The following is a 42381-nucleotide window of genomic DNA, read 5'->3' on the forward strand; positions in this document are numbered from 1 at the left end:
TACAACCGATTTTAGGAGCAATAGCTGTGATTGCTGCCCAAGTAGAAGGATAATCTTTTTCAGATTCAATTAGTAATTGAACCGCTCTTTCTCTGATTTCAGGGGTATATTTTAATTTTGTCATCGGGATAGTCTCTCAGAATATTGACTCTCCGACAAACCTGGTACGGTTCACTCTAATGAAATTTACCAATCATGATAAACAACTTGACGATTGGACATATTATATTAATTATCGTAAAGGTACAAAATTTGAACGTAAGCGTGGGCAAAGAAAAGCTCTCACAAATAAATGGAATGGTGTTGGTAAAAAAGAATCTCAATTTAATTTCCGTGATGTTGTATTTATTGATCTAGATAGAATACTGCCAGCACGTTTTTTTACTGCTAAAGTTTTTAATGTGGCTAAAAGAAGCAGTGTTGACAATTTATCTCCACAAATGAAAAGCAAGTTAGAACACTATCTTTCACATATCCTAGAGCTACAGTTTAGTATTACAGCTATTGCTAAGGTAAATGATAAAGATGTTTTTAACTACACAAATTCTTTTGAGTACTCTAGCTTTAATACGGCTACAGGTGAGGATGTTTTAACTCGTATTTTAATCGATATAATTGAAGCTAATGAAAAATCTTTAATTCTTATTGATGAAGTTGAAATGGGGCTTCATCCAAAAGTACAACGGAGATTGATGGATGTTATTCGAGATATCAGTAGAAATGAAAAAAAACAATTTATTATAACATCCCATTCTTCAACAATTTTAGATGAAGTAAATCCTAAATCTAGAATTTTCATTGAAAAAACACATACTTCAGAATACAGAGCAATTAACAATATTAGTGTTAGTGCCGCATTAACTAAAATGGATGCTAAGTCATTTCCGCTAGTAGATCTTTATTGTGAAGAGGCTTTGTTGCACAAAGATTTCATAACTATATGATTTTAAAAGTTTTGATTATTTTTTGATCCAAAATTAAATTTATTTAAATCAGATGCTTACATATTTATGCAACAAAGCCTTGTGAAGATAAAATTGCAAAAAAAATAATTATGAAAGGTATACTTTTTTGTGCAGAACAGAATGATATTCAAAAACTTAATGAGTTAATTAATATAATTCCAATAGGATCAGCAGATGATGTTTACAAAATTTTCAAGTCTCAGATGGAAACATATCCTTTGAAGAAAATCAGATCAGGATATGCTTGTATATTAGATGGGGATATGAAATTAAAACAAAATCGTCATTCACAACCTCTTTATCCAGCACATCAAAATTTACACTTTATATATTCAAATGAATCACCCGAAAAATTTTTAACTCGTTTTTACTTAGCTCGTCATCCTAACGTAGCTATTCAGTACTATCTTGACAACGTAAATAATCATTATTTCTTTCAATCAATAATCGAAAACTCAGCATTAACTGATGAAGAAGAAGTTTTTAATTGTTGTTGGAATCTATTCAAAGATACTTTTGAAGGTGAAAATTACTTAAACGAATTATCAAGTTTTATTTTCCAAGTTTACGAGCAATTTTCACAAGAATTATGAAAAATGAGAAATCTAATGAATACTTTAAAACTACTTTTCCTCGCTTTCACTCTAAGCACAACAGCCATCACTACCCAAGCTGCCGAATCCACCATCCCACAACAAAAACAAGTTTCAGGTTATTACCAATACCAAGCGGGTGAAGTACAAATTACTGCCCTGCTCGATGGCACCAACTTTATGTCGCCTAAACTCTTTCAAAACACTCCAGAAAAAGAAGTACATGAAATTTTAAAGAAATATGCTGCTGACCAAGCCAAGGGCGTTCAAACCTCTGTCAATGCCTTCCTCGTGAATACAGGTCATTCACTGGTTTTGGTGGATAGTGGTGCTGCGAGCTGTTTTGGCGCACATTTAGGTTCAGTGTTAAGCAACTTAAAAGCATCAGGCTATCAACCAAAGCAAGTCGATACCATCTTACTGACGCACCTGCACCCAGACCATGTCTGTGGCATTAGTCAAAATGGCGTGGCAAACTTTCCAAATGCAACGGTTTATGTTTCGAACGATGAAGCAAACTATTGGCTAAACCCGAAACAGGTCGAAAAGCTCCCGAAAGAAAAGCAAGCAGGCTACTTAGGAACTGTTGAAAAAATTAAACAAGCCATTGCACCCTATCAAGCCAAAAACCGCTTCAAAACGTATCAATTGGGTGATCAAGTTCAGGGTTTTAAAGTCATTAATACCGCGGGGCATACGCCGGGACATTTTAGCTATGAGCTGAAAACCAAAGACGAAACGGTGATCTTTATTGGTGACATTGTGCACTCTCATACTGTGCAATTCGACAAGCCAGAAACCGCAATCGATTATGATATCGATCCGAAAAAAGCAGTTCAAACCCGCTTAAAGCAATTTGCTGAATATGCAAAAGGCGGGCAAACCATTGCAGCACCACACTTGCCATTCCCTGCTATTGGACATATCTATTCAGCAGATGGGAAAAGCTATCAATGGATTCCTGTGCATTTTAAGGATTAATTTATACGAAAATTACCTCTTCTTTGGGCTGAGAGTTAAAAGTCTCTTCAAAACAAATAGAAGTTTGTTAAATCATAAAAAATCCCCTCATTTGAGGGGATTTTTTTACTACTGTGGACTCATCGAGTTTTGTACAAAATGCGGAGAGCGAGGTCCATATAGCAACCCTTTTTGCTGCATCAACTGTGGAGCATACAACTGCGTACTCACACTGTTAGACAGCACATAGGCTTTGTCCGATAGGTGATTGGAAATTTGGTCAATCAAAGCACCGACTAACATCCCGACCAGACCCGCGTTGCTATTATTATTGGCTTGTTGGATTTTTTCCTGACCTTCCCATAATAATGCTCCAGTTTTTAAATCCACCAATTTTGCCTCGACCGCAACGGTCGAAACGGATTGAATCACCTGATACTTAGAACCATATTCTTTAACTTTGACATACAGTGCGGCATCCGCTCCAAAAATTTCATTGAGTTTCTGAATTGGAATTTGCTGCGCATCATAGCCGTTGGTTACGCCATTTTCTTTAAATAGCGTATCGACCACAGAAATGGGAAACACATAATAGCCCGCTTCTGCTACAGGTAAAGTCACGGTAGACCAATACCCATAGGTTGCCCGTGTATCGGGTGACTCATTCACAGGCGGCAACACCAAAATGGATTTTGGCATATTGGCATGATATGCAGATAGGTCACGATTGCTTTTTGGTGTCGTAGTACAACCTGTGAAGAGTGTCACAGCAAGGCCAAGTACGCATAGTTTTTTGAAATTTTTCACTTCACACTCCCTGCCGCAGACTGAGCCGTCATTTTTTTCAAAAGACGATCCATTAATACTGTCGACTCTGGGTAAGTTTGACGTTCAAGTTCAAAATACTGAACAGCACGTGGCCCATTATTGATATTTAAATTCAACAAACCCAAATGTGCATACAAGCCCGGAGGCACTGCTGCATTTTTGGCTTTGGCTTTTTCAATATCTTTTTCAAGTTTACCAATCTGTTCTTGTGGAGAAGTCTTTTCTGGCAGACTCAACATCAAATAGGTTTGCTGCGGGTATTCGCCCCAGCTATATAACGATTTTGGCGCTGAAACACAGCCCACCAAAGTCATGGTGCAGATCGCACCTAAAACCAATACGATTTTTTTCATTGATTCAAACCAGTTACTGCGCAGACCACTTATTGGTTTGAATATCCAACACCAAATTATTAACCGCTTCGCGTACAGCCAAATCTAGAACTTTACCGTTTAAAGTTGAGTCATAAGAAGCGGTAGAGCCAAAACCTAAAATTTCACGTTCACTGAGTGCATACTCACCTGCGCCTTGCACAGAGTGAACAATTTCTGCTGTTTTTACATCGACAATGTTTAAGTTCACTTTGGCATAAGCAATTTGGGTTTTACCACGACCCAATATGCCAAATAGCTGGTGATCACCGACTTCTTTACGGCCAAATTCAGACACGTCGCCCGTTAATACATAACGTGCGCCTTTAATGGCTTGAGAGGATTTAGTAAAGCCTGCTTCTTGTTGTAATTCAGCAAGATTGTCACGATTTAGGACAGAGAAATAACCCGATTGCTGTAAATGCGTTTCTAAAATGGTTTTCGCCTGACCACCTAAACGGTCAACATTGTCTGAAAAAATGCCACGCATGTAGCTTGAGCGGTTGTCAAATTTTCCTACAGAAACAGGCGTTTTAGTGCCAGCGTATTTAACGGTCGCCACTGCCGCTGTTACTTGCGGTGATTGAATTGTTTTTGACGTTTCTGTTGTTGAACATGCAGATAATGCTAAGCCACTCAAAACGGCCAAAAATATAGATTTATTCAAAATTTATCCCTCAAATCTTTAATTTAAAAATCATTAAAAAATCAATGGGATTATAACCATTTAGCTTTTAGTTACCTATACAAAATCCAGTTTTGTTGTTGTAAACCTTATCACTTCATGCCAAAAATAAGTTTCAAACCCAACACCGTCATTACGGCCCCTGCTGCGCGGTCAAATACGGCTTTAAACTTCAAATACACACGGCGCGGCTTTTCAGCAGATAATGCCACTGCAACCAACGAACACCAACCCGCATAAATAAAGAAACATAGGATAGGTAGTACAAAATAGTAATAGGTTGGGATTTCTTTGGGTAAAAGTGCAGTAAAAATACTGGCTAGAACAATCGCAATTTTAGGGTTGGAGAGCTGAGTAATTAAGCCAGTCATAAAGGCACGGCGTAAAGTCATTGCTTTTGAGCTGGAATGATCTGCCTCAATCGGCTCTTTAGCATGTTTAATAATTTTAAACGCGAGCCAAAGCAAATAGATCCCACCACAAATTTTTAAGGCCAAATACGCTGACGGCACTGCCAACAAAAAGGCTTGTAAACCAAGTACAGCCAACAGACCAAAAACAGCTGCGCCTGTTCCAGTTCCCAATGCGGTAAAGAGGCCATGCTTTCGAGAAATCGCAATCGAATTTTTTGCTACATAAATCGACGTCGGTCCAGGGCTCATTGCGCCTAACATTAATGCAAAGGCAATCGAGCCCAAAATCCAAAATGATTCCAAGAGTGACCTCTAAATTGAGAGAATTTATCAGCTGCGATTTTACGCTAAACAAAGTTTTTACGATATTCACTTTATCAGTTATTTTTCACATTTATATCGTGATCAAGCCACAGCGTGTACATCCATTATATTTTTTAATGATAAATAAAAAGCCTATTTTTAAGGAAATTTGGCATAGGCCATAGTGAAAACAACAATAGAGCAATTACTCAACAATAAACTGAAACATCAGTTATTTAGATCATATTCAATTTTAATAAAAAGACAAATGTGTATTAAAAATAGCCATCATATGCTTATTTTTGATTACAAAATATAATGAGGGAATTACTTCCCTTTTCATACTTTTTTAATATATAAAAAGACTTACTATTTATAAGGTTTTATTTCTCTAAACCACATTTTTTAACTTCATAATTTTTAACATCATAATTAAAGGTGAACCATGCAAAATAAGAAGCGCCCCCCATTAGACGCACAACAGTCCCATCTTTGGATCATTGGTGGTGGTATTGCAGGTATGGCTGCTGCTGCATTTGCGATCCGTGATGCCAAAGTCCCTGCCAAAAATATCCATATTTTAGAAGAACTCGATATTTCAGGTGGCTCGATGGATGGCGGACATACACCGCATGCCGCACAAGCTTGGGTAACACGTGGCGGGCGCATGCTGACCGATGAAACTTATTTGTGCCTATGGAACTTATTTTCCAGTATTCCATCATTAGAAGATCCAAACGTTTCGGTACGTGAAGAATGTCGTGAGTTTAATGAACAAGTGAAAACCCACGCCAATGCACGTTTAATTGATGCCGAACATGTCATTGCGGATGCAGCAAAGCTTGGCCTGAATACACTACATCGTGCACAGATGCTGCGCCTATTGGCTTCAAAAGAAGAAAAAATTGGCAGTCGCCGCATTGATGAGTTTTTTGATGAAGCCTTTTTTGAAACCAATTTCTGGCGCATGTGGCGCACGACTTTCGCTTTTCAAAAATGGCACAGTGCAGCAGAGTTAAGACGCTATTTCTTGCGTTTTATTCAAGAATTGCCACGCATTCATACCTTAGCGGGTGTGAAACGTACTAAGTACAACCAATATGATTCAATGATCCTTCCCTTACAGCGTTGGTTAATCGCACAAGGGGTCGATGTGCGTTTTGGACACTATGTCACAGATGCGGACTTCATTACCAATACTGAAACTCAAGAGCGCCATGCCTCGCATCTATACGTACAATTGCCTGAAGGCTCAGAGCAAATTAATCTGAAAGCCAATGATTTAGCCATTTTCACTTTAGGTTCCATTACTGCGGACTCACGTTATGGCGGTAATCATGACGTGCCTACCCTCATTCGTCATCGAGAAGATCATGGCTGGACGCTTTGGGAAACACTGGCACAAAAAGCCCCAGACTTTGGCCGTCCAATGACTTTTTATGGCAATGTCGATGAACATAAGTGGGAATCTTTCACCCTGACCATGAAAGATGACGTGCTGCTTAAACGCATTATTGACTATACGGGGAATGAACCAGGCACCGGCGCACTGATGACTTGGTATGAGTCGGGTTGGCATTTATCCATTGTGGTCCCTGCGCAGCCACACTTTGCCGACTTACCTGAAGGCCTGTATACCTTATGGGGCTACGGTTTCCAAATTGATCATATGGGCGATTACATCAAGAAACCAATGTCCGAAGCCACAGGGCAAGAAATCCTAACAGAACTGATTAAACAGCTCGGTTTTGACGACATTTTAGATCATGTTTTGGCAACCACCAATTTAACCACTGCCATGATGCCATATGCCTCTGCCCTATTCGCCTGCCGTAAGCCGGGGGATCGTCCACAGGTAATTCCACAAGGCTCACAAAACTTTGCTTTCCTCGGACAGTTTGTGGAAATTGAAGATGACGTGGTCTTTACTGTGGAATATTCAGTTCGTGGTGCGATGCTTGCCATTTATGAATTCTTTGGGGTGGAACGTGAAATCCCTGAAATTTACAACGGTCTGCTTGATCCGAAAGTTGGTTTGAAAGCTTTGGAAACCGTGTTCCACTAAGCTTTTAATCTATAGCGATAAGAGCACCTTTATGTCGTTACTATTACATAGTTTAATTTAAGCAACGTTTGGATACGCGAGTGTGGCAGGGATGCCACACGTTATCCATCATAATAGGGATGTTATGTATGGATAACAAAGGCTTTTGCTTACTTTTGGCCTATCAAAAGTAAGGGTATTGCCTACACAAACACCTTTTATACTTTATTGAAATGTTGAGGCAGTGCACGCACCTAATTTTGAATTGGATAAAAAGAAAAATTAGATAAAACTTTATACCTCATTAGTAAATAAATTGGCTAATCAACATAGGAAAAACATCTCCACGTTTTAAATAAAATACCGAAACTGACTAAGTGCTTTTCTATCGTTTTCTCATGATTTTAGATTTCATAAAAATTACAAAACTCAGTTGAAGCTTTGATTACACAGATGCAGCATAAGACTCATCTAAAACTTTAAAAATAAATTTATGAAACTAGCAGAAGCACTTTTATTGCGTAGTGACTTACAAACCAAACTCGCTTCTTTACAACAACGGATCAACAATAATGTGCTAATCCAAGAAGGCGATGAACTGAGTGAAGATCCGAATGCGCTGATGGGTGAGGCTTTTAGTGTAAATACAGAGTTACATCATCTGATTGAAAGAATTCATGCGACCAATGCTCAAGCTAAAACCAGCACGGGTCAATCCATGCTCAGTGTTTTAAACACACGTGATTTACTCACACAACAGCATCGTATAATTCAACAGGCCATCGACAGTTCACGACGTGAAAATGGTCGTTATAGTTCCAGTGAAATTCGCTGGGTTAAAACCATTACGGTTGCAGACTTGCAAAAACAAGCCGATGCAATTAGCCAGCAACTCAGGCAAAATAACTTAGAGATTCAAGCTTCAAATTGGCAAATCGAACTGATCTAGTCAATTTGAGCCACAACAGTTTGGGCATATTGGGCGAGTACAAGGCCTTTTATACGTTTGTAAGGCTTTAATTCAACAAACGTTTGCAGGAAGTAAGACGTCTACTTCACATTTTCACAAATCTGGCGTAGCACAATGCATCTTTTATACTGCACATCGCATCTTGCACCACCATGTACTGACAATATGCCTCCCTATTTTTACCTATTAGTAGGCATCAGCCTGTGGAGGCTTTTTCTGATTAAAAGCCATATCTTGTGATGGAAGTTTATAGTCACGATCATGCACAGGAACACCACCAATAATCATGGTACGAGCCTCAGTTCTAGGCTGATTCAAATCCTTTTTTGCATCACACGCGGTCAGTTGAGTGAGCAATAAAACCAATACTAGGGTAGATAAGGTTTTCATCATATCCCCTCATTTATCATTATTGTGCTTTCAGCATAGCACTTTTATTTTTCCAATCCTATCGACTTTGTTACAACTCTTGTCCATCTACATGAGGGTTCTCTGCGAATTTCTTTATAAAATAAATATCAATTATTCATAGATAAAACAATAATATGAATGATTTAAGTTAACCCAAATTCGATCTAAATATTTATTCGACGTATTTAAAAAACTATCTTGGCGGAGTCTTATCTTGTTTTATTCAATTTCTTCATCAGCCTGCGGCTCGCCCTACTTTTGTTTAGGCAAAAGTAGGCAAAACCATTGTCATCTGCAAAACCTGTTCATTTTTTGGATTTATTCAAATATAGCGAATAAAACATTATCTTATTTACACCATGCAGGTTGCAGATGACGTTTCCGAGTCGCCCATTTCTTATCGAAATTAGATTAAATTAGAAAAAGACAACCTGATTTACAAAATCTTACAGGATTGAATATTAACAACGGACACTTTTGTCCGTTAAATAATAGCACTTCCAAATTAAATGAAATATTCACCATGACCAGTCGTCAACTGCGTGCTGCACAAAACCGTGAGGAATTGCTGGAAGCCGCAGTTCAGGTTTTTCGTACACACGGGATCAATGCACCCTTACAGCAGGTAATTGATGCCGCCAATGTCGGGCGGGCGACGTTTTATCGTAATTTTGATGACCGTCGTGCCTTAGTGATTGCACTCATGGAGCAAGCTTTGGAACGTCTCGCAGTTCGTGCAGAAGCATTTTCTCAATATGAAGATGGTTTTATCCGTTTAATTGAAAACCATGTCTATAACTTACCGTATTTAACTGCGCTGATGGAATATTGGCGGGTGATTGAGCGTAATGATCCCGTCATGGTCGATATCTACGCACGCCGCGATGCGATTTTACAACCTTTGATTGATCAAGCCATTCGCCACGGCGTATGTCGCCCTGATTTAACCACCCAAGATTACGCCATGATTACGGCCATTTTAAGGACTTCATTTCAAGGGCTGACCGATATAGAGCAACAACAACTCGCACAACGTGCGATTGAGCTCTTACTCAATGGCATTCGGGCATAAATGTCACCACTCATGACACAGCCGCCGCGTTTACTCGAACCTGCGCCAAACTGGACAGCAGAAGAAAAGCCAACCCTGCCCGGCTCTCCTGCCGTGATCGCGCACTCCACACCTAAGCGCTTCATATATTTTTTTATTGGTTTATTTGTCGCACTGTCTGCAAGTCTCAGTAATGGTTTCATTACCGCAAATTTACCCTTAATTCAGGGTGAATATGGACTAACACCCTCTGAGGTGGCTTGGATTCCTGCGGCTTATGTGATGGCCAATGTCAGTGCGAACCTGATTCTATTTAAAGCCCGCCAGCAATACGGTCTGCGTCTATTCTCTGAAATTGGCCTACTAATTTTTATTGTAGTTTTGGTTTTACACGTCTTTGTGCATACCTTTGAAATGGCCGTACTGGTACGTTTCATTAGCGGCATGGTTGCAGCACCGCTCAGCTCCTTAGGCATGTATTACATTATGCAGGCCTTTAAGCGGGAAAATTTTGGTCGCAGTATTTATTTGGCTTTAGGCTTTCAGCAGCTCGGTATTCCTTTGGCATGGATCATTTCTCCGTATCTCATTGACGTCAATAACTGGAATGTCCTGTATACCTTTGAAATTGGTTTAGCGCTCTGCTGTTTCGCAATGGTGGTGTCGCTGAAGTTGCCCCGTAGTTTAAGAATTGCTGTTTTTGAAAAGCAAGACTTCTTCACCTTTGCCCTGCTTGCGCCTGGTTTTGCTTTTTTGTGTATTGTGCTGACCCAAGGGCCTATCTTGTGGTGGTTTGAAGTGAAGTGGTTGGCATACCTTTTAATTGCAGGGTTTAGCCTAATTGTGATTGGTTTGGTCTACGAGCATTATCGGGTCAATCCACTGATTATGACGCGTTGGTTGGGGACATCATCCACGCTTCGTTTTATCATCGGTGCCTTTGCCATTCGCTTTTTAATGTCCGAGCAAAGCTATGCTGCCGTGAGTTTTCTCAAAACTATGGGCATGGGCCCCGATCAATTTGTTCCACTCTATGTGGTGATCTTTTTAGGCATCGTGTCTGGTACCTTATTTAGTGCCATCACTTTTTCACGTGAACGGATTATTTGGCACTTACTATTAGCAGAAGCTTTGGTGTTGATTGCTTGCGGACTAGATTTTCACCTTACCAGCGATATTCGCCCTTCCAACTTCTACGGCAGTCAGTTTTTGGTGGGCTTTGCCAGTGGTGTGTTTATTGGTCCACTCTTGATCACGGGTATCTTAAGCGCCATGCAAAAAGGCCCCACCCATATTGTCACGTTTATTGTTTTATTTTCAGCGACTCAAACATTTGGTGGCTTAGTCGGTTCATCGTTTTACTCCACCTATCAACAAGTCCGAACCCAAAACTATCGTGCTGAGATGATTCAACAGCTACCCGAAACCAATCCATTGATTGCACAGCGCCTTTTAGCGTATCAACAAAGTTCGCATAGTTACACGCTCGATCAGCAGTTAGAGCAACAACAAGCCTTAAAAAATCTCAATCAAGTGGTGACTCGAGAGGCTCAAGTTCGTGCCTATAACGATGTGATTAGCTTTAATGGCGTTGTTGCTATGCTGCTGTTGCTGTGGGGGACATTCCTGATCGCGCGGAATCAATATCAACTGCGGCAACAAGCGAAAATCGGTCCTGCCTAATGCCACTGTTCCCTATTTATTGAGAAATTGTTATGTCTGAAGATCAAAAACCAATAGCTCCCGCTGAAACCACTGCAAGGTCTGAAAATATCTCTCAGCCCGAACAGACCATGGCAGCAACAACACCGATTACGCCGCCTTCAAGTAAACTGATTCCAACAGCAAAACGGACCTTGATTTTGATGTTTTTAGTACTGATCATCGGTATTGGCATCATCTTGTGGGCATGGAAAATTGGGCCCTTTGACAGTGCGGTTGAGTCCACTGACAACAGCTATGTCAAAGGCAAAACTACGGTGCTTTCTTCGCAAATTAATGGCTATGTCAAAGATGTATTGGTCAGTGATTTTGATCATGTCAAAAAAGGACAGGTGTTGATGCATATTGATGCCACGACTTATGACCAAAAAGTCACTCAAGCAGAAGCTGGGGTGGATCAAGCGCAAAACAACCTATCGAATCAAACGCAAAGTATAGCTCAGCGTAAAGCCGATATTGTCGCAGCAGAAGCCAAGGTCGAACAGGCTCGAGCAGCGTACCAGCTGTCATTGGCACAACAGCAGCGCTATCAACAGTTGGGCGACTCTGGCGCAGCGTCTAAATCAGAACAAGACAAAGCCTTTGCCGATACCCAAAATAATTTAGCTTTACTGCAACAAGCACAGGCCAATGTATTGGTGGCAAAAGAAGCGCTCAAAACCGCACAAGTGGCTGAAACAGGACTCAAAGCACAAGTGACCAATGCTGCGGCACAACTGGATCAAGCCAAAACCACCAAAAACTACAGCAGCATTATCGCCCCGATGGATGGGCAACTGGGTGAAGTCAATCCACGTGTGGGACAATATGTGGCCGCAGGCACACAGTTGCTCTATTTGATTCCACAGCAAACGTGGGTCACCGCAAACTTTAAAGAAACTCAAATTGCCAACATGAAAATTGGGCAAAAAGCATGGTTCACGGTGGATGCCCTCAATCATCAGAAATTTACAGGTCATGTCGAGCAAATTTCCCCAGCAGCGGGTTCGGAATTCAGTGTACTTAAAGCCGATAATGCGACAGGCAATTTTACCAAAGTGGTGCAACGCATTGCGGTACGAATTGCAATTGATCCGAATCAAACGGGCATAGAAAATTTACGCCCAGGCATGTCCGTGATTAGCTCGGTCAATACCCACTCTGCACAGCGTTAATTCTGTGCAGAAACCACGACTTTTCACTTACACTAAGCACTCAACCTGATTGATTAAAGTCCTATGTTTGAACAGATTGCACAGTCCATTCCCTATCAGCACATCAGTTTTGGCGGGATCAATATCAGCATCAAACGTTTAGACTTGGTCCATCCGCATATTTCAGGCAATAAATTTTTTAAACTGAAATACAATCTGTTGGCGGCGCAGCAACAAGGCTATAAAAAACTGCTGACTTTTGGCGGTGCCTATTCCAATCATATTGCCGCGACGGCCTATGCAGCGCAGTTATTTGGTTTTGAGAGTCTAGGCATTATTCGGGGCGAAGAACTGGCAAGTAAACCTTTAAATACAACCTTAAATACAGCACAGCAATTCGGCATGCAGTTGCAGTTTGTGACACGAGAAGCCTATCGGCAAAAGCAAAGCTCAGCCTACTTAGCACAGTTACAACAAGATTATCCTGAGTATTATGTGATTCCCGAAGGGGGAACCAATCCCCTTGCCATTCAAGGCTGCACAGAAATTCTCTCTGATGCGGATCGACAAAATTTCGATCTGATTTGTTGTGCCGTGGGGACGGGTGGCACCATTGCGGGTCTGATTGAAGCCAGTGATCGTCAACAGCAAATTTTGGGCTTCTCCGCACTCAAAGGTGATTTTTTGAGTCGAGAACTACAGCAACTGACTGAAAAACGAAATTGGCAAATTACTGATCAATATTGTTGTGGTGGTTATGCCAAAACTAATGCTGAACTCTTGCAGTTTATCCATGCTTTTGAACAGCAATATGACATTCCACTGGAACAGATTTACACAGGCAAAATGCTGTTGGGCTTAACCGATTTAATTCAACAAGGTACATTTCCCCTAGATCATCGTATTTTGGTGATTCATTCAGGTGGGCTACAAGCTCGTTTAGCCACACTTTAGATAGTCCTGAAAAAGCAAAAAAGATGGTCTATAATGCCCTGCTTTATTCTCCCGTGAGTGTGTCATGTCCACAAATCAATATGATGTCTTAGTTTTAGGTGCAGGTGCATCTGGCTTAATGACAGCCTATATGGCAGCTCAACGCGGACGTAAAGTGGTGGTGGTAGAAAAAGCCAATAAAGTCGGCAAAAAAATTCTCATGTCAGGTGGGGGTAAATGTAACTTTACCAATCTGTATGTCGAGCCAAGCAACTTTATTTCACATAATCCACACTTTGTGATTTCAGCCCTCACTCGCTATACCAATTGGGACTTTATTGGGATGGTTTGTGAGTATGGTATTGAATATGAAGAGCGTAAACACGGTCAGCTGTTCACCCTCAAAGGTGCCAAAGAAATTTTAGCCATGCTATTGAGCGAGTGTGAAAAAACAGGTTTGGTCGACATTAAAACCAACTGTGAAGTAAAAGCAATTACCGCACTCGATGAGCAAGGTTTTCAAATTGCCACGACACTAAGGTATTTTGAAGCCGAATCTGTGGTCATTGCGTCGGGTGGTTTATCTATTCCGACCTTAGGTGGCTCAGGTATTGGCTATGAAATTGCAAAGCAATTTGGTCACCATGTTTATCCAACTCGCGCAGGTTTAGTGCCTTTTACCTTTTCAGATAGCTTTAAAGAAGTGACCACACGCTTAAGTGGCAACGCGGTCGATGCGACTTTATCGAATGACTTAAACGCTTTCACCGAAGCCCTTTTATTTACCCATCGTGGGCTCAGTGGGCCAAGCTCGCTACAACTGTCGAATTATTGGGATGTAGGACAAAGCTTCAAAATTGACTTCTTGCCAAATGTGGATTTGCACGACTACTTAAAAGCCAAGAAGCACAGTCAATCCAAAGCCCTGCTGCGTACTTTACTGGGTGAACATTTCCCTAAAAGTGTGGTAGTTGAACTGCAAAACCTCATTTGGCCAGAACTGGCTGAAACAGCGATTGGCCAACTGTCGGATGAAAAACTGGAGCACATTGCAACACGCTTGCATGCGTTTGAAGTCAAACCATCAGGAACTGAAGGCTACCGTACTGCTGAGGTGACTTTAGGCGGTGTAGACACCACTGAAGTTTCATCGAAAACCATGGAAAGTAAAAAGCAAAAAGGCTTGTACTTTGTCGGTGAAATATTGGATGTGACAGGACATTTGGGTGGTTTTAACTTCCAATGGGCATGGTCATCTGCGCATGCCGCATCAGAATATGTTTAAGCCATGTGCTTAAAACTGTAAATTATTCTAAATAGTCCGTGCGTAGCAGTACGCACTGCTTTTGCTTCTGTTGACGGGCAAGCGCTAAGTCCATTTTCGCAATGGCAATATGGACATGGCTCGGCTGGATCACTGAATGTTTCGTCATCAATGTTTTTTTTAATATTTGCATCATCTGTTTTTTCCTTTTTAAACTGCAATTTATAAAAATAAATCGTGAAATTTCCATGCAGCTATCACAAAAGTATAGGCATGTAAGTATTTATAATTTATGAAATATCCATATTCCACATGCATCAAACATACCAAATTAAATTTCATTCCACACTATAGACTTTTGTATTATTTTTCATCAGATTTATCCTCATCACGGCCTTCAGTTGCCGCAGTCGGTATTCTTTCAACATTAGCGTGTGTTGTTGTATCGATCTTCGGTTTTGCAAATACAAATTTATAAGCACTCACAAAAAATCCAACCGTAATACCCGCGATGATGATTGGGGCAAAATATTTATTTGGGGCTTTTTTTGACATGAGCTTACTCCAATAAAAAAAACACCAACCGCCATCAGCGGTCGGTGTTTTAGTGTGATTAATTTAGTCTGGATCTTTGGGGTGAACGTCAATATCTTGTTCAGCTTCACCCGTTGAACCAAAAGGTTTATTTAAAGGTTTATGCACAGGATCGACCTCTGCTGTAGTTGGAATATCATCTGCATGTTGATATTCCTCTGCAACCGTTGGCGTATCCATTTGCTCTTTCAGTGAGGCATGCTCTTCTTTGCCTTGTGCGGATTGTGTGCTTTCAGCTTTGGCCTGATAAAGTGGATTCGGTTGTGTACCTTCTTTTTTGGCTTTATCTAACAAATCGGTCAAAACCCGTTCCGCAGGTTGACGCCCACCGAGGCCAAAAGCCAGTGCAAAAGCAATGGCAACCGCACCCAGCGTTAAGCCAAAGGCCAAGTTTACAATGGAGTCTGCGATACCCATTGCACGCAAGCCCATCGCCAATACTAAGCCAATGATCAAGACACGTACAATGTTCGCCACCCAACGAGAACTGTTGTATTCACCACGTTCAATCACCTGTGCAACCAAGTTCGCCAGCCAGAAGCCCACGCCCAGAATGACTGCACCCAATAGGATGTTTGCACCAAACTGGATAAACATCGCAATCAAACCACTAATCTGTTCAAAACCGAGCCGATTTGCCGCCTCAGAGACCGCAAATAGCATGGTAAAGAACACAATAAAATAACCCACAACACAAGATGCTTTGGTGTTTCCTAAGAAACGTTGCAAGCCAACTTTGTTTGGAATGTCATCTACACCTGTTCCCGACAAGACTTCAACCACAAGGCTTGCAACAAAACGTGACACTACATAGGCCAAAATTAAAATCAATGCCGCCGCAATGATGTGCGGAATCGCATTCATGATTTCATACAGCATGGCCGTCGCTGGTTGAGAAATTGCATCAATGCCTAAAGCTTCAAACGCAATAATCAGCGCTGTGATAATAACCATTGCAAAAACAAAAGATCCGAGCACTTTAGCCAAATCTGAGTTTTTAAACAGTCCTACTTTTTCAACCTGTTTTTGTACATCTAGGCTTCTCAATAAGCCCTCAATAATGCCCCGTACAATTTTGGCTAGAATATAACCTGCAAAAACAATTACACCCGCAATAAAGATATTTGGTAGATACAGTACGGCTTCATTGACCATATTTTGGATCGGAAAGAGCAGCCCAGTCAGACCGAGTATCGACAAAACAATGGGTAAGAATAGTAATAAAATCAACCAATAGACAATTTCACTGATGTTTTGACTCAGCGTACTGACTCCGACATCCTGACTGAGTTTTTCATCTAACTGAGTTCGATCCAATCCTTTTTGTAAACCCACTTTGACCAGCTTTGCCACAATCCAGCCAATAAAGCCCACAGCAACAGCAGCCAACAATTGTGGTATAAACAACAAGAACTGTTGAACCATATTACTAAATGGCCCACTTACACTGGTGAGATTGAGAACATTGAGTGCACCGATCACCGCAATAATCAAGATGAGCCAAAACACAACTCGAGAAATAATATTTTCAATATTCGAGCGATGGCCAGTAGCACTGGAAAGTTTTTGGTTGGTCCCGAGTTTGGTTAAAACCTTTTTCACAGCACCTGCAATCAATAATGCAATAATCCAACCAATGATCAGGATGGCGATTGCGGACAGGATTGGGTGAAACTGGTCCCAATAATACATCGCATCAAATCGACCCTGATGCCCTACATAATCATTCATTTTGTTCTCCCTCTTGTTGTGTCTACATCACAGCGACCTTTGCTCAACTACAGATTTTAGTTTTGAAGTGATTGTCTGCCATGAGGTATGAATGAGAAATGGAATACCTTTTGATGACTGCTAAAGAAAAAACCCCTGTACATTACAAGGGCTTTAGTCACATTTAGCGGTCAGTTGCAGTCGCCGTATTGCTATCGTTGGCTGTCGCTTCGTCACCTGCTGTTGCAGTGGTACTGTTATTTGGTGTTGCAGGCTCTGCACTCGGATTCGGATGTCCTGGAGGCGCCTCATTCGGATTTGGCTTGGTATCTGCAAACATATAAAATAATAATGCGATTAAGAAAATTCCGACCAATGCCAATATATACAAGGGCACGCGTTTTTTCTTCTGCCGCTCCTCTGGCGTTTGTACATGGGACGGTTTATTGAAATCATGTGTCATAGCTCCCCCTCAATTTTCTATTATCAAGTTGTCGAATTCTCATACTAACAACTGCTTGTGTAGCATTGTGTTTCAAAGCATAGTGAGATAGTAAACAAGCGCTTTATTTTAAGTTAAGTTGTTATTTTTTAATGTTTTAAAAACAGTCGCTCATCAATCAATTTAGTGTTAAAAGTCATATAAAAAGTATTTTACCTAGACATAAACAAAAAGAGTCTGGCGAACAGCGTTCTTTAAATGAATTTGCGCTATAATTATGCACCTTGTTTTAGCTGTTTTTGGACTTTATGGCATATCGTCAACAAAGTGTAACGCTTGATTTAGACACTGATGTTACGCACCAATGTCATTTGCACTACACGCGAGACCAACATCTTATTGGTATTATTGAATTTTCTAAGCCTAGTTATATTTTAAAATGGGGTGATCTGGAGTTTTTCCGTCGTCGTACTGAAGAGTTTTCAGTGATGCCTTTTCCTGAATGTGTCAATGCCATGATTATTGACATTCGAAATGTGCAAGCCTTTTTAGATAATGAAACACCCATCATTCCTTGGCGCTTACTGGAAGAAGAATGTCCAGTGCGTTTAGTTGTACCTCAAGACCGTTTAGATCACTATATTGGACTGTTTGAGCCAACATGGCTGACGACTGATATTGAAACGGCTATTTCTGAAATCCGTGAATATATGGATATGTTTGTGCACTAAGCACTTCTTGATACACATCTGCTCATATCCTCTCATTGCGATTGTGCCCTATCATTTGTTCATAACGTACAGTCGCTTTTATTTTTTAGTTTTTAATCCCCTTCGGAAAGTGTAGGACAGTAAACCGAATCTAACTGACCTTTATATACTGCGTCATAAAACGGATCATCTTCAAAATAAAGCACTTTTCTTTGCTATTGCAGTTTTAGCATGTTCTACACGAACAAAATCCATTCTGTCATGCATCCATAACGAAACGCATAGCCAACCCTGTGGCATTAGACATTAGCCTAATAAAATGAATTAGAAAACTTGAAATGGCACGCATTATGCATAATTTTCTTTTTAATATCAGAGGAATATAGCGATGCACTTATTTAAAGCATTATTAACAAAATATTAAAAATCCCTCTTGAGCAGCAAAAGCAATCTCGATTAAGATGCAAACTAAGCTGTAAAAAAATACCATAAAAAGAACATCTTTTGCACAGAATAAAGCTTTAACCCAATTCTGACGTTTTTGATAAAAACAATGCAATTGATGCTGCAAACAAAAGGAGTTTGTACATGACCATGCAACGTAATCTTTCTGCCCTATTTTGTGCACTTGCGCTGAGCCTCAGTGCATGTAGCGACAACAAAGCACCTGCAACGGATGCAGCTAGCACTGGCGCAGATGCTTCACAGTCAGGCACTTTAGATAAGATTAAAAAATCAGGAACCATTGTTTTAGGTTACCGTGACTCCTCTATTCCATTCTCCTATATCGCAGACAACCCAAATCAACCTGTCGGTTATGCACATGATTTACAGCTCAAAGTGGTTGAAGCTGTTAAACAAAAACTAAATATGCCTGATTTAAAAGTTCGCTATAACTTAGTCACCAGCCAAAACCGTATTCCATTGGTTTCAAATGGCACAGTCGATCTTGAATGTGGTTCAACCACAAACAACAAAGAACGTCAGCAACAAGTTGATTTTTCTGTGGGCTTCTTTGAAGTGGGTTCACGTTTACTTACTGCAACCGATTCAGGTGTGAAGGATTTTGCTGACTTAAAAGGCAAAAAATTAGTAACGACAGCAGGAACAACTTCTGAACGCTATATCCGCCAGCATGAAAAAGAACTTGGTATTGGTGAAGTGATTTCTGCTAAAGACCATGCTGAATCATTCTTGATGCTCCAAAGTGGTCGTGCTGCTGCGTTTATGATGGATGACATTTTACTTGCTGGAGAAAAATCGAAAGCCAAAGATCCAAACAAGTGGCACATTGTCGGTACAGCACCAATTCAAGAAGTTTATGGCTGTATGTTGCGTAAAGGTGACACAGGCTTTAAGCAAGTGGTTGATGATGCAATTAAAGCCACTTATAGCTCAGGTGAAATTAACAAGATGTACAACAAATGGTTTGAACAACCAATTCCACCGAAAAACATTAACCTGAACTTTGCTATGTCAGACCAACTTAAAGCCTTAATTGCAAACCCACATGACCGTGATCAGTAAACGATAAGGGAAAGATTAATGTTCACTCAGGCAAAGTTTCTTTGCCTGACCTATTTTAGGGGATTGTCATGAATTATACCTGGAACTGGGGCGTCCTTTGGCAATCCACAGGCGTCGGAGATAGCACCTATCTCAGTTGGATTTTAATTGGTTTAGGCTGGCTGGTTGTTATTGCCATTGTGGCTTGGAGCATTGCAATGGTGCTCGGAAGTATTCTCGGCATTATGCGCACGCTTCCCAATAAAACCGCACGTGCCATCGGCACTGGCTACGTCACCATTTTTCGTAATGTACCGCTACTGATCCAATTATTTATTTGGTTTTATGTGGTGCCGAATTTCTTACCTGGCCCGATCAAGTCATGGTGGATTAACGATTTAAGTGCAGGAACAACAGCGCTGATTTCAGCCAGTATTGGTCTGGGACTGTTTACCGCAGCACGTGTCTGCGAACAAGTCCGTACAGGCATTGAAGCCTTACCTACAGGACAGGTCAATGCAGGTTATGCCATGGGTTTTAGTACCGCACAGCTATACCGCTATGTCATTTTACCGCAGTCCTTCCGTACGATTTTGCCGCCTCTGAGCTCAGAGTTGACCAACTGCGTCAAAAATACTTCTGTAGCCTCTTTAGTTGGGGTCTCCGAGATTATTTCTCAGATGAAAACCATCAGCGAATATACGCAGAACACCATCGAAATCTATACCTATGTCACGATTATTTTCATCGTTATCAACGTGTGCTTAATTACCTTAATGACGCTGCTTGAAAAACGTTTACGTGTCCCAGGTTTAATTGCAGGAGCTAAATAATGGAATGGCTCACCGCATTTACCCATGATTTGCAGTTATCTGCACCCGCCCTATGGCATGGTTTAAGTATCACTTTAAAAGTGGTCATCATCGCCACCATTGGTGGTATTTTCATTGGCACGCTGTTGGCACTAATGCGTTTGTCTTCAATTCGCATCTTGAATTTAATTGCCCAAGGCTATGTCAATTTATTTCGCTCGATTCCTCTGCTGTTGGTATTGATGTGGTTCTACTTTGCTGTACCGTTTATCTACACCACAGTCACTGGAAATTACCTGACCATTGATACCGCTTTGGTCTCAAGTATTGTGGCGTTCATGCTGTTTGAAGCCGCTTATTTCTCGGAAATTGTACGTGCAGGGATTCAATCGATTCCTAAAGGACAGTCTGCCGCGGCTTATGCACTAGGCATGACCTATGGTCAGTCCATGCGCTTAATCATTTTGCCGCAAGCCTTTCGTAAAATGACACCGCTGCTGTTACAGCAAACCATCATCTTGTTCCAAGACTCGACCATGGTGTACGCCATTGGCCTACTCGACTTTTTCCGCACCAACTACGTGCGGGGCGATTTGATGTCTCTATTAACGCAATATATTTTATTTGCAGGCCTAGTGTATTTCACCATCAGTATGCTAGCCACATATGCAGTAAAACGATTACAAAGGAGGTTAAGCGTATGAGCGACCAAAAAGTAATGATTGACCTCCAAAATGTCAGTAAATGGTATGGCGATTTTCAAGTATTAACCGATTGCACCACACAAATTTGCCAAGGTGAAGTGGTGGTGGTCTGTGGTCCATCCGGCTCAGGCAAATCGACCCTGATTAAAACAGTGAATGGACTGGAAGATTTCCAACAAGGTCAAATCACAGTCGATGGAATTCCCATCAAAGACCCGAAAACAGATTTGACCAAATTACGCAGTCGTGTAGGTATGGTGTTTCAGCATTTCGAGTTATTTCCACATCTCAGCATTACTGAAAATTTAACCATTGCCCAAATTAAAGTATTGGGACGCTCTGAAGCTGAAGCGAAAAAGAAAGGCTTAGGCTATTTAGAACGGGTTGGGCTGAGTGCACATGCACATAAATTTCCAGCACAACTTTCAGGTGGACAACAGCAACGTGTCGCAATTGCCCGCGCCTTAAGTATGGATCCGATTGCCATGTTGTTTGATGAGCCGACATCGGCACTTGACCCTGAAATGATTAATGAAGTTCTTGATGTGATGGTCGAGTTGGCACATGAAGGCATGACCATGATGTGTGTCACCCATGAAATGGGCTTTGCCCGTCAAGTGGCCAACCGTGTGTTGTTTATGGATCAAGGTAAAATTGTCGAAGACTGTAGCAAAGATGATTTCTTTAACACCAAACGTGGCGATCGCGCTCAACAGTTCTTAGACAAGATCTTGCACTAGCACAGACGGGTTATCCCACATTAAAAAAGCAGATCACACGATCTGCTTTTTTAATTCACGCTCTAGTCTAAAACCAAGCGCGAATTGGTGGCTTGAACAGGACGATTATTCGGATACCCCATCAGTGCAGCGAAGTTTGCGATTTGCTGTGCTGATGCCTGCTGAATATCTTTTAAGACCACCCAACGTACACCTTCAGTACACGGCGGTGTCGTGAGCGAACCATTAAAACGGTAGTACTCGCGATGTGTCGGCAGAAATTGATCTGCGTTTAAATTGAGTGCTTTCTGGGGTTGCCTGTACTGCTGCCACAGTCCATCAAGTGCTTGATTCTTTTTCCCTTGTTCATACATCACCGCAACCACAGCCAGCTCTCCTTTTTCAGAAGCATGGACTAAATGTAATTCCATCGGAAAACTTTTGCCGTGAATCGTATTTTCAGAAGGGCTATGTAAATGCATTTGTAATAATTGAAATCGCTCTCCCTCTAAACTTAAATAACTGCCTTGATGAAAATTGGCTTGTAAAGTATGAGGGAGCTTCACGATACTCGTTGCAGCCGTTTTATAATCAAAATCAAGTGGCGCAAGGTCTGCTGAAATCACATGCTCAATATTAATGGGCGATTGATTATGCCCCGCACAAGTTTGGTATTTGGTGTTGAGCTGACTCCAATACTGCGGTGCTGTTTGTGCTTGATAACCCCAATCCGAAGTTACTTCACTACTGGCCCAAGCCATCACACATGGGAGACCAAACAATGTTGCTATTAGTTTTTTCTTCATCATAATCCATCAAAAAATATCAGTTTAAAACGCCCCAATATCCTCTAAGAAATCACGCTCAAGCAGCAAAACCTAAAATGCCAATTCTGCCTCCTTGTCTGTGTTTTTTGTGCAAACTCTGTAATCATGACTTTGCAGCAAAAAGCCAATATTGCCCGACTATTTTGTCTCGTTGTAGATGTAAAACGATGAAATAGGACTGATCATATATGACAATAATTACAATTAATTACATATAGTTATGTGATTATTCATGTTTTATCTGTGATAAATTAAAATAAGAATGAGAAAATACAATCATGTTTAAAAACTTTCACTGATGCGCAATCAGCACGCACATTTCATGGCATGAGCGTTCCAAAAGAGAACAAAGCAACGGAGACTCAGCTCACAATAGCTGCTAACCGAATTTTTTATCATTTTTTTGTGTTGCTACTTTTTGGGTTTCACTCAAAAGACAAAATATATACCTGTATATTTAAAATAAAGAAACTTAGATAAACATAATATATTCATAAACTTAATATTAACTTATATTTTAACCCATGCACCACTGCAATGCACAAACACCATCATGGTGCATACTTTTGCTTTATATCGAGTCTTGTTATTTTTAAGCAAAACTTAATCAATATTTCCTTTTTGCTGAGATCTTCACGAAATTACAGGCATCAGTATACTGAGTTTCTTTTTGCAAAATTTTGCACTCAAATGGAACCTAAACATGCAAAATATTGACTTACTTTTTCTTCTTCTTGGTGCGGTTTTAGTCCTTGCCATGCATGCGGGCTTTGCTTTTTTAGAACTAGGGACAGTTCGTCATAAAAATCAAGTCAACGCTTTAAGCAAAATTTTAACGGACTTTTCACTTTCCGCAATTGCCTACTTCTTTGTAGGTTATTACATTTCCTATGGACATCATTTTTTCCATATCGGAGATACCTTAGCGGCGGATCATGGCTATAACCTGATGCGCTGTTTTTTCCTGCTCACTTTTGCGGCCGCAATTCCAGCCATTATTTCAGGCGGTATTGCCGAGCGTGCTAAAATGCGCTCACAAGCGATTGCAACCGTGTTATTGGTGGCCTTGGTTTATCCTTTCTTTGAAGGAATCGCATGGAATGGCAACTTTGGTTTACAGCAATGGCTACAAGACACTTTCGGCGCAAGTTTCCATGACTTCGCAGGTTCAGTGGTGGTACATGCTATGGGAGGATGGATCGCTCTGGCTGCGGTGGTTCTACTCGGTGCACGTGATGGTCGCTACAAAAAAGATGGCCGTGTCAGTGCGCATCCTCCTTCGTCTATTCCGTTCTTGGCTCTAGGTTCATGGATTTTGATCGTCGGTTGGTTCGGCTTTAATGTGATGAGTGCGCAGCGTTTAGATGCAATTTCAGGACTGGTCGCGATTAACTCACTTATGGCCATGGTTGGCGGTACTTTGGCAGCTAACTTCGCAGGAAAAAATGACCCAGGCTTCTTACACAATGGCCCTTTAGCGGGTCTCGTTGCCATTTGCGCAGGTTCGGATGTCGTACATCCGATTGGGGCATTGGTGATTGGCGCTATTGCTGGACTGATTTTTGTCAAACTTTTCACCTACACCCAAAACAAGCTGAAAGTCGATGATGTGCTCGGTGTATGGCCTTTGCACGGCGTATGTGGTGCCTTTGGTGGGCTTGCAGTCGGGATCTTTGGTCAAAAATGGCTTGGTGGTTTGGGCGGTGTTGCGATGATGTCACAGCTGATTGGTACGCTCTTAGCAATAGGTATAGCTGTTATTGGTGGATTGGTGGTCTATGGCGCTTTAAAAGCCACGATGGGCATCCGTTTAAGTCAAGAAGATGAATTTCGCGGTGCAGATTTATCTATTCATAAAATCTCTGCCAACTCAGATGACAGTATGTTCTAAACACATTTCCACTTTAATGCGGCTCACATGGGCCGCTTTTTTTATTCGTATTCAAAATTATAAGAGGCTTTTAGCACTCTAAATAATCAAAAATCTCAGACAATGCCGTGATACTTGGTGCAGACATCTGTACTGAAGGAACATGAAAGCCTGATAACCAGAGTGCTTGCATTCCTGCCTGCTGTGCACCTTGTACATCATTAATAGGATGATCACCGATAAATAAGCACTGCTCCACGTCGACAGCCAGTTGCTGTGCGGTGTCAATAAAAATATCAGCTTGGGGTTTGGCTTGACCAAACAATCCAGAGCTATTGATCACATCAAAATAATGCTGAAAGCCCAAACCATTTAATATAGACAGCCGTGTGGCATGACCGCCATTTGAAATAATGGCGAGTTTATATCCTGCTTGCATTAGACGGGTCAGCGTTTGTTCAGCCTCAGGCATCGCCACTGCACTGGAACCAAACTGAACAAACCAAAAATTGCTTAACGCTTCTAAATGTGGAGGCACCTGCCAGTTTAACTCCTGTAGCAACGCATAAGCCACTGAAGCACCGATGCTGGGATGAGTTAAATACTCTTTTAAGGGATAGCCACCATTGTCGATCCGATTCACAATCGACTCAATCTGCTCCACATCAACGCAGTTAAGTTGGCTTTGATAAGTATCGGCAAGATCTTGACTAAAGGCCGCAACACTTCGCCCACGATGCGTCAAGGTATTATCCAAATCAAATAGAACAGCACGTATCGACATGTTTAAACCTCATGTGTTTGAGAGCAAATGTAACACTGAACCGACACTTTGTATTCGCCTTAAAGCGATAACCAAAGTACAGATCATGCTAAAGCCGATGAAACAGGGTTTATGTTAAGCCTCGTTTAAGCTGACGCTGTTGGAATAGCGCTTATTTTCAGAACATGGCCTCACTTGTGTCGGATCAGCAACGTTTTTTCATCCTTCAGTTTTTTATTTTGACGCTGGGTTTTGCCATATTGTGGCTGCTCTTCCCTGTGGCGGGCACCATCGACTTACAACTGATTCACCCCTTTATGGATCAAACTGGTCATTTTCCACTAAAGCGCGACTGGGCCTTAGCAGAACTGAATCATCGTTATGTCAAAGACATCATCATCGCGGTGTATGTGATTTATTTACTGAAATGGCTCGCTTCGTATAAATGGGCTACGTTCAAGCCCCAGCGTTGGCAAAATGGTTATTTCATTGGCTTAGTCCTCATCAGTACCAGCCTCATTGGTATTTTAAAATCACAATCTGCGCATGCCTGCCCATGGGACATGACACTGGCCACAGCACATGATTTCTTTTGGGACTTATCAGCCAGCGCAGGACATTGCTTCCCTGGAGGACATGCCGCAACAGGTTTTGCACTCTTTGTGGGATATTTCGTATACCGTCTAAATGAACCCAAACGCGCGTGGTTTTATTTGCTTGCTGCCCTGATTTTAGGCTTTGTCATGGGTTGGGCGCAAATGATGCGGGGTGCGCATTTCCTTAGTCACAATTTATGGACGGCATGGGTGATTTGGCTGGTCAATGTACTGGCATATGCGCTGTGTTATAAACAGTTTACACTGTCCAGCCCAACTCAAGCCGAAACTACAACTTAAAGATCACTTGAACTTGTAAGCCGCCCAATCCTGCACTTTGTCCAAAGTGCAGTTTGGCGCCAATTTTTTCTGCGGCTTTATCGACAATGGATAAACCCAATCCACTGCCGACTTCCAGATGGTGATGTACGCGATAGAAACGCTTTAAAATATGATCATAAAGTTCTGGCGCAATGCCCGGTCCACTGTCTTCAATTTGAACAATGGCTTGCTGATCTTGCTGATAAATGGAGACATTAATCACGCCCTGTTCAGGCGTATATTTAATCGCATTATCCAAGAGATTATAGACAATAGAATGTAAGGCTGAACTTTGAGTTTCTAGCCAAAGTTCTTCATGCTGTTCCAAGCCTAAATCGATGCTTTTGGCTAGCGCCAGCTCCATCAGTTGCTCCATACATTCAACCGCCACATCACTTAGCCCTAGCCTTTGTGTCGGTTCTAAACTTGGTAAGGAAGCATCCTGTTTCGCCAAATTGAGCAGTTGTGATACCAAATGTTGAGTCCGAATTAAGCTTAAACTTAGGTTTTTTAATGCTTGGTGTTCTGGAAACTCATGCAGCAAAATTTTCATTTGCAAATTCAGTGCTGTAATAGGGGTTCTGAGCTCATGCGCTGCGTCGGCAATAAATTGCTTTTGTTCTTTTTGCGACAGCGAAATGCGTTCAAATAAACGATTCATTTCATTAATGGTCGGAAGAATTTCCAGTGGATAACCGTCTGGACGAATCTCACTCAGTTCATATGGTTCACGCTGTGCAAGTTCCGCTTTAAACTCATCTAAGGGCTTTAGACTACGCCCAATAATCCAACTCAGTCCCCATAAAGCCAAAGGCATAAACAGTAAATATGGAATCAACATATTGGCCGCCAGCTCTAAAGCCAGCTTTTGTCTTACACTGCGCTGCTGACTGACTTGAATTTGATACTTTTCTGTTGGCAGCACATAGGTATTCCATAAGCCTTGTGCTGTATGGTGAGTATAAAATCCTGCTTTTTTGACAGGTTGTATTAATAAATCAAACTCATGTTGCCGTTGTTCAGGCAGTCCATACGACCAGACATCTACAAATAAATCTTCTTCGTGATAGTGTCTGTCCGCTTCAAACTCACTCTTAATTGGAGCGGGATCATGCTCTGCAACACGCTCAGCCAAATTACGCATTTGCGCATCGAGGATCTCATTGGTCTCTTCAAGTGCAATGCGATACGCTGCAATCACTAACAAACACCCCATCACAATACTAAATAAAGAGGTATAGGTAATCAGTTGACGCTTTAAGGAAACAGGAGTCGACTTCGCCATCGTTATGCTTCAACCTGCCCCAAACGATAGCCTAAACCTCGAATGGTACGTATAAAGTCTTTGCCAAGTTTGGCACGCAAATGGTGAATATAAACTTCAATGGTATTGCTATTAATTTCCGAATCAAGGTCATAGAGCTTTTCTTCCAAATTGGTTTTGGAAAAAATTTTATTGGGATGACTGACCAGAGGAATTAAAATAGCCCATTCACGGTTCGACAAATCAATGGTCTGCCCTTTGTACTTGGCTAAGTGCAAATCTTCATCTAACTCTAGACCTGCATAACTCAAAGTCTGGCTTTGCTTTTGCTGTTTTAACGCGCCACTACGACGTAATAGCGCGTGAATACGTGCTAGCAACTCATCAAACTCATAAGGTTTGATTAAGTAATCATCCGCCCCTTGGTTTAAACCATCGACTCGGTTTTGTAATTGATCTCGTGCCGAAATAATCAACACAGGCAAAGTCGGATAAAGCGAGCGAATATTTTTTAGGACCTGCATCCCATCCATCATCGGTAGTCCCAAATCCAACAACACCACATCAAATGGATATTGTTGTAATTGCTTTAAACCATCAAAACCATTGTTGACCCACACCACATCAAACTGCTGATAACGCAGCAGCGTTTGTGTGGACTCTGCAATCATAAAATCATCTTCAATAATCAATATTTTTGACATGGTCTAAGCGCTCGCTTTGGTCGCAGTACAGTGTTCTAACATATTATTTTTTGAATCAATCACCGTACTTTTTACCCCAAGTAAACTCAGTAAGCTTGGGAACAAATGATCTTGGCTTAATTCTTGGCTTTTTTGTTGCCCTAAGCAAGCGATTTGTTGCGGATTCTGCTTTTGCCATGTTTCTGAAAACCACATCAGCATCGGTACGTGGGTCTGTTGGCTTGGTGCAATGGCATAAGGTGAACCATGTAAATACAGCCCATGTTCACCAGTCGACTCACCATGGTCAGATAAATACCAAAAACCTGTTTCAAAGTTTGAGTTTTGCTTTAATACACCAATCAGTTGACTCAACACATGGTCGGTATAAAAAATGGAGTTGTCATAACTATTTTTCAGCTGTTCAGGTGTGCAGGCTTGAATGGCATTGGTTTCACACATCGGTTGGAAAGGCTGAAACTTAGGCGTTGAACGCTTATAGTAAGCTGGTCCATGACTGCCCATTTGGTGTAACACAATTAAACGTGGCGTTTTATCATCAGCCGCAATACCAGCCATATAGGCTTTTAAGCTATCCACCAAAATTTCATCGGTACATTCGCCATCGGCTGAACACCATTTTTTCTGTATCGGTTCTGGAATTTTATACTGTTCAACCCGATCACAAACGCCTTTACAGCCAGAGTTATTGTCAATCCATGTCACTTTGTAACCAGCACGCTGTGCAAGATCTAATAAACCTTCACGGTGGTGCGCTAACTGTGCATCGTAGTTTTCACGTGGCATGCCTGAAAACATACAAGGCACTGAAACTGCAGTGGCTGTCCCGCAAGAACTGACTTGATTAAAGTTGATGACATTGAGTTTTTCCAGCTCAGGGTTAGTCTTTTTCGCATAGCCATTTAAAGAAAAACTTTCTGCACGTGCCGTTTCACCGACCACCAAAACCATCAATTTCGGCAAGTTTTGCTGTCCGACTTGCTTCACCAAATGGGCATCTTCACCATAAGTCACCAACGGTAAATGCTGCTGTGGTCGATTTTTTTTATAATATGACAGCGTTGAACTGATCGCATTTTGCGGTGAAATCATCCCTTTGAGATCACGATGCTCACGGAAAATCGCGGCATAATCAACAAAGAAAATAAACAACATGCCTGCAATCAGCAAAATAGAAACTGCACTGCCGAAGAGCTTGTGCAATAACACGGTTTTAAAAGGATCACGGCGGATTTTGACCTTAAATAAGATGACTAAAGGTAGTACTACCATCGCCCCAATCCACAGTACAAGACGCCATGACAACAAGTCGCGCACTTCATTACCATCGGTTTGCATCATGTTTTGGATCTGATCTGGTGTGATCGAAACGCCTAAACTATTGACAAAATATGCACTCATTCCACCAATGATGATCAATAACGCAGCCACCCCTTTAGCCATCGGTCGCCACTGTAACAGTTGAAAAACCAAATGATAAAAAGCCAACACCACCAAAACAGTAGCGCCGATAAAGGCATAAGCTTTGAAACCATGATACGGTGTAAGCAACTGAACTTGCTTATAGAACATCACGTTTAAAACCACGGCTAACCACAGCGCCAAATATACGTTAAAGCGCGAAAGTGAAACTTCTTTAAAAATAGACTGCAAATTGAACATTTTAAATCATGTCTTGCTGAGCGGATGCCCCAATGTAGTTTTCTAAACTTAAAACTCGCTTAAATAAAAAAGGCACTGTGGTCGAATATATAAAGTCATACCGATCAGTTAAGCAATCAGATACCCTTTTTGAGCCCCCCAATATATTTGATATACGTAAGCGTCATCCGCAACCTGCATGTCCATTTAAAAGGAATGTTTTTGCAAAATGATCATTTAAATGTAGAAAAGAAAAAGGTTTTGCGGAAGACAAATGTTTTTGGTTCTTTTGGCTCAACCAAAGAACGGACGAGCTCCAAATATTGAATTTTAAAATACGAAGATTCCATCGTAAACGACAAAAAATTAAGGAGCTTCTATAAAACTCCTTAACTCATTCGCATTAATCTTTAGAGACTTTGCCCTTTCTATTACTTAAACATTAAAATTTGTACTCGATGCCCGTACCTACTACAGGTTGTTTGGTTTCAAATGATGCTTGTTCAAGCGTCAAAATCCCTGCGTAACCATAAACTTTGACTTGCTTGGTAAAGGCATAATCAGCACCTGCAATAAACTGCTGTGCATCAAAGTCATCTTTAGATGTTTTAAAGCTGGTTGAGTTTTGACTGTACTGCGCTTTCACTGTCCAAGCTTTGGCAGTCGGTAAGTTATATTCAGCCCCAACCAACCAGCCTTGTGCGTCGTCTATGGCAGCCGCAGCAGCATCATTGCCTTGTACATCCGCCACTTCAGAAGTTTGATATAAGGCTTTCAATGCCAAACCATTATTCAGATTTACTCGACCAATGGCACGCAAAGTATCAGCTGCGGCAAAAGCACTGCCAGCCACCCCGCCAGTCACCTCAGGCGCTGAAGCATTCAAAGTGCCACGTCCTGCAAAGGTTGACGGAATGGCCTTATCATAACCAATCCCTGCAACAAACTTTTTACTGTCATAGACTACTGATGCTGACCAAGCATCGCCCAGACCACGCCCTGCAACTTTTGCCCCGCCTTTAGACTTTTCAATACCACCAGCTTCACCTGTTGCTAACAGTGCCGCAGCTTTCAGTTTACCTGCGCCCACTCCCCAAGCAGGTGTTTCATAAACCAGCACGTTATCGACTCGGTTTTCACCCGTGAAAATCCCCGCCACATCGGTTTTGTTGGCCACATAGTTATTAAAGGTATCTACCACTGAAGACAGTTGTTTAACAGGGGTATCAATTTTACCGACTTTCAATGTACCCAATTTCTGGTCTTGTAAGCCAACGAGTAAATTACGCGGAACGAAAGTATCGGTGCTACCGCCATTGTCCACATAGAAAGTAAATTCAGCTTGGTATAGTGCATTTAAGCGATCTGTCAGCTTCTCTTCACCTTTTAACCCCAAAAACGAGCTGTTAGAGTTCAACTCGACCACATCGCGGTCTTTATTTGGCGAGGCATTGTCTTCAGGTAAATAATCGGCCGTGACATCAATTTCACCATAAAAAGTAGGTGCTGCGAATGTTACCCCTGCCACTAAACTTAAAGCGATTGCGGCTGCAATTTGTGTTTTCATTATCAAAATATCCTACGGTAAATTTGTTACAAATATTACCGTTCAGACATATATGACAGAACAATTAAAAAATTATTTAGTTATATTTTTTAATTGTTTATGCCACTATTTAGCACTTTTTATGATTTATTTATGAATGAATTTTGAAAGGTCTGAATGCATCGCAATGCCACGCCATTTGAAGATAAACCACAGGCTCAACATCGCAATGACTACAATCATACACAGATAATTAAAATAGCCGAGCCAATCTCCCAATAGACCGCTCACACTATACAAACCACCACTGACGGTGGCCATCAGCGCCACTTGAAAAGTAAAGTCCGTACCTGCCAGATGTTTACGACTGTACTGCATCACTAGGGTGAGCATGACCACCAACAGCATCGATGAGGTCATATCTTCAAAGGCATTGATCAGATAAATCAGCCACGGCTGAATACTGTGCTGGTTTTCATATTGAAAGGCTAACCATGTATAAGCCGCCAGACTGAATATTTTTAGCACCGAATACAGCACTAAAGCCGTGGCACGGCGAATCAACTTCAAACTATAGCCCGCAAGTCCTGCACCGATTAAGGCGGCACATGCACCTAGCATGGTGACATAAAGCCCTATCTGAGAAAAACTCAGACCCAAATCGACCATCAAAGGCTTCAAAAGTGGCCCTGCTAAACCATCCGCTATTTTAAAGCTCAATAGCACTGCTAACCATGCTACGAGTACGGGACTCTGGACAAAATAAGCCAAATAGTTTTTGATCTGCTGGAGATTAAAAGGTGTGGTCTGAGCTTCTGAAACAGCTCGATGCTTTGGCTCTGGATAAATTAAAATCGGCAGCGTGTTTATAAAGACCATTGCCGCCAGCATCAAAAAAGTGCTCTGCCAACTCAGCCAATCTAATGCCCACAAGATTGCCCCACCACCGACAATAAAACCCAGACGCGATCCAATCACCTGAAAGGTATTGCCCCAGTGCTGTTGCTCCCCTTTTAAAATATTGACCGCCAATCCATCGGTTGCTATATCTTGCGTTGCCCCGAGCAAATTCATACTCAGGAGACCCACAAAGAAAGCCCATAAATAAATAGGTTGATTTAATCCATCAATCGGGAGGAAAGATAGTCCGATCAGCACCAGCACCGTAAGAAACTGCAATGGAATAATCCAACTACGATAGTGGCCGAAACGGGTGATCCCAAAACGATCTAACACAGGTGCCCAAAACACTTTGATCGACCACGGCAACATCAGCAGTCCGAAGCCCCCAATCTGTGCCAATGACACACCCTGTGCTCTTAAAATGACAGGCAAGGCATGGGTCATAAACCCAACAGGTAAGCCCTGCGCCCAATACAATGAAAACAGCAAAATATATACATTGCGAGTCTGTAGCATGCTGTTCCTATATACATGGATTGGTCAAAATGTTCATCTGAGATCGCTATCCGTTCACTTTTTTTGCCAATGAATTCAAGCTGATCAGTGCTTATGATGAGATCATATACATCTTGGTCGATTGAGTATAATAACAATGAACCCATATTTTCCAGAACTACCAGATCAAGTTCCAAGTCGTAACTCATCTGCATTCACTCGCGCTATTTTTAAGCAACTCTATTTGGCGCAAGGTTGGCGCTTTGTTGGCGAATTTCCCAACCTCCCCAAAGCCGTTGCAATTATCTCGCCGCATACCTCCAATATCGATGCATGGCATGGTTTTACGGTTCTGTTGGGCTTAGGCCTGCAAATCACTATTTTTGGCAAGAATAGTTTGTTTCATACCCCACTGAAACCGTTACTTGAGTGGATTGGCGTGATTCCAGTCAATCGTAGCCATGCCCAAGGGTTAACCCAAGACATTATCGATATTATTCACAGCAAAGAAAAAATTTGGGTCGGTATGGCGCCTGAAGGCACACGTAAGCAAGCCGAAGCCATCCGTAGTGGCTTTTATCGCATTGCGTATGGTGCACAGATTCCAATTGTGATGTTTTCCTTTGACTATGCGCAAAAAACTATTCACTGCTTGGGCGTATTTCATCCTACTGGGCATTTTGAGCAAGACCTAGAGCATATTTTAGATCTGTATATCGGCAAATTTTCAGCCAAGAACCCAAAATGGTTGGCCAAGCCTTTACAAAAACGCTTAAAAAATAGCTAGTAAATCAAGGTCGAATCTGCTGAGATGTGCACCATTATTTGTTTTACGTTTTAGTACTTTTGACCATGAATTTTGCTCGTTTATCTCTGATTGGTGCACTCACACTGACTATGGCAGGATGTGATCTTGCATCAAAGAAAACACCAACAACAACTCCCATTCAAGCCCGTGAACCTGTGATTGCGATTGCACTCGGGGGTGGCGGTGCCAAAGGTTTTGCACACATTGGGGTGCTTAAAGTTTTAGAGTCGCATGGTATTAAACCTAAAATTGTCACGGGAACCAGTGCGGGAAGTTTTGTAGGTAGTATCTATGCCAGTGGTAAAACGCCTTTCCAACTTCAGCAAATTGCCTTGACCTTAAAAGAATCGGACATTCGAGACTTAACCCTCAACTCCCAAGGGTTTGTTCAAGGTCAAAAGCTGCAAGACTATGTCAACAAACACGTCGGCAACAAACCGATTCAACAGTTCCCTATCCGCTTTGCTGCGGTGGCGACCCGTCTTGATACTGGACGTAAAGCCGACTTTATCAAAGGCAATGCAGGCCAAGCAGTACGTGCCTCATGCAGTATTCCGAACGTTTTTGTCCCTGCAGTGATTGGTGGAACCAAGTATGTTGATGGCGGTCTGGTCAGCCCAATTCCAGTCAAAACAGCCAAGGACATGGGCGCGGATATTGTAATTGCGATTGATATTTCAGCTCGTCCTGTCGGCAACAAACCCCTCAATATGTGGGGCTTGCTCGACCAGACCATTAATATTATGGGGCAGCAAAGCATCAATGAAGAATTGAGCCAAGCGACTGTAGTGATTCAACCCAAAGTCGGACACTTGGGCACTTTGGACTTAAAAGCCAGCAATCAATCTATTTTAGAAGGTGAAAAAGCCGCGCAGCTCAAAATTAAATCGATCGAAAAAGCCATAGGCGATTTTAAAAAGACCCCAGCTGCTTTTAAACCTGCGCCTAAAGCCAAATTCTAAAAAATTTGATTTTTAATATTCAAAGACTTATTCATCTGCTAAATTGATATAGATGCTTCTGCATCTATATCCCTATAACGAATATATGAGTAGATGTATGGAATTTGCTTTTGAACCTTGGCACTGGTTTGTATTGGGCGTTCTGTTAATGTTATCAGAGCTGATTCTGCCTGCTTTTGCCGCATTGTGGTTCGGTATTGCGGCCATTATGGTCGGTATTTTGTACTGGATGTTCCCCATGATGGGTGTTACCACGCAGTTTGTGACGTGGATTATTTTGTCGATTTTATGCACTTTACTTTGGTTTAAATTTATTAAACCGCTTTCGACTGACAAAACCACAGCAGGACTGTCTCGCGAAGCAACCATCGGTCAAATTGGCATGGTGATTCAAGCGAGTCCTGAAAATGAACACATTCGCGTTCGCTTTCCCATTCCAGTACTCGGTTCAGATGAATGGAACTGTCGTACTTTAGATAAAGTCCACGTCGGCGACCGAGTGCGTGTCGTTGAAATACTGGGCAATGATTTAATGGTCAAAGCACATCTCTCAACCAACGAAAATAGATAAAAGTGAGTTAAGCATATGTCTGGTGGATTTATTGTCGTTTTAGCAATTTTGGCTTTTGCCGCTGTCACCATTTTTAAAGGTGTCCGTATTGTTCCACAAGGTTATAAATGGATCGTGCAACGTCTGGGTAAATACCATACCACGTTGAATCCAGGTCTCAACTTTGTGATTCCTTATGTCGATGAAGTGGCTTATAAAGTGACGACCAAAGACATTGTATTAGATATTCCCTCTCAAGAAGTGATTACCCGCGATAATGCCGTTTTGCTCATGAATGCAGTGGCCTATATCAACATCACCACTCCTGTAAATGCCGTCTATGGAATTGAAAACTATACATGGGCCATTCAAAACTTAGTGCAAACCTCACTGCGTTCAATCGTTGGTGAAATGGATCTCGATGATGCGCTATCATCTCGTGATCACATTAAAGCCAAACTTAAAGCAGCCATTTCGGATGATATTTCAGACTGGGGCATTACCCTCAAAACCGTTGAAATCCAAGACATTCAACCCTCTTCAACCATGCAAGCCGCAATGGAAGCGCAAGCGGCAGCTGAGCGTCAACGTCGTGCGACCGTGACCAAAGCAGACGGTGAAAAACAAGCAGCGATTTTAGAGGCAGACGGCCGTTTAGAAGCGTCTCGTCGTGATGCAGAAGCACAAGTGGTCTTAGCGGAGTCTTCTCAGCGTGCCATTGAAATGGTCACTTCGGCTGTGGGCGACAAGGAAATTCCTGTGGCTTACTTGTTGGGCGAACAATATGTCAAAGCGATGCAAGACATGTCTAAATCGAACAATGCTAAAACAGTGGTGTTGCCAGCCGATATTTTAAGTACCATCCGTGGTGTTATGGGACGTAAAGACATCTAACTGATGCTTGGTTTCATTGAATGAGGACAGCTTTCGAGCTGTCTTTTTTATTGTGGTTGAGGAAAAACTCAAGCCTCTAAGAAATAAGTATTAAAAAAGAGGACAGGCTATGTCCTCTTTTTTTTAATCTAAACACTGAAACTTAGCTTTGGCGAGCCAATAAAAACTGTGAAATCTGATTCAGTTCTGCTGCCGCATCCGTTGGGAAATAAGCCAAAGCAGCAAAGGCTTGATCATGCAAAGTCTTGGCATACTCTTGTGCAGCGCCTAGCCCCATCAAGGCTGGATAAGTCGATTTTTCGACTTGCTCATCCTTCCCTGCGGTTTTACCCAGTACATCTGTATTTGAAATGATATCTAAAATATCGTCTTGTACCTGAAAAGCCAAACCAATTGCCTGTGCATATTCGCGTAACTTTGGAATCGCTTGATCGCAACCGTCAAATACAGTCACCGCGGCCATCATCACCGCAGCAGAAATCAATGCACCCGTTTTATTTCGGTGGATATTTTCAAGTGCAGTCTGATCGACACGTTTACCTTCGGCTTGCAGGTCGAGGACTTGTCCACACACCATTTTAGAACTCGCTGTCGCTAAAATTTGCATCTGCTTCAGTACAATACCCTGATCAACCACTGGGCCAGCATCAAACAGTCGACTACCTAAAATTTCAAATGCCATAGACTGCAAGATATCGCCCGCAAGCAACGCTGTATCTTCACCATAAGCCACGTGACAGGTCGGCTGACCACGACGCAAAAGATCATTGTCCATACACGGCAAATCATCATGTGCCAAGGAGTAACAATGAATCAGTTCCACAGCCACCGCGGCACGGCGCACGGCAGCTGCATTATTGTTTGGATTTAAATGTGCCGTGGCATAGCACAGTGCAGGACGCACACGTTTACCACCTAACATGACCGCATGATGCACGGCACTCTTTAACGGTTCTGGAATTGAAAAAGCATCAAGTGCCGTCAATAAATCATCGTGAATACGTTGTTGAGCCTGTTGGAGTGCATTTGCTGATACGTCGGTTAGTGCTGACACATTCGCCTCGAATAACAATAGGATAAATTAATCTGGTGCTCAGTTTGCCTGAGCCGATCATTTGAAATGATCTGTTGGCATGATACTGCTTTCTGCCCGCTTTCTCTATGCCGAAAGCACAAACAAGGCACAGTATTCTATTAATTTTTGCAGACTAGATGATAAGAATAACTTTTCTACTATTTCAAGCCGCCATTACACAAGCAATCAGGCTCTAAAATTCACCTCTCATGCTCTTGGTTATTTTTAGCCTTCTTATCACAGACCTAGAGTTGACATAAAAAAGCCTCTACAGAAAGAGGCTTTTTACATCGCGTTAATCCAAGCTTTCCGCTGGAATACGCACCCAACCTTCCATCAACACGCGTGCACTACGGCTCATGACAGCTTTTTTTACTACCCACTGACCCTTTTCTTGTATCGCTTGCGCTCCCACACGTAAGGTCCCTGAAGGATGACCAAAACGAACGGCTTCACGTGCTCCACCACCCGCGGCCAAATTGACCAAGGTTCCTGGTATCGCTGCTGCGGTACCAATGGCAACAGCCGCTGTACCCATCATCGCATGGTGTAATTTACCCATAGAAAGTGCACGAACCAATAAATCGGTGTCTTGCTCTGTAATGGTTTTACCACTCGACGAGACATATTGTTTTGGCTTAGAAACAAAAGCAATTTTAGGCGTGTGTTGACGACTGGCAGCTTCAGAAATGTCTTGAATCAGCCCCATCTGTTTTGCACCATGGGCACGAATGGTTTCAAAGCGCGCTAAAGCTTTGGCATCGCCATTAATTGCGTCTTGTAATTCACTCCCCGTGTAGCCAATGTCTTCTGCATTTAAGAAAATGGTCGGAATACCTGCATTGATAAACGTTGCTTGAAAGCGACCAATCTCTGGAACCTCTAAAGTGTCAACCAAATTCCCTGTTGGGAACATGGCACCACCATCTTCACCATCATCGGCTGGATCTAAAAATTCAATTTGCACTTCTGCAGCTGGGAACGTCACGCCATCAAGTTCAAAATCACCTGTTTCTTGAACTTGCCCCTGCGTAATAGGTACGTGTGCAATAATGGTTTTTTGAATATTCACCTGCCAAATGCGGACTGTGCAGATGCCATTTTCTGGAATACGTGCAGCATCGACCAAACCATTTGAAATCGCAAATGAGCCTACAGCAGCCGTTAAGTTGCCACAGTTTCCGCTCCAGTCGACAAACGGCTGATCAATCGACACTTGCCCAAATAAATAGTCGACATCATGTTCGGGCTGTTGGCTCTTCGCTAAAATCACCGTTTTACTGGTACTCGATGTTGCACCACCCATACCATCAATCTGCTTTGCATAAGGATCAGGGCTACCAATTACACGGAGCAATAACTGATCTCGAACGCGTCCAGCCTGTTGCGCAGCTTCTGGGAGATCATCTAATTTAAAGAATACGCCCTTACTGGTCCCTCCACGCATATACGTTGCTGGAATTTTGATTTGCGGTGCAAAACTCATTTTTATTGAATCCTTCATATTTATCATTGTGTTAAGTCAAAAGATCTGATTTAACTTAGGCTCATCATACCTTTTTTCCCTATGCCTACGTAAAATACAGACTTAAGTCTAAAAAAACATCATTTGTGAACGTCCGGTTTCCAAATAAAATTCCTGATTTGATAATTTAAAATAAAATTAATATATTGATTCGTATGTTTTTTATTTACAATTCATTACACATTATTTTTCATATGAATAATAACTTTTTTTCATGAATTTTGAGCTACTATGCGATTTCTTCACGATCTATTACAATCGGAAACACTTATCCATTGTCGGGCTGAAATAACTTGAATAAAGAGTCGTCTCAACTTCAGCGTGGCTTAAAGAACCGTCATATTCAATTGATTGCCATGGGCGGCGCAATTGGTACTGGCTTATTTTTAGGTTCCGCACATGTGATTGAATCTGCTGGCCCATCCATTATTTTGGGCTATGCAATTGGCGGTTTAATTGCGTTTCTAATCATGCGTCAACTCGGGGAAATGATCGTTGAAGAACCTGTTGCAGGTTCTTTTAGTCATTTTGCAAACAAATACTGGGGCAAATTTGCAGGCTTTCTTGCAGGCTGGAACTACTGGATTCTATATGTTCTAGTAGCCATGACCGAGCTGACCGCTGTTGCGAAGTATATCAACTACTGGTGGCCTCATATTCCTGCATGGGCATCGGTTCTCACCTTCTTTGTGATCATTACCTTAGTCAATTTAGGTAATGTGAAGTTTTACGGTGAATCAGAGTTCTGGCTAGCTATCATCAAAGTCACGGCCGTCGTCGCCATGATTGTATTTGGTCTTTATCTTTTGGCTACGGCAGGCGCAGATTCCACGGCTTCATTTAGCAACCTTTGGTCACATGGCGGCTTCTTCCCGCATGGCGTTGAAGGTCTATTCTATATGCTTGCCTTCCTCATGTTTGCCTTTGGCGGTATTGAATTGATTGGTATGGCTGCAGCAGAAGCTGATAACCCACAAAAATCAATTCCTAAAGCAATCAACCAAGTGGTATTCCGTATCCTCATTTTCTATGTGGGTTCATTGACCATTTTATTATCGCTTGTACCTTGGAATGAATTACAACTTGGCGACTTAGATAAGAGCCCATTTGTAATGATCTTCAGTCAATTGGGTATTGGTTGGGCCGCGCATTTGCTTAACTTTATTATCTTGACTGCAGCACTTTCTGTATATAACAGTGGTATGTATGCTAACAGCCGCATGCTGTTTGGTTTAGCACAGCAAGGCAATGCACCTAAAATATTTAGTAAAACCAATAAGCAAGGCGTGCCAATTCCAGCAGTCTTGTTCTCTGCTTTACTGATTTTCGGTTGTGTACTGTTGAATTATTTTGCGCCAGAAGATGCTCTCAGCAACTTAATTTATATTGTTGTTGGCGCTTTGGTATTGAACTGGGCCATGATCAGCTTAACTCATCTTCAATTTATGAAGGCCATGAAAAGCGAAGCGAAAAAACCATTGTTTCCTGCACTTTGGTCGCCTTTCAGTAACTACCTTGTTCTTGCATTTATTGCTGTAGTGCTTTACATCATGTGGACTCAAGGTTTAAGCGGCGCAGTGATCATGATTCCAATTTGGATCGTATTAATGTTCGTCCTATACAAAATTCTGTATAGAAAAGCATAAAATATTCATTTTTAAATAGTTATTGTTTCGGCAATAACTATTTTTTTTGAGTAAAATCAGCTACATTAACCGCACTTTTGCGCTCTTAGCTTAACTGGATAGAGCAGTTGCCTCCTAAGCGACCGACGTGGGTTCGAGTCCCGCAGAGCGCACAACCCCAATAGCAGAATATAAAACAATTTGGTTAAAAGACATTTATATTCAATTAGATATACTGTGCACATAGAAGAATATAGCTAAATATACAAGGATATAGTTGCAAAATATAAGGATATGATTGAGGATACATACAGTTCTACTCAATATGTATCCTTATTTCATTATGGCCAAAAAGACTATTCCGCTATCTGACTCCAAGTGCACAGGGGCAAAACCACAGGAAAAAGACTACTCTTTGTATGATGGTCATGGACTTATTTTGTTCATCCGAAAGAGTGGCTCAAAGGTATGGCGATTTAAATACAAAAGAGCCAACGGTAAAGATGGCTTAATGACGTTAGGCAACTTCCCTGCTTTAAGCTTAAAAGCTGCCAGAGATAAACGCCGTGAATTAGAAGAACTTATAGCTAATGGCATAGATCCAATCGAACATGGGGAAATACAAAAGGCTAAATTAGATAATGCCTATAGTTTTGAGGTTATAGCTAGAGACTGGCATAAGGAATATAGCAATACAGGTCGCTGGATTGAACATACAGCTGAAAGAGCATTAAAGAACTTAGAAGATTATGTTTTCCCTATCATCGGGCAACAGTCGATAGATGCAGTAAAGCCTAGAGATCTTGTTAAGGTTTTACGCTCCATTGAAGAATCTGGATATGCAGAAGTATTAAAGAAAACTCGCCAAAGATTTAGCAGCATATTTGCTTATGCGATATCACGCGGTCTCATAGAAGAAAATCCTGCTTACTTTCTGAAAGATGTCTTTATAAAAACTAACAAGTCTAAACATCACCCTCAGTTACCATTAGAGCAACTGCCCGAGCTTTTGCAAAAACTAGAAAATGATAAGGGCTACCCTATAACCAAGTTATGTACAACATTTGCACTTCATACGTTTGTACGTTCCAGTGAATTCCGATTTGCACGTTGGAGTGAGTTTGATCTTCAAAAAGGCATATGGACCATACCGGGAGAACGGGAATTAATCCCTGGACAGAAGTTTTCTAATCGCGGTGCCAAAATGAAAATGGATCATTTGATTCCATTATCACCTCAGGTTATTGATATCTTAAAAGAGATCCATCCTTATAGTGGTATGACTAAAAATGTCTTCCCAAAGAATGGTGATCCTCAAGGATTTATTAGTGAATCTACAATCAATAAGACGCTACGCCGTATTGGCTATGACACTAACAAAGATATATGCGGACATGGTTTTAGGGGCATGGCTTGTTCTGCCTTGGTACAGAGTACCCTATTCCAAAAAGAAGCTGTAGAGAAGCAAATGAGTCACCAAGAACGCGACCAAGTACGTTTGGCTTATACGCATCAAGCAGAATATTTAGAGGAACGTAAAGCCATGCTCAACTGGTGGAGCGACTATCTGGAAGCTAACCGAGTTGGGTATATCAGTCCATATGACTTTACTCAACAATTGCTTAACGATGATGTAATCAATTTTAAATATGCAAAGTTAGCAAAATAAGAGGTTAATCAACTCGTTATTTTATCAGTTTGCTAAGCCTAGCTCGACGGAGCGAAAGTCGGATACCCGATCCGATTGGCTTAGCTCCTATATTTGGGCGCCGTGGGAGGCATGCAAATGTTGAAATCATACTATTCTGCAGAAGAAGTACTTCAACTCCTTAATAAAAAAAGTAGTCCAAACTTATCTTATAAAGACTTAAAAGATTTATGTTTAAGAGGTAAATAGCTAAGTTCGATCCCCAGTATGGTTTCTCAGTTAATGTTGAGAATATCGATTCGAGTTATACCTTAGGTGACATTGCACGGCGTTATCAACAGATATTAGAACGATTAAGCACTGAAGGTTTGGTGAATAAAAATAAGTTACTCCCTGAACCGTACCGGGTTTGTCGGAGAGTCAATATTCTGAGAGACTATGCCGATGACAAAATTAAAATATACCCCTGAAATCAGAGAAAGAGCGGTTCAATTACTAATTGAATCTGAAAAAGATTATCC

At 41.6% G+C, this 42381-nt stretch carries 41 protein-coding genes, 1 tRNA gene and 2 pseudogenes; 25 read left to right on the forward strand and 19 right to left on the reverse strand.

The window, feature by feature from the left end:
• Window positions 1–124, reverse strand: a pseudogene (locus MF4642_RS16705) (IS3 family transposase); the annotation flags it as partial.
• Window positions 125–179: 55 nt separating this feature from the next.
• On the opposite strand from MF4642_RS16705, the gene MF4642_RS12315 reads away from it, so the two are divergent.
• The 3 genes from MF4642_RS12315 (at window position 180) to MF4642_RS12325 (ending at window position 2539) form a co-directional block, all read left to right on the forward strand.
• Window positions 180–944 (forward strand): AAA family ATPase, encoded by a 765-nt coding sequence (locus tag MF4642_RS12315; RefSeq protein WP_078426401.1) that lies wholly within the window; start codon window positions 180–182, stop codon window positions 942–944.
• A gap of 110 nt (window positions 945–1054) precedes the next feature.
• Window positions 1055–1558: a hypothetical protein gene (locus tag MF4642_RS12320; RefSeq protein ID WP_078426402.1), complete on the forward strand. Its 504-nt coding sequence runs from the start codon at window positions 1055–1057 to the stop codon at window positions 1556–1558.
• Window positions 1559–1573: 15 nt separating this feature from the next.
• On the forward strand, window positions 1574–2539 hold the full coding sequence (locus MF4642_RS12325) for an MBL fold metallo-hydrolase (RefSeq protein ID WP_078426403.1): 966 nt from the start codon (window positions 1574–1576) through the stop codon (window positions 2537–2539).
• A 108-nt stretch (window positions 2540–2647) separates the two neighbouring features.
• Here the strand turns inward: MF4642_RS12325 and MF4642_RS12330 are convergent, their stop codons facing one another.
• The 4 genes from MF4642_RS12330 to MF4642_RS12345 form a co-directional block, all read right to left on the reverse strand.
• Entirely contained in the window at window positions 2648–3325 is a 678-nt protein-coding gene (locus MF4642_RS12330) for a DUF799 domain-containing protein (protein ID WP_078426404.1), read from the reverse strand.
• Window positions 3322–3699, reverse strand: a complete 378-nt coding sequence (locus tag MF4642_RS12335) for a DUF4810 domain-containing protein (RefSeq protein WP_078388388.1) — start codon at window positions 3697–3699, stop codon at window positions 3322–3324. Before MF4642_RS12335 ends, MF4642_RS12330 begins: the two co-directional genes overlap by 4 nt.
• Window positions 3700–3712: 13 nt before the next feature.
• Window positions 3713–4384 carry a CsgG/HfaB family protein gene (locus MF4642_RS12340; RefSeq protein WP_058869141.1) on the reverse strand — a complete coding sequence of 224 codons (672 nt, stop codon included), beginning with the start codon at window positions 4382–4384 and terminating at the stop codon, window positions 3713–3715.
• A 110-nt stretch (window positions 4385–4494) separates the two neighbouring features.
• Window positions 4495–5118, reverse strand: a complete 624-nt coding sequence (locus tag MF4642_RS12345; RefSeq protein ID WP_078426405.1) for a LysE family translocator — start codon at window positions 5116–5118, stop codon at window positions 4495–4497.
• A gap of 445 nt (window positions 5119–5563) precedes the next feature.
• Between MF4642_RS12345 and MF4642_RS12350 the strand changes: the two genes are divergently transcribed.
• Both MF4642_RS12350 and MF4642_RS12355 read left to right on the forward strand, forming a co-directional pair.
• Window positions 5564–7183, forward strand: coding sequence for an oleate hydratase (locus tag MF4642_RS12350; RefSeq protein ID WP_078426406.1), 1620 nt, complete (start codon window positions 5564–5566; stop codon window positions 7181–7183).
• Window positions 7184–7655: 472 nt separating this feature from the next.
• Window positions 7656–8111 carry a DIP1984 family protein gene (locus MF4642_RS12355; protein WP_078426407.1) on the forward strand — a complete coding sequence of 152 codons (456 nt, stop codon included), beginning with the start codon at window positions 7656–7658 and terminating at the stop codon, window positions 8109–8111.
• A 207-nt stretch (window positions 8112–8318) separates the two neighbouring features.
• Here the strand turns inward: MF4642_RS12355 and MF4642_RS12360 are convergent, their stop codons facing one another.
• Entirely contained in the window at window positions 8319–8522 is a 204-nt protein-coding gene (locus MF4642_RS12360; RefSeq protein ID WP_058952158.1) for an NF038215 family lipoprotein, read from the reverse strand.
• A 544-nt stretch (window positions 8523–9066) separates the two neighbouring features.
• On the opposite strand from MF4642_RS12360, the gene MF4642_RS12365 reads away from it, so the two are divergent.
• The 5 genes from MF4642_RS12365 (at window position 9067) to MF4642_RS12385 (ending at window position 14667) form a co-directional block, all read left to right on the forward strand.
• Complete coding sequence (locus MF4642_RS12365; RefSeq protein WP_078426408.1) at window positions 9067–9615, forward strand: TetR/AcrR family transcriptional regulator; 549 nt, start codon at window positions 9067–9069, stop codon at window positions 9613–9615.
• A 12-nt stretch (window positions 9616–9627) separates the two neighbouring features.
• The gene (locus MF4642_RS12370; protein WP_078426428.1) at window positions 9628–11277 is read left to right on the forward strand and encodes an MFS transporter; all 1650 of its coding nucleotides are present in this window, start codon (window positions 9628–9630) and stop codon (window positions 11275–11277) included.
• A gap of 110 nt (window positions 11278–11387) precedes the next feature.
• Complete coding sequence (locus MF4642_RS12375) at window positions 11388–12470, forward strand: HlyD family secretion protein (RefSeq protein ID WP_227518547.1); 1083 nt, start codon at window positions 11388–11390, stop codon at window positions 12468–12470.
• 63 nt (window positions 12471–12533) lie between these two features.
• On the forward strand, window positions 12534–13403 hold the full coding sequence (locus MF4642_RS12380; protein ID WP_078426410.1) for a 1-aminocyclopropane-1-carboxylate deaminase/D-cysteine desulfhydrase: 870 nt from the start codon (window positions 12534–12536) through the stop codon (window positions 13401–13403).
• Between the two features lie 64 nt (window positions 13404–13467).
• Window positions 13468–14667, forward strand: a complete 1200-nt coding sequence (locus MF4642_RS12385) for an NAD(P)/FAD-dependent oxidoreductase (RefSeq protein ID WP_078426411.1) — start codon at window positions 13468–13470, stop codon at window positions 14665–14667.
• 22 nt (window positions 14668–14689) lie between these two features.
• On the opposite strand, the gene MF4642_RS16990 is transcribed toward MF4642_RS12385, so the two are convergent.
• The 4 genes from MF4642_RS16990 to MF4642_RS12400 form a co-directional block, all read right to left on the reverse strand.
• Window positions 14690–14842: a hypothetical protein gene (locus tag MF4642_RS16990; RefSeq protein ID WP_162841315.1), complete on the reverse strand. Its 153-nt coding sequence runs from the start codon at window positions 14840–14842 to the stop codon at window positions 14690–14692.
• A gap of 167 nt (window positions 14843–15009) precedes the next feature.
• A complete protein-coding gene (locus tag MF4642_RS12390) occupies window positions 15010–15201 on the reverse strand; it encodes a hypothetical protein (protein WP_078426412.1) in 192 nt (63 codons plus the stop codon).
• 63 nt (window positions 15202–15264) lie between these two features.
• On the reverse strand, window positions 15265–16971 hold the full coding sequence (locus MF4642_RS12395; RefSeq protein WP_078426413.1) for a mechanosensitive ion channel: 1707 nt from the start codon (window positions 16969–16971) through the stop codon (window positions 15265–15267).
• Between the two features lie 163 nt (window positions 16972–17134).
• Window positions 17135–17413 (reverse strand): hypothetical protein, encoded by a 279-nt coding sequence (locus tag MF4642_RS12400; protein WP_005399956.1) that lies wholly within the window; start codon window positions 17411–17413, stop codon window positions 17135–17137.
• A gap of 287 nt (window positions 17414–17700) precedes the next feature.
• Between MF4642_RS12400 and MF4642_RS12405 the strand changes: the two genes are divergently transcribed.
• The 5 genes from MF4642_RS12405 to MF4642_RS12425 all read left to right on the forward strand — a co-directional run bounded on the left by MF4642_RS12405 (window position 17701) and on the right by MF4642_RS12425 (window position 21864).
• Window positions 17701–18123 (forward strand): hypothetical protein, encoded by a 423-nt coding sequence (locus MF4642_RS12405; RefSeq protein ID WP_004694572.1) that lies wholly within the window; start codon window positions 17701–17703, stop codon window positions 18121–18123.
• A 567-nt stretch (window positions 18124–18690) separates the two neighbouring features.
• Entirely contained in the window at window positions 18691–19629 is a 939-nt protein-coding gene (locus MF4642_RS12410; protein ID WP_078426414.1) for a transporter substrate-binding domain-containing protein, read from the forward strand.
• A 68-nt stretch (window positions 19630–19697) separates the two neighbouring features.
• The gene (locus MF4642_RS12415; RefSeq protein WP_004981232.1) at window positions 19698–20441 is read left to right on the forward strand and encodes an amino acid ABC transporter permease; all 744 of its coding nucleotides are present in this window, start codon (window positions 19698–19700) and stop codon (window positions 20439–20441) included.
• Complete coding sequence (locus tag MF4642_RS12420) at window positions 20441–21124, forward strand: ABC transporter permease subunit (protein ID WP_005399959.1); 684 nt, start codon at window positions 20441–20443, stop codon at window positions 21122–21124. The genes MF4642_RS12415 and MF4642_RS12420 overlap by 1 nt, the downstream gene beginning before the upstream one ends.
• Before the next feature lie 14 nt (window positions 21125–21138).
• Complete coding sequence (locus tag MF4642_RS12425) at window positions 21139–21864, forward strand: amino acid ABC transporter ATP-binding protein (protein WP_171253719.1); 726 nt, start codon at window positions 21139–21141, stop codon at window positions 21862–21864.
• A gap of 62 nt (window positions 21865–21926) precedes the next feature.
• Here MF4642_RS12425 and MF4642_RS12430 read toward each other — a convergent pair whose 3' ends face one another.
• Entirely contained in the window at window positions 21927–22649 is a 723-nt protein-coding gene (locus MF4642_RS12430; protein ID WP_078426415.1) for a carbonic anhydrase, read from the reverse strand.
• A 724-nt stretch (window positions 22650–23373) separates the two neighbouring features.
• On the opposite strand from MF4642_RS12430, the gene MF4642_RS12435 reads away from it, so the two are divergent.
• A complete protein-coding gene (locus tag MF4642_RS12435) occupies window positions 23374–24561 on the forward strand; it encodes an ammonium transporter (RefSeq protein ID WP_058952170.1) in 1188 nt (395 codons plus the stop codon).
• Between the two features lie 70 nt (window positions 24562–24631).
• Here the strand turns inward: MF4642_RS12435 and MF4642_RS12440 are convergent, their stop codons facing one another.
• Window positions 24632–25324, reverse strand: coding sequence for an HAD family hydrolase (locus MF4642_RS12440; RefSeq protein ID WP_078426416.1), 693 nt, complete (start codon window positions 25322–25324; stop codon window positions 24632–24634).
• Between the two features lie 164 nt (window positions 25325–25488).
• Here MF4642_RS12440 and MF4642_RS12445 point away from each other — a divergent pair, with 164 nt between their 5' ends.
• Window positions 25489–26199 carry a phosphatase PAP2 family protein gene (locus MF4642_RS12445; protein ID WP_078426417.1) on the forward strand — a complete coding sequence of 237 codons (711 nt, stop codon included), beginning with the start codon at window positions 25489–25491 and terminating at the stop codon, window positions 26197–26199.
• On the opposite strand, the gene MF4642_RS12450 is transcribed toward MF4642_RS12445, so the two are convergent.
• From MF4642_RS12450 to MF4642_RS12470, 5 genes are all read right to left on the reverse strand, one after another.
• Window positions 26189–27505: an ATP-binding protein gene (locus tag MF4642_RS12450; RefSeq protein WP_078426418.1), complete on the reverse strand. Its 1317-nt coding sequence runs from the start codon at window positions 27503–27505 to the stop codon at window positions 26189–26191. The genes MF4642_RS12445 and MF4642_RS12450 overlap by 11 nt on opposite strands.
• A 2-nt stretch (window positions 27506–27507) precedes the next feature.
• Window positions 27508–28188, reverse strand: coding sequence for a response regulator transcription factor (locus MF4642_RS12455; RefSeq protein ID WP_004981249.1), 681 nt, complete (start codon window positions 28186–28188; stop codon window positions 27508–27510).
• Between the two features lie 3 nt (window positions 28189–28191).
• Window positions 28192–29850 carry a phosphoethanolamine transferase gene (locus MF4642_RS12460; RefSeq protein WP_078426419.1) on the reverse strand — a complete coding sequence of 553 codons (1659 nt, stop codon included), beginning with the start codon at window positions 29848–29850 and terminating at the stop codon, window positions 28192–28194.
• Window positions 29851–30271: 421 nt separating this feature from the next.
• Complete coding sequence (locus tag MF4642_RS12465; protein WP_078426420.1) at window positions 30272–31396, reverse strand: porin; 1125 nt, start codon at window positions 31394–31396, stop codon at window positions 30272–30274.
• Window positions 31397–31522: 126 nt separating this feature from the next.
• Window positions 31523–32794: an MFS transporter gene (locus MF4642_RS12470; RefSeq protein WP_078426421.1), complete on the reverse strand. Its 1272-nt coding sequence runs from the start codon at window positions 32792–32794 to the stop codon at window positions 31523–31525.
• Between the two features lie 136 nt (window positions 32795–32930).
• Here MF4642_RS12470 and MF4642_RS12475 point away from each other — a divergent pair, with 136 nt between their 5' ends.
• The 4 genes from MF4642_RS12475 (at window position 32931) to MF4642_RS12490 (ending at window position 35987) form a co-directional block, all read left to right on the forward strand.
• Window positions 32931–33560 carry a 1-acyl-sn-glycerol-3-phosphate acyltransferase gene (locus tag MF4642_RS12475; protein WP_078426422.1) on the forward strand — a complete coding sequence of 210 codons (630 nt, stop codon included), beginning with the start codon at window positions 32931–32933 and terminating at the stop codon, window positions 33558–33560.
• A 65-nt stretch (window positions 33561–33625) separates the two neighbouring features.
• Window positions 33626–34543 carry a patatin-like phospholipase family protein gene (locus tag MF4642_RS12480; protein WP_078426423.1) on the forward strand — a complete coding sequence of 306 codons (918 nt, stop codon included), beginning with the start codon at window positions 33626–33628 and terminating at the stop codon, window positions 34541–34543.
• A gap of 97 nt (window positions 34544–34640) precedes the next feature.
• Window positions 34641–35114, forward strand: a complete 474-nt coding sequence (locus tag MF4642_RS12485) for an NfeD family protein (protein WP_078426424.1) — start codon at window positions 34641–34643, stop codon at window positions 35112–35114.
• 15 nt (window positions 35115–35129) lie between these two features.
• Window positions 35130–35987 (forward strand): SPFH domain-containing protein, encoded by an 858-nt coding sequence (locus tag MF4642_RS12490; protein WP_004981272.1) that lies wholly within the window; start codon window positions 35130–35132, stop codon window positions 35985–35987.
• 142 nt (window positions 35988–36129) lie between these two features.
• On the opposite strand, the gene MF4642_RS12495 is transcribed toward MF4642_RS12490, so the two are convergent.
• Entirely contained in the window at window positions 36130–37041 is a 912-nt protein-coding gene (locus MF4642_RS12495) for a polyprenyl synthetase family protein (RefSeq protein WP_078426425.1), read from the reverse strand.
• Window positions 37042–37357: 316 nt separating this feature from the next.
• The gene (gene prpF / locus MF4642_RS12500; protein ID WP_078426426.1) at window positions 37358–38548 is read right to left on the reverse strand and encodes a 2-methylaconitate cis-trans isomerase PrpF; all 1191 of its coding nucleotides are present in this window, start codon (window positions 38546–38548) and stop codon (window positions 37358–37360) included.
• Between the two features lie 332 nt (window positions 38549–38880).
• Between prpF and MF4642_RS12505 the strand changes: the two genes are divergently transcribed.
• From MF4642_RS12505 to MF4642_RS12520, 4 genes and pseudogenes are all read left to right on the forward strand, one after another.
• Window positions 38881–40233, forward strand: coding sequence for an amino acid permease (locus MF4642_RS12505; protein WP_078426427.1), 1353 nt, complete (start codon window positions 38881–38883; stop codon window positions 40231–40233).
• 79 nt (window positions 40234–40312) lie between these two features.
• Window positions 40313–40385 (forward strand) — tRNA-Arg (locus tag MF4642_RS12510).
• Between the two features lie 170 nt (window positions 40386–40555).
• The gene (locus MF4642_RS12515; protein WP_078426429.1) at window positions 40556–41881 is read left to right on the forward strand and encodes a tyrosine-type recombinase/integrase; all 1326 of its coding nucleotides are present in this window, start codon (window positions 40556–40558) and stop codon (window positions 41879–41881) included.
• 227 nt (window positions 41882–42108) lie between these two features.
• Window positions 42109–42270 (forward strand): annotated as a pseudogene (locus tag MF4642_RS12520) (exodeoxyribonuclease VII large subunit); the annotation flags it as partial.
• Window positions 42271–42381: the final 111 nt, after the last annotated feature.

Origin of the sequence: Acinetobacter sp. MF4642 (assembly GCF_002018925.1) — a bacterium.
GTDB classification, from domain to species: Bacteria; Pseudomonadota; Gammaproteobacteria; order Pseudomonadales; family Moraxellaceae; genus Acinetobacter; species Acinetobacter johnsonii.

Excerpts from the sequence above, each read along its gene's own strand:
- MF4642_RS12315 (WP_078426401.1), top strand. The coding sequence starts at position 180 with ATGAAATTTACCAATCATGATAAACAACTTGACGATTGGACATATTAT.
- MF4642_RS12320 (WP_078426402.1), top strand. The coding sequence starts at position 1,055 with ATGAAAGGTATACTTTTTTGTGCAGAACAGAATGATATTCAAAAACTT.
- MF4642_RS12325 (WP_078426403.1), top strand. The coding sequence starts at position 1,574 with ATGAATACTTTAAAACTACTTTTCCTCGCTTTCACTCTAAGCACAACA.
- MF4642_RS12335 (WP_078388388.1), bottom strand. The coding sequence starts at position 3,699 with ATGAAAAAAATCGTATTGGTTTTAGGTGCGATCTGCACCATGACTTTG.
- MF4642_RS12350 (WP_078426406.1), top strand. The coding sequence starts at position 5,564 with ATGCAAAATAAGAAGCGCCCCCCATTAGACGCACAACAGTCCCATCTT.
- MF4642_RS12355 (WP_078426407.1), top strand. The coding sequence starts at position 7,656 with ATGAAACTAGCAGAAGCACTTTTATTGCGTAGTGACTTACAAACCAAA.
- MF4642_RS12360 (WP_058952158.1), bottom strand. The coding sequence starts at position 8,522 with ATGAAAACCTTATCTACCCTAGTATTGGTTTTATTGCTCACTCAACTG.
- MF4642_RS12365 (WP_078426408.1), top strand. The coding sequence starts at position 9,067 with ATGACCAGTCGTCAACTGCGTGCTGCACAAAACCGTGAGGAATTGCTG.
- MF4642_RS12370 (WP_078426428.1), top strand. The coding sequence starts at position 9,628 with ATGACACAGCCGCCGCGTTTACTCGAACCTGCGCCAAACTGGACAGCA.
- MF4642_RS12375 (WP_227518547.1), top strand. The coding sequence starts at position 11,388 with ATGGCAGCAACAACACCGATTACGCCGCCTTCAAGTAAACTGATTCCA.
- MF4642_RS12380 (WP_078426410.1), top strand. The coding sequence starts at position 12,534 with ATGTTTGAACAGATTGCACAGTCCATTCCCTATCAGCACATCAGTTTT.
- MF4642_RS12385 (WP_078426411.1), top strand. The coding sequence starts at position 13,468 with ATGTCCACAAATCAATATGATGTCTTAGTTTTAGGTGCAGGTGCATCT.
- MF4642_RS16990 (WP_162841315.1), bottom strand. The coding sequence starts at position 14,842 with ATGATGCAAATATTAAAAAAAACATTGATGACGAAACATTCAGTGATC.
- MF4642_RS12390 (WP_078426412.1), bottom strand. The coding sequence starts at position 15,201 with ATGTCAAAAAAAGCCCCAAATAAATATTTTGCCCCAATCATCATCGCG.
- MF4642_RS12395 (WP_078426413.1), bottom strand. The coding sequence starts at position 16,971 with ATGAATGATTATGTAGGGCATCAGGGTCGATTTGATGCGATGTATTAT.
- MF4642_RS12400 (WP_005399956.1), bottom strand. The coding sequence starts at position 17,413 with ATGACACATGATTTCAATAAACCGTCCCATGTACAAACGCCAGAGGAG.
- MF4642_RS12405 (WP_004694572.1), top strand. The coding sequence starts at position 17,701 with ATGGCATATCGTCAACAAAGTGTAACGCTTGATTTAGACACTGATGTT.
- MF4642_RS12410 (WP_078426414.1), top strand. The coding sequence starts at position 18,691 with ATGACCATGCAACGTAATCTTTCTGCCCTATTTTGTGCACTTGCGCTG.
- MF4642_RS12415 (WP_004981232.1), top strand. The coding sequence starts at position 19,698 with ATGAATTATACCTGGAACTGGGGCGTCCTTTGGCAATCCACAGGCGTC.
- MF4642_RS12420 (WP_005399959.1), top strand. The coding sequence starts at position 20,441 with ATGGAATGGCTCACCGCATTTACCCATGATTTGCAGTTATCTGCACCC.
- MF4642_RS12425 (WP_171253719.1), top strand. The coding sequence starts at position 21,139 with ATGATTGACCTCCAAAATGTCAGTAAATGGTATGGCGATTTTCAAGTA.
- MF4642_RS12430 (WP_078426415.1), bottom strand. The coding sequence starts at position 22,649 with ATGAAGAAAAAACTAATAGCAACATTGTTTGGTCTCCCATGTGTGATG.
- MF4642_RS12435 (WP_058952170.1), top strand. The coding sequence starts at position 23,374 with ATGCAAAATATTGACTTACTTTTTCTTCTTCTTGGTGCGGTTTTAGTC.
- MF4642_RS12440 (WP_078426416.1), bottom strand. The coding sequence starts at position 25,324 with ATGTCGATACGTGCTGTTCTATTTGATTTGGATAATACCTTGACGCAT.
- MF4642_RS12445 (WP_078426417.1), top strand. The coding sequence starts at position 25,489 with ATGGCCTCACTTGTGTCGGATCAGCAACGTTTTTTCATCCTTCAGTTT.
- MF4642_RS12450 (WP_078426418.1), bottom strand. The coding sequence starts at position 27,505 with ATGGCGAAGTCGACTCCTGTTTCCTTAAAGCGTCAACTGATTACCTAT.
- MF4642_RS12455 (WP_004981249.1), bottom strand. The coding sequence starts at position 28,188 with ATGTCAAAAATATTGATTATTGAAGATGATTTTATGATTGCAGAGTCC.
- MF4642_RS12460 (WP_078426419.1), bottom strand. The coding sequence starts at position 29,850 with ATGTTCAATTTGCAGTCTATTTTTAAAGAAGTTTCACTTTCGCGCTTT.
- MF4642_RS12465 (WP_078426420.1), bottom strand. The coding sequence starts at position 31,396 with ATGAAAACACAAATTGCAGCCGCAATCGCTTTAAGTTTAGTGGCAGGG.
- MF4642_RS12470 (WP_078426421.1), bottom strand. The coding sequence starts at position 32,794 with ATGCTACAGACTCGCAATGTATATATTTTGCTGTTTTCATTGTATTGG.
- MF4642_RS12475 (WP_078426422.1), top strand. The coding sequence starts at position 32,931 with ATGAACCCATATTTTCCAGAACTACCAGATCAAGTTCCAAGTCGTAAC.
- MF4642_RS12480 (WP_078426423.1), top strand. The coding sequence starts at position 33,626 with ATGAATTTTGCTCGTTTATCTCTGATTGGTGCACTCACACTGACTATG.
- MF4642_RS12485 (WP_078426424.1), top strand. The coding sequence starts at position 34,641 with ATGGAATTTGCTTTTGAACCTTGGCACTGGTTTGTATTGGGCGTTCTG.
- MF4642_RS12490 (WP_004981272.1), top strand. The coding sequence starts at position 35,130 with ATGTCTGGTGGATTTATTGTCGTTTTAGCAATTTTGGCTTTTGCCGCT.
- prpF (WP_078426426.1), bottom strand. The coding sequence starts at position 38,548 with ATGAGTTTTGCACCGCAAATCAAAATTCCAGCAACGTATATGCGTGGA.
- MF4642_RS12515 (WP_078426429.1), top strand. The coding sequence starts at position 40,556 with ATGGCCAAAAAGACTATTCCGCTATCTGACTCCAAGTGCACAGGGGCA.